The following is a 57,671-nucleotide window of genomic DNA, read 5'->3' as shown; positions in this document are numbered from 1 at the left end:
AGGATCATATTTATGAAATCGCCAGAATCTCCCTATTTCACCCCTCCCGCTTTGGCGGCAACGGATCATCCCTTGTCGATAAAAGGCCGTTTCGGGCGTTTGAGTTTTATTGCGTGGTCAGCATTTCTACATTTCATCTTCCTGTTTAGCAGTATTGCACTGGGCTTAAGTATTGATATTGTGAATATTGCAGTTCATTCAATGGATTCTAACTGGCTACTTTCACTACAAGGTTTGGCCGGTATCGGCGTGCTGATCATGATTCTGGTCTATGCCTATTTCGCTTTAGTGGTGACCGTTCGCCGTTTGCATGACATGAACCGCAGTGGCTGGTGGGCGCTGCTGCTGTTGCTGCCCTTGGTGAACATTTTTGTATGGCTTTATATCGTTTTTGGTTCGGGAGATCGCGGCATAAATGACTACGGTCCTGCGCGGATGACCCTGCTCTGGGAAAAGATGCTGGCCTGGCTGATGATTGTCCTGATACTACTGAGCCTATTTGGGTCGCTGGCTTTATTGGGTTATATGAGCGGTGGAGAACAGCCACATATCCCGCCTGAGATCATGCAAAAAACCACACAATATTTTTAACAGCCGTCTGCTTATTTTTAGGAAATATCCATTCCTGGCGGATAGCGCTTCTTAATTTTTTGCTCAACATCAGGCAAAATAGGCAAAATTTAAATGATGGAATTTTTGTGGCAGAGCAAAATAATACCTTAAGCCAGGTCACTGAGGGCACCACGGAGTTGTTGCATCAGGCAACTGAAAAAACCACCCAGACCGTGATTGAACATACTGCCAAGTACAACGATGCCTATAGCACCATTGACAAGATCATGGAAGGTTTCTGGGAGCGTGTGCCTTATTTCTGTATTGCGCTGGTGGTCATTGTCATTTTCTGGCTATTGTCAAAACTGTTTAAGTTTTTTGTGCGCAAAACCTTAGAGAACCGCTCTTATACCCGCCAGAATCTGGTATTGGTCCTGAACCGTGTCGGCAGTACCTTTATTATTTTCTTTGGTGTTTTGATTGGTCTGGTCATTGCCGTGCCTGGCTTTACCCCGGGTCAGCTCATGAGTGCCCTCGGGATTGGTTCAGTCGCCATTGGTTTTGCCTTCAAGGATATTTTCCAGAACCTGCTTTCTGGTGTGCTGATTTTACTCGGTGAACCATTCAAGATTGGCGATGATATTATCGTCAATGGCATGGAAGGTACAGTCGAAGATATCCAGATTCGTGCGACCTTTTTGCGTTCACCGGATGGCCGCCGTATCGTGATTCCCAATGCCACGGTCTATACCAGTGCCGTGACGGTAAACACGGCCTATACCCGCCGTCGCTGTGAGTTTGTAGTGGGCATTGGCTATGAAGATGATATCCAGAAAGCCAAAGACCTGATTACCGCCATTTTAGATAAAGACCCGACCATCCTCAGTCAGCCGGGCTTTAGTGTCAATGTCACGGCGCTGGCTGATTTTTCCATTACCTTAAAAGCGCTCTGGTGGGTCGATACCACTGAGACAGGCACAGGAACCTCGATCAGTGCGGTGCAGGAACGCGTGATTCAGGCGTTTGCCGAACATCATATTTCAATTCCTTATCCGGTACAGGAAGTCAAAGTCTATCGCGGCGAAGGCAATGAAGATGCCTCAGCTCGTGCTAAACAGACGACCTAGGACATAGGGAATCACGGTTTCAGTGCGGAGAATACGGTTGCCCAGACTCACAGCCTGACAGCCGCTTTTAACCAATAAATCTACTTCATACGGAATGAATCCGCCTTCCGGGCCGATGATCATCGTACAAGGATGCGGAATCGCAAAAGGCATGGATTGTTCGGCATAAGGATGTGCCACATAAGCGGGTCGGTCAGCCGTAATCAAGTCCGGCAAGATATCTTCAACAAAAGGCTTAAAACGTTTATACAGCTCGATTTTCGGAGCTATTGTATCCCCGGCCTGTTCCAGTCCCAGCTCGATATAATGATTTAACTGCTGTAAAAATGGGGTTTGCCAGTAGCTTTTATCGACGCGATAACTATGCAGTAAAATGATTTTTTCCACGCCCAAGGTGACACTGTCCATGATCAAACGGCGCAGCACTTTCGGCCGTGGCAAGGCCACAATCAGGGTCACCGGTAATTTTTTTGGAACAGCATCCTCTTGAAGCGGTTTTAGTCGCACTGCTTTTTCAGAAATCTCGACAATCTCGGTGAGATAACGCTGACCTTCCAGCACCCCTACTTTTAAGGTATCTCCAACTTGAATCTGCACATGCTGCTGTAAATGTTCCAGTTGACGTTTCGATGAAATCGTCCAGAGATCCGATTGTGTTTGTCGATGGTCAAGCAGGACAATATTCATAGAAGATTTTATACCGAAGAACTGTTGAATGACCTCTATCCGCTAGAGGGTGGCGACATGGATGTCGCGCGTATCCCTGAGGGATAAGGACATCCCTTCAGTGATACAAAAGATTTTTGCTACTTTTCATCTTTGAAAAGTAGGCTAGATAAGCCAGCTTAGAAATATTGAAAAAACTTCAATCCACACAGCCTAACGACGGCATCCTTGCCGTCTTGGTAAATCCAATATCTGTTACTTATCAATATCAATTAAAGATACTGATCAATCACCTGAATATGCTTGGCAAGCGATCCCGTATTTAACTGCATAATTCTCTGCGCTGCTGTATTTAAACGTTGTGCCTTGATTTGATCTTGCAAAAGTTCCAGCAATACCTCTGCCGCCTGCTGCGCATCCTGCACAACTTCTACTGCATCTGCTTGAACGAATTCATCGACAATGGTCTGAAAATTAAAATAGTTTTTGCCTAAAACAGTCGATACATTCAAAGCAATCGGCTCCAGAATATTATGCCCGCCACCCGGCTCATTCAGCGAGCCACCGACATAACAGGCCTGACTCAAAGCATACCAGAGCCACATTTCCCCCATCGAGTCCGCCAGATAAACCTGGGTATCTGCTTCAATGTTCTGGGCCAAACTACGGCGCTGAGTTATTAAATTTAAACTCTGTGCAGCCTGAAACACCTCATCAAAACGTTCCGGATGACGGGGTACGACGATACATAAAAGTTTTGGGTTGCTATCTAAAGCCGATTTTAAAGCGCTTAGAATGTCTTTTTCTTCAGGCGCATGGGTACTGGCCAGTATCATAATTTTGCGACCTGCCAGTTGCCATGCTTGCTTCAAGTTTGCAGCATGTTCTACAAAACTTTGTGGTGCAGTAATATCAAATTTGATATTGCCCAAAACCTGGGTTTTTTCGGCGGTGATTCCCAACTCGATATAACGCTGCTGGGTGGCAGTATCCTGTGCCAAAAGCTGACTTAACTGCTGTAGCATGCTCCGGGTCAGACCTTTAACCCTGGCATAGCCCTTGGCCGACTTTTCCGAAAGACGCGCATTTAACAAAATCGTGGCTACATCAAATTCTGGTGCCTGATCCAGCAGATTCGGCCAAAGCTCGGTTTCCATCAGCAATAACAGTTTTGGCTGATACTGCTGATAAAAATCACGGATCAGTACTTTCTGATCAGCGGGTAAATAGACGGCTTGAAATAAATCCAGATAAGGTGTTTTTAAAAAAAGTGATTTGGCCCGTGCCTGACCGGTTTTGGTGGTATTGGTGACCAGTACCGGATGACCCGATTTTAAATAATGTTCGATGAGAGGCTGGGCAGCATTGGTCTCACCGACCGAGACCACATGAAACCAGATGGCATGCAGATTTTTGGGCGGCTGAAATGGGCCGAAACGTTCTGTCAGTTCTTGTTGTAATTGTTCAGGATCGGTCGCACGTTTACGAATACGCGATTGATATAAGGGTTTAATCAGAGCTAACGCTGCGTTATACCAAAATGGAGTAGCCAAATGCGCCTCGAAACAGATTCAATCGACAAAATATAACAGAGCCACATCGACATGTTAATCGATGTGGCTCATTTTTAGATTATTCTACAGTAGTTAAAGCGTCTGCTTCAGCCAATGTCGGATAATCAATATAGCCTTCTGCGACATTGGTTCCGATCATATTTTCCAGCTTCAGTTCATTCAGCGGTGCATCTTCGAGCAGACGCTCGTATAAATCCGGATTGGCAATATAAGCCTTACCAAAAGCTACCGCATCTGCTTTGCCTGAAGCCAGCAATTCAATCGCATCGTCACGACTTAAACGCATATTGGCCATATACGGCACGCCATTTGAGCGCTGTTTCATATACTCCGAGATACTGTCTTCCGCCAGATATTCACGGGTAAAGAAGAACGCGATCTGGCGCTTGCCCAACTGTTCCATGACATAACCGAAGGTTTCACGTGGATCATTGTCGCCCATATCGTGTTCATCGCCACGCGGTGCCAAATGAATTCCGACACGGTCTGCACCCCAGACATCAATCAGTGCATCCATGACTTCCAGCAGGAAACGGGCACGGTTTTCGACTGACCCCCCGTATTCATCTTCACGCTGGTTGGTCTTGGTTTGCAGGAACTGGTCAATCAGATAACCATTGGCTGCATGTAATTCAACCCCATCAAAACCGGCAGCTTTGGCGCGAATTGCCGCCTGTTTATATTGTTCGGTAATGGTATGAATTTCTGAAATTTCCAGCGCACGCGGCAACACATAAGGACGTTTTGGACGCAATAAACTGACATGACCGGCCTGTTGTACACTGCTCGCCGATACTGGCGTTTCACCATTTAACAGTTCTGGATCAGACACACGGCCCACATGCCACAGCTGCGCCACAATCAGGCCACCTTGGTCATGTACCGCTTGAGTCACCTGCTGCCAGCCTGCTACCTGCGCATCAGTAAACAGCCCCGGAGTATTGCGGTAACCATTGGCTTCTTCAGAAATCACCGTGGCTTCAGAAATGATTAAACCGGCACTTGCACGTTGTGCATAATATTCGGCCATCATTGGCGTTGGTACGCGGTCGTCAGTTGCACGACTACGCGTAAGCGGCGCCATGATGACACGGTTTTTAAGTTCTAACGCGCCAAGCGTTAAAGGAGAATTTAATTCAGCCATCGGTACTCCCACCTGTTGGATTAAAGGTGTTGTTGCATATAGTCGATATATTGCTGAATCAAAGCTTCATTACGCGAGAAATAAGACCATTGTCCGTGCTTGGTCGCGGTGATTAAACCGGCCTGCTGCAAGACAGACAAATGATTGGACATGGTGGACTGAGAGACTTGTCCTAACTTTTCAATCTGCCCTGCACAGACCCCGCGTTGAAAGCCGCCACACTCTTCCACAGACAGATATTGTTCTGGCGATTTCAACCATTCCAGAATCTGCCGGCGTATCGGATTGGCTAAGGCTTTAAAAATTAGATCAAGATCCATAGGTACATCACAATCTGTAGCGTAACAAAATTTGTTTCAGCATCTAAACCGATTATATCGCATTTTATCGATTTATATATCGATAAATTTAGATATAAGAGTCACAGTCTGTACTAACTTGGTTACGCCAGCTATTTAAACAATTTCTTACAAGCCCTGTTTCAAGCTTGCTTCGATAAATTTATCCAGATCGCCATCCAGAACCGCGCCGGTATTGGAACTTTCGACACTGGTACGTAAGTCTTTAATACGTGAATCATCCAGAACGTATGAACGAATCTGGCTTCCCCAGCCGATATCAGACTTAGTATCTTCCAGCGCTTTTGCAGCATCATTACGAATTTGCATTTCACGTTCATAAAGTTTGGCGCGTAACTGCTTCCAGGCATGGTCGCGGTTGGCATGCTGTGAACGCTGGTTCTGACAGGCCACTACAATCCCGGTCGGTGCATGCGTTAAACGAACCGCAGAATCCGTTTTGTTAATATGCTGACCACCGGCACCCGATGCACGATAGGTATCGGTACGCACATCTGCCGGATTAATTTCGATCTCAATATTGTCATCGACTTCAGGCGAAACAAACACAGCCGAGAATGAGGTATGACGACGGTTGCCCGAGTCAAATGGCGATTTACGCACTAAACGATGTACGCCTGACTCGGTACGTAACCAGCCATAGGCATATTCACCGTCTACACGAATCGTCGCTGATTTAAGCCCTGCGACATCGCCGTCCGATTCTTCCATGATTTCTGCTTTAAAGCCATGGCGTTCAATCCAGCGCAGGTACATCCGCATGAGCATGGATGCCCAGTCCTGCGCTTCAGTACCACCCGAACCGGCCTGAATTTCTAAATAACAAGGATTAGGATCCATCGGATTGTTGAACATACGACGGAATTCAAGTTTAGCCAGTTCTTCTTCAGCTGTAGTCAGTTCAGCCTGTACATCTTCCAGTAAGCCTTCATCATCCGCTTCCACTGCCAGATCAAGCAAGGCCTGCGCATCTTCAAGCTGTGTGGTCAAACCATCCAGCACATTTAATACGTTCTCAAGTTCGCCTTTTTCTTTGGCCATGGCCTGGGCACGACTCTGGTCATTCCAGATGGTGGGATCTTCTAATTCACGCAGGACTTCTTCTAAACGCTCTTTTTTCAGATCGTAGTCAAAGATACCCCCGTAGTGTTTGACCACGTTCGTTTAAGTCTTTTAATTGGTTTAGATACGGATTAATTTCCACGTGAATTACTCTCAATCAAAATTAGGCACAAATTATTTAGCCCCATATTATAGCACAGTCTATTTCTGCTATTTCAGTGTGATGGATCCAGTCCAAAGCTCGAATGTCATCCCAATTTAGAGTTATGTTTTCGTCAGAAAATTTTTGACAATTGAATCGGTTATTAAATGTCGTTTTGATCTGAAGCTTGATCGGATTTCACGTCTCGCATTCATTATCAAAATATACTTTTTCACTTAATTTTATCGTCTAAAAAAACCTACCAAATTGAATAAAAAATCAGCAAATTCAATACATTCCACAATATCTACACAGTTTTAATAAAACACTACATTATAAATTTAATTTTATTATTCAGTTACTTATTTAGAAAAGATTACATAAGATTACGCTATTCACATTGCTGTAACTTTCCTTTGATTGACGATCTTTGAAATTGCTCTAGACTGAAAGTTGTAACAAAAAGTGTAATGTTTTTAACTAAAGATTTGAGGGGTAGTAACCATGAAAAAATTAGCGATTGCTTCGGCACTACTTTCAGCAATAGCAATGACAGGTACAGCAGCACATGCTTACCAGGCAGAAATTGGTGCATCAGCAGGCGTATTTGATCCTGATAACGGTGGAACCAGTGGCTCTTTCGGTGTTGATGGTACATATTACTTCAATCCAGTTCAAACACGTAATGCACCATTAGCAGAGGCAGCTTTCCTTGATCGTGCCAGTAACGTAAATGCTCACTATCAATATAATGAGATTGGTGACAGTGAAGCGCATCGTTATGGCGTAGGTGCAGAGTATTTCGTACCGAATTCTGACTTTTACCTGAGCGGTAACGTGAATGGTCATGATCTGCAAGATAATGATGAGATTGATAACGATTTAACTACTTACGGTGTAGAAGTTGGTTATTTACCAGCTCCAGGTCTATTGATTGCGGCGGGTGTAAAAGGTTGGGATAACGACAATGATGATGGTGTAGATCCAACACTTCGCGCCAAATACGTGACTACACTTAGTAATGGTAAAGATATCAACCTGGAAGCAGGTGCAGCTTTTGGTGATCTAGATGAATACAATCTGGCAGCAGATTATTTCATTGACAAAACCTTCAGTGTCGGTGCTGATTATCACAACAATGATATTACGGATCGCAGCGAATTCGGTATCAATGCACGTAAGTTCATTAACCAGCAAGTGAGCCTGGAAGGCCGTGTCGGCTTTGGTGAACAGTTCAACAATGACTATAATACTTTTGGTGTAGCAGCGAAATACCGCTTCTAATCTAAAACCACAGATTAGTCATTTATAAAAAACCCATCCTCGGATGGGTTTTTTTATTGCACTCTTAACCAGCATTTAGGTATTTTTTGCACATTGACTCGGCGAATATAAACTGTACAATTTGTTACAACTGTTAATAATACAGTCATATTTTTATAACAAAGAGAGAAATTTAAATGCTTAAGAAACTTACTCTTGCTACAGCACTTATTGCTAGCCTAGGAACCGCTCACGCTTATCAAGCTGAAGTAGGGGGTACTATTGCTCTTGTTGATCCAGATAATGGAGATACTTCTACTGGTTTTGCAATTGATGGGACTTACTACTTCAATCCAGTTCAAGTTAAAAACTCGCCTCTTAATGAAGCAGCATTTTTAAATCGTGCAAGCAATATCAATGCAGCAGTTTCTTATATTGATTACGATTTATTTGATGTCACTACATTTAATGTAGGTGTTGAATATTTTGTTCCAAATTCAGATTTTTATGTAAGTGGTAATATTGGTCAATCATCTACTGATACGCCAATTGGTGATGATGATACAACTCTGTACTCAGCAGAACTAGGTTATTTACCTGTTCCTGGTCTATTGGTTGCTGTTGGCTTGGCAGGTTATGACAATGATGCAGGCGATGATGTCGATCCAACTTTACGTGCAAAATATGTAAGCCAAGTTGGTGCTTACGACATGAATTTTGAAGGCGGTGCAAGCTTCGGTGATCTAGATGCATATAACCTAGGTGCGGACTTATACCTCGATAAAACTTTCAGTGTTGGTCTAGGATTCTCTGATTCTGACCTAGAAAATAGTGATGTATTCACTATTCGTGCGAAGAAATTCTTTAATCAGCAAGTTAGCCTAGAAGGTTCTATTGATTTTGCTGATGCAGGTAATGTTTTCGGCGTACGTGGTGCATACCGCTTCTAATCATTCCGATTAAAAGTCAAAAAACCGCTCACTCGAGCGGTTTTTTATGGCCTATTGTTCTAAATGGATAATCCGCATTTGCAGGCTGACATTGCCATTAAAGACATTTTTATCCAGCTCATACACCAAGCGTGTATCTTTCATCGGATCAAATTCATATTTATCGGCTGCATTGAAGGCGATCGCATCAATCACCTGCCCATTTTCCAAAGCCACGCGTAATTTAAGATGTACATCTTTGAGCCAACGATAGTCCATAATCTTGAAGATCCCTTCAAAAATAGGTGGAGGGAATTTTTGCCCCCACGGACTTAAATGTTGCAGGATATCGACTGTTTCGATCTGGAAAGCCGAAGCGGATAGCTCCCCATCCGTCCATAAAGTCGCAGTGAATAAATCCGCGTCCATCGTAGCAATCAGCGCTTCAAAGACCTGCTTAAATTCAGCAAAATTTTCTTTTTTCAGGGTTAAACCCGCTGCTGCTGCATGCCCGCCAAAATGACTGACTAAATGTGGATATTGCTCCGCCACCTGTTCAATCGCATCACGGATATGAATCCCTTCAGTCGAACGCGCCGAACCCTTGATATGTCTCCCATCTTCATCTGCGGCAAAGACAATACTCGGACGATGAAACTGCTCTTTTAAACGCCCCGCCACAATACCAATGACACCTTGATGCCAATGCTGTTCAAACATGATTAATGCAGCCGGCAATTCAGTTTCGTCTAGCTGGATTTTCTCAAGTTCGTTTAAAGCGTCCTGCTTGATTTTAGCTTCGACCTGACGGCGTTCAACATTCAGTTGATTCAGCTGTTCAGCCAATGGATAAGCCGTGGCCAGATCCGGTGCCAATAGACACTCGATCCCGATGTCCATGGTTTCCATCCGTCCGGCTGCATTAATTCGCGGCCCTAAGACAAAACCAAGATCTTGTGCTTTTAGACCTGCCGGATCACGTTTTGCAATATCCAGTAGCGCACTGATCCCTGCGCGGCACTGCCCTTGCTGAATCCGTTTCAGGCCCGCATCGACCAGAATCCGGTTGTTATAGTCCAGACTGGCGACATCGGCATAAGTACCGAGTGCCACCAGATCAAGATAATGAATAATTTGAGTGGTCGATTTTCCAAGTTTTTTGCGATGGGTCGACAGATTGGCCAGCACATAAAACGCCACCCCGACCCCGGCCAAGGCTTTGCTGGGGAAATCACAACCCAGCTGATTCGGATTGACCACCGCTTCGGCTTCAGGTGTCGGCTTGGTGGTCAGGTGATGATCGGTAATAATCACCTGCATACCATGATCTTGCGCCTGTTTCACTCCTGCATGGCTGGAAATACCATTGTCCACGGTAATCAGCAGATCAGGCGTGAAATTGACGAAAGCCAGATCGGCAATGGCAGCAGTCAGACCATAGCCATACTTAAAACGGTCTGGTACCAGATACTCGACCTTGGCGCCCATATCACGTAGAGCCAGCACCATGAGTGCAGTACTGGTTGCACCATCGGCATCGTAATCGCCGACAATCACGATTTTCTGGCCACGATCAATTGCCTGATCGATCAACTGAATCGCATCCGTCAGGCCTTTCATGGTCGGTGCCAGCAGATGCTTGAGTTTAAGCTCAAGTTCCTGCTCGGACTCCACCCCGCGACGGGCCAGAATTTCAGCCACAAACGCTGGAACACCCTGAAAATTTTCAGGACGGGTCAGAAAGGGGCGCTGTTTGATGTCAAGTTTTGGCATGATTTTTGGCATAATCAAGGCATCAAGCGTTGCAATTGCCATGCACCGTCAATTTTCTCATAGCTTAAACGATCATGCAGACGGTTCGGACGGCCCTGCCAGAATTCATAATAATCGGGTTCGAGACGATAACCGCCCCAAAACTCCGGTTTATCCAGCTGTTGCTGATTCGCCACCTGATTATGCAAATCCCAGAAACGCTGTTGCAGCTCTTCACGGCTGGCAATTACCCCACTTTGCGGGGTGCTGATATGCGCAGCAATCTGGCTGTCACGTGGGCGTTTATGATAGTAATCAGTCGACTCCCGTTCAGAAATCTTGATGACTTTACCACTCACCCGAATCTGACGTTCCTGATCCTGCCAATAGAACAATAATTCAGCATACGGATTTTCGGCCAGATCCAAACCTTTTTGGCTGTCATAATTGGTATAGAAATCATAGCCTGCTTCAGTCGCCCCGCGCAGTAATACTGTACGCACATGCGGACGACCTTGAGCATCCGCCGTTGCTAATGACATGGCATAGGGTTCATGCAGCTTCGCTTCTAGTGCATGGTTAAACCATTGCAAGAACTGCATATGCGGATTCGGGTTGACCTGCTGTTCTTGCAGCTCGCCTTTCTGATAATTCAGGCGTAGCTCACTCAGATCTTTGATCAGATCACTCATTCTTTCTTCCTCTAAGCGGCATTGGCACGTACAGCATCAGCTAATGAATTTGCCAGTGCAGTCACTTCACTTAAATCTTCGCCTTCCACCATGACACGAATCACCGGTTCAGTGCCTGATTTACGAATCAACAAGCGGCCACGCCCTTTAAGCTGCTGTTCGGCTTTTTCAAATTCAGCGGCCAAGGCCGGTACTGAATAAGGATCAAACATGGCATCTAAACGCACATTGACCAGGACATTTGGCAACAGTTGAAAATCAGCCACCAGCTCATGCAGGGCTTTCTTCTGTTCAACCATGACTGTCAGCACTTGCAAGGCGGCAATAATCGCATCACCGGTGGTGCTCTTGTCCAAGGTCAGAATATGCCCAGAAGGCTCACCACCAATCGTCCAGCCGTTTTCTTCCAGACCTTGCAACACATAACGGTCGCCGACTTTGGCACGTAATAATGGCACTTGAGCTTTTTCCAGTGCCAGTTCCAATGCCATATTGCTCATTAAGGTACCGACGATACCTGCCGGCTTTTTCGAGCTTTGCGTGGCAAGAATATACAGAATATGGTCGCCATCAATCAGCTTTCCAGACTTATCCACCAGAACTACACGGTCGGCATCGCCATCAAAAGCAACACCTAAGTCGGCCTGATGCTGGATCACGGCTTGTTGCAAGCTTTCAGGATGAGTCGAACCACAGTCTTTATTGATATTTAACCCGGTCGGTTCATTATGAATGGCAATCACACGTGCGCCCAGCTCACGGAACACAGCAGGCCCGACGTTATAGGCGGCACCATTGGCACAATCCACCACAATGGTGAGTTCATTCAAGTCCAGATGATAGGGGAAAGTCGATTTACAGAATTCAATATAGCGACCATTGGCATCTTTGACCCGGATACTTTTACCCAGGCTCGCGGTATCTTCAATGATGAAATCTTGTTCGAGTTCCTGATTGATTTCTTCTTGCAAGGCATCCGGTAATTTCTTGCCTTCCGCCGAGAAAAACTTAATACCGTTATCGAAATACGGATTATGCGAAGCAGAAATTACAATTCCCAGGCTGGCATGCAAGGCGCGGGTCAAATGGGCAATCGCCGGTGTTGGCAGTGGGCCTAAAAGATGAACATAGACGCCAGCCGCATTTAAACCTGCCTGCAAGGCGGCTTCCAGGATATAGCCAGACAAACGGGTATCTTTACCCAAAACCACCAAGGGCTTGGCTTTTTTACTATGACGCTTTAAAACCTTACCGGCTGCAAACCCCAATTTCAGGGCAAACTCAGGGGTAATCGGCAATTCGCCAAACTTTCCACGAATACCATCCGTACCAAAATAACTCATCTTTATCTCACTTCTTAGCGGATGATTGATCTCACCCATTTTTTCCCTGTGCCACACTTTACACCAAAATAAAAAAGCCGTCATTTGCATGACGGCTTTTAAAAATTTTAAATCACAGGAGATTAACCCACGCGATAGTTGGGTGCTTCTTTGGTAATGGTCACATCATGCACATGTGATTCCGACATACCGGCAGAAGTGATTTTCACAAACTTGGCATTTTGACGCAGGTCTTCAATCACGGCAGAACCGGTATAACCCATCGAAGAACGTAGGCCGCCCATCATCTGATGCACGATATTGCCCATTGGACCTTTGTACGGTACGCGACCTTCAATGCCTTCAGGAACCAGTTTCTCGGCACCGGCTTTAGAGTCCTGGAAGTAACGGTCAGCCGAACCGGTTGCACCCGCCATGGCACCCAACGAACCCATACCGCGGTAGGCTTTGTAGTAACGGCCTTGGAAGAATTCAACTTCGCCCGGTGCTTCTTCAGTACCGGCCATCAATGAACCGACCATAATGGTACTTGCACCCGCACCAATCGCTTTGGCCATATCGCCAGAGAAACGGATACCACCATCCGCGATCAAAGGAATCTGATCTTTCAGCGCATTGGCCACAGAATCGATTGCAGAAATTTGCGGCATACCAATACCGGCCACAATACGTGTGGTACAGATTGAACCCGGACCAATCCCGACTTTAACCGCATCCGCACCTGCATCAAGTAAGGCCAATGCAGCATCGCCAGTTGCGATGTTACCGCCAATCACCTGAACTTGTGGATAGTTGGCTTTCACCCAACGTACGCGCTCGATCACACCCGCAGAATGACCATGTGCTGTATCGACAACAATCACATCGACACCGGCTTCAACCAGCGCTTCAACACGGCTTGGAGTTTCTGCACCGGTACCGACTGCAGCACCGACACGTAGACGACCTAAATCATCTTTACAGCTGTTTGGATAAAGTTCAGCTTTACGGAAATCTGTCACCGTAATCAAGCCTTTCAGCTCTTGCTGATCATTCACCACCAATACTTTTTCAATACGGTGCTGCTGTAATAAGGCTTGGATATTTTCTTTCGATTCGCCTTCGCGAACTGTTACCAGACGATCCTGACCAGTCATGATGTTGCTGACTGGCTGCTCAAGATTGGTTTCAAAGCGTGTATCGCGACCGGTGACAATACCGACCACTTTGCCATCTTTCACCACTGGTACACCACTGATATTGTTGGCTTGAGTCAAAGCAATCAATTCACGTACTGTGGTTTCAGGAGTAACTGTAATCGGGTCTTTGACCATACCCGCTTCGAATTTTTTCACACGGCGCACTTCTGCAGCCTGAACAGCGATATCCATGTTCTTGTGCAAAATACCGATACCACCGTTTTGCGCCATTGCAATTGCCATACGGGACTCAGTCACCGTATCCATCGCTGCAGACACAAGAGGAATATTCAGGTTAATGCCACGGGTCAGGCGTGTCTTTAGAGAGACATCTTTTGGGAGAACAGTAGAATAGGCAGGGAGTAATAGGACATCATCGAAGGTTAACGCGTCTTGAACGATGGTCAACATAACAGTCTCACTGGTAATTTCCGTGCACTATTATAAACAAATATCGACTTAAATTTCATTGCAATTGCAAAATTATTTTTGCATTAAAATAGTTTTGAGGGCTGGATTTTTTCCAGTGAATCAATTTGAGAACTACGACATCAGAAAAGAACTGACCACAGTAGTCTGATGCTTGAACTCAATCCCGATACTTTGAAAAGCTAAAAAGCAGAGCCTAAACTCTGCTTTGGGTCGATTTAGCTGACGTATTCAAAACTGTCATCATTGTCAGCTTCATCATTTTCAATCTGAATAAAAGGCAACATATTATGTGCCAAACGGGCTTTATTGCATTGATCATCGGCGATCTGTACTTCTTTGCAGGATGAACTGCGCAGCTCGTACATACCGCAACTGACCTGCTGGCCAATGGTGCCATCCAGTGCAATACAGCGTGGATTTTTTTGATTGGTTCCAGCCATACATGAATAAACTGCTGTTACAGGTTCCGTATAATGCTCAGGCATATGAATCCCTTCAGCCCAGTAAAACGAAACCCTGAAATAGGCGCAGCACGCCCCGCAGCTTAAACATGCATCTGGTGTTGGAACTTGAGATAACATTTCTTATAAGTTCTCATGATCAAAAAAAAGTTTTTTGGAGAAGAAATATAAAAAATGTTGTTTTTCTACACAAGAAAAATTTTATTTTTCTGTGAACTATTCAGGACAGGTAAAAACAGTTTCGTCCATCAGGTCGGTGCCACATTGCAGCGTTTCAATCCAGTCCAGAAACTGGGTGATCTGCTCTTTACCCATAAAAGGCGTGCCATGCTGCGGCACAATCATCTCGATATCCATGCCCCGCACCATGTTCACCCAAAGACGAATCACCTTGTTATTGCACATATAACGCTGATGAAAGCTTTTCATTTTTGGGATATGCGCAGCAAAGTTTTCCAATGGTTTGGCAGCATCATCGACCATCGATGCACCCATATCTCCCGAAAACAGGATCTTGGCAATCGGATCATAAAACTGGAAATTGCCCACCGAATGCAGAAAATGCGCTGGCACCGCCACGATATTGGCATTGCCCAGGGGAATGATCTGGCCGTGATCCGGGAGCTCGACCAGCCGATCCAGCCAGTTGCCTTTCATCCGGTCACTCATAAAGGCCGAGTTTAAATGTGGCAAAAAACGCGCCCAGAGCTTGGAAGCCACCACTTTGGCATCGGTATATACCAGCCAGCGTGGCATCGAAGTAATGATGTCAGGATCCTGATGCGAAGCCATGACATAATCCAGATTGGTCAACCGGGTGTATTTATTCAGTTCCATGGTTAGCGGAACATAGGTGAGATCACCACCCGGATCGAGTACCGCCGCCCGCTCGTTATCAATGATTAAAAACTGGTTTGCCTGAACGCCTTCACCTTTGACCAGACTGGTAAAACTGATGCATTTATGTGTCCCGTCATCAAACAGGACCTGCGATGTGGTGCGTTCAAAAACCATGTATATATTCCCCGATTTAAATTTAAAAGTGCTGTTTTATACCCATATAACATATAAGTATTTAGTTGAACTTACAATCAATAAAACTGGCCATATCACACTACTTATCAAAGTTTTAAGCTTATTTTAGGCATAAAAAATCCTGAGTTTTTAGCTCAGGATTCATGCAATTATTACTGTATTTTTAAAATAAATAATATTGAAGCAGAGTGGCGACACCAATCACCAGGAAAATGGCCGCGCCAATTTTATGAATCAGGCTGATCGGCAGCCTGTTCGCCAGTTTATCTCCTAGAAATACCGCAGGTGCATTGGCCAGCATCATCCCCAAAGTGGTACCGAGCATCACCCAGAATATACTATCGAAACGTGCTGCCAGCGCGACTGTGGCAATCTGGGTTTTATCGCCAATTTCTGCCAGAAAGAACAAAATGAAGGTCGCAGCAAATACCCCGAATTTTTGCCATTTATTGATACTGGCATTTTCATCTCCGAGTTCATCCGGAATCAGCATCCAGGCCGCCATCGCAATAAAACCAATCGACACAATCCACAGCAACACTTCCGGCCCAATCACCGTGGTGATCCATTGTCCCAATACCGCAGAAAGGCCATGGTTAATCAGCGTCGCCAATAAAATAGCAACTAAAATAGGAACGGGTTTGCGAAAACGTGCGGCAAGCAGCAAAGCCAGCAGTTGGGTTTTGTCACCCATTTCAGCCAGTGCCACAATTGCGGTCGACAGTAAGAATTCATACATGAGGTCTTTCTCTGGCTAGCATCCAATACCAATGACTCACCGCTCCTGCTAGCCAAAATCTGCAGAGTGGTAAATCAAAGGTCTTGCCAACAAAAGAAAGCTTCGAGAAGCTCATTTGGTTTTTTGCTATGATGACCATGTCCGGTTCAGGACAAATATGTTGACCATCACCCTTCTGCTTTGCGCAAAAGGCGGCTACTCCCCAATGAAGTGCGCCAAGTATAGAATCAAATCCATTATTTTTCAATGTGGCAAAAATAAACCCCGCCGAAGCAGGGTCTATGATTGAAATAATCTGATCAGATTAAATCAATAAAGTACGGATATCTTTGAGCAGCTGGGTCAGCTTGTTGGTGAAACGCGCAGCATCTGCACCATTAATCACACGGTGATCGTATGACAAAGACAATGGTAGCATCAAGCGTGGATCAAAACCTTCACCATTCCAGACCGGTTGCATGGTGGCAGGTGAAATTCCCAGAATTGCCACTTGCGGCCAGTTCACCAGTGGCGTAAATGCCGTACCACCAATTGAGCCCAGGCTGGTAATGGTAAAGTTCGCCCCTTGCAGATCTTTCGGCGACAATTTCTTGTCACGCGCTTTTTGACCCAAGCTTCCCAGCTCAGTGGCAATCTGTTTAATCGACTTCTGATCGGGATGACGCAATACCGGAACCGTTAAACCATCTGGCGTTGCCACCGCGATCCCCATATGGATCTCGTTACGTAGCAGGACTGACTTGCCATCATCGGCCAAGTGACCAGCAAACTCGCGCTCTTCTTTTAACAAGTGCGCAACTGCTTTGATGATGAAGGCCATAATGGTCAGGCTCAGGCCTTCTTTCTTGAAGTTGCCTTTCAGCTCATTACGCCACGCTTCCAGTTCAGTAATATCGGCTGCATCAAACTGGGTCACTTGCGGAATGAAATTATTCAGCGACAACTGCGGAATAGACACTTGTTGCAAACGCGTCAAGGCTTTTTCTTCCACACCACCAAAAGCACTAAAGTCTGGCAATTTTGGTAGACCTGCGGCTTGAACAGCAGCGGCTACAGGAGCAGCCTGCGGCGCAGTCAGGCGCGCTTTGACATAAGCCTTCAGATCTTCTTTCATCACCCGGGCATTGGAACCTGAAGCCTGAACTTCTGACAATACTACGCCCAGTTCACGTGCCAGTTTACGTACAGCAGGGCCGGCATAGACTTTCGAGTTGGCGACATTCTGCTCTTTCGTCAGCTTGTCGGCATTGTCAGAGGTCGCCACCGCTGGAGTAGAAGATGCCGCAGGTGCTGCTTTGGTGGTCTCTACTGGTGCAACAGCTGCTTTCGGTGCTTCCGCTTTAGCCGCAACAGGTGCAGCCTCTGCTTGCGCTTCAGCTTGAATTGTCATCAGTGCAATGCCTTCAGAGACATTTTGTCCCAGCTCAACATGAATCGCCTTGATCACCCCAGCAGTTGTGCTTGGCACTTCAACCGTGGCTTTGTCTGATTCCACCACGATGATGCTCTGGTCTTTTTCAACCGTATCACCGACAGAAACCAGAATTTCAGCCACAGCTGCTTTGTCTACACCCAGATCAGGCACCATCACTTCAACATCACCCGCAGGTGCTGCTGCAGCTTGAGCCACTGGCTCCGCTTTAGCATCTTGAACTGGCGCAGCTTCAGCTTTTGGCGCTTCTGCTGCAACAGTCGGGGTCGATCCTGAAGTTTTCACTTTTAGAATCACCACACCTTCTTTAATCGTGTCGCCTTCTTTAATGTCGATGGATTCCACCGTACCTGCAACCGTACTTGGCACTTCAACAGTCGCCTTGTCCGATTCCACCACCACGATGCTTTGATCCACCTCGATTTCATCACCGACAGAGACCAAAATTTCACCGACAGTGGCTTTCTCTACACCAATATCGGGGACTTGAACATCGACCACTTGTGAACTTGCTTGAGCCTCAGGCGCAGCAGAAACTTTTGGCTGATGTGATGCCAGTTCTTGCATGATTTCCTGATCAGGCAAAGACGTAGGTGTATTTTCTGAGGTTTTTTGTGAGGCATCTGCTTGCTGTGGCTCGACCACATCCGTACTGCCATCTTCAGCTTGCAGTTCAATCAGTACCGCGCCTTCAGTCACTTCATCACCCTGACTGACCAGAATGCTTTTCACCACCCCTGCTGAAGTGCTGGGCACTTCAACAGAGGCTTTATCGGATTCAAGCAACACGATGCTGTCATCAATCGCAATCGTATCACCGACTTTGACCAGAATTTCGGCCACGGTTGCCTGATCTACACCAATATCGGGAGTCGTAATTTGCATGCTTAGTTCTCCTCTTTGTAGTCAGCAACAGCATGTACAGATGGGGTGTCTTGCGGTGCCCAAGCCACCGGACGATCGGTATCCAGCTCAAACGTCGAGATCGCGTCTTTCACCAGGCGCGGATCAACTTCACCTTCATCTGCCAGTTTTTTCAGGGTGGCCACTACAATATGTGCAGCATCAACACCAAAGTAGCTGCGCAAGTTGCCACGTGTATCTGAACGGCCATAACCGTCAGTACCCAGTGCTACGAATGGACGGTTATCCGGAAGATAAGCACGAATCTGTTCACTATAGGCACGCATGTGATCGGTTGCAGATACCACAATACCTTCAGTACCACAGAGCTGTTTCGATACCCATGCTTCTTTCACGTCTTCAGCCAGCGGATGCAAGCGGTTGTATTCTTCACATGCCATGCCGTCACGTGCCAGTTCATTGAAGCTGGTCACACTGTAGACATTCGAGTGGATCTGGTATTCCTCACGCAGGATCTTCGCTGCCTTGATCACTTCACGCAGAATCACACCTGAGCCCAGTAACTGAACGGTAGCTTTCTCGTCTTCTTCAAGCAGGTACATACCGCGCTTGATACCTTCTTCAACACCTTTTGGCATTTCAGGATGTTCGTAGTTTTCGTTCATTACGGTCAGGTAATAGAACACACGTTCCTGATTCACATACATACGTCGTAAACCGTCATGCACGATCACTGCCAACTCATAACCAAAACATGGGTCATAAGCGACACAGTTTGGAATGGTACTGGCCAGGATATGTGAATGACCATCCTGATGCTGCAAGCCTTCACCGTTCAGTGTGGTACGGCCTGCTGTTGCGCCCAGCAAGAAACCTTGTGCCTGTGCATCACCTGCAGCCCATGCAATATCACCGATACGCTGGAAACCAAACATCGAGTAGTACATGTACATCGGAATCATTGGCAGGTTATTGGTTGAATAACTGGTGCCTAATGCCGCCCATGCACTCATGGCACCGGCTTCGTTAATCCCTTCTTGCAACATGTGACCGTCTTTGGCTTCACGGTAATGCATCAGCTGTTCTTGGTCTTCCGGAGTATATTTCTGGCCATGCGCGGCATAAATACCCAACTGACGGAACATGCCCTCCAGACCGAAAGTACGTGCTTCATCAGGTACGATTGGCACAACACGATCTTTAATCGCTTTCTCTTTAAGAAGTGCCGAGATTAAACGCACCATCACCATCGTGGTGGACTGTTCTTTGCCGTTCGAACCCGCCAAGACCGAATCAAATACAGACAGCTCAGGAATTGCCAACTGCTCGCTGTCTTTGCGACGTGCAGGTAGATAACCACCCAGCGCTTCACGACGAGCCTTCATATATTTAATTTCAGGAGAATTTTCACTAGGACGATAGAACGGCACTTCTTCCAGCTGTTCATCAGTGAAAGGAAGATTGAAACGGTCGCGCACATATTTCAAAGAATTAATCTGCATCTTCTTGATTTGGTGAGTTTTGTTGACTGCTTCGATTTCCTCGGACAAACCATAACCTTTGACGGTTTTCGCCAGAATCACGGTCGGCTGACCTTTGGCCGTACATGCTTCGGCATAAGCCGCAAAGACTTTGTACGGGTCGTGGCCACCGCGGTTCAGATTATCAATATCTTCATCACTTAAATCTTTCACCAGCTCTTTGGCTTCTGGGTATTTACCGAAGAACTTTTCACGTGCGTAAGCACCACCTTTTACCTGGTAACGCTGGAAATCGCCATCGACGGCTTCTTCCATCACTGCTTTCAGTGCACCGGATTTATCTTTATCCAGTAGTGGATCCCAATGACGGCCCCACACAACTTTAATCACACGCCAGCCTGCGCCGCGGAATAGTGACTCAAGTTCCTGAATGATCTTGCCATTACCACGTACCGGACCATCCAGACGTTGCAAGTTACAGTTCACCACCCAGATCAGGTTATCGAGCTTTTCGCGACCTGCCAGAGAAATTGCACCCAGGCTTTCCGGCTCGTCCATCTCGCCATCACCCAAATACGCCCAAACCTTACGATCTTCTTCTTTGATCAGGCCACGGTTCATCAGGTACTTTTGAATATGTGCCTGATAAATCGACATGATTGGGCCCAGACCCATCGATACGGTTGGGAACTGCCAGTAGTCCGGCATCAGATAAGGATGCGGATAAGATGGCAGACCTTTACCGCCGACTTCGCGACGGAAATTATTCAGATGCTCTTCGGTCAGACGGCCTTCCAAAAATGAACGCGCGTAAATACCCGGTGCACAATGGCCCTGGTAATAGATCATGTCACCGCCAAAGTGGTCACTGTTGGCCCGGAAAAAGTGGTTAAAGCCGACATCGTAAAGGGTCGCAGAAGAAGCAAAGCTCGCCAGGTGACCACCGAGGTCATCACCGGTTTTATTCGCACGCAATACCATTGCCAGAGCATTCCAACGGATCAGCGCACGAATACGACGCTCCATATCCTGATCACCCGGCATGGCAGGCTGTTCTTCAACAGAAATCGTATTTAAGTAGGGAGTATTTAAACGCTGAATAGGAACATGCTTTGCGATTGCGCGTTGATAAAGTTTTTCTAATAAAAATGCTGCACGCTCAGTGCCCATATGCTGCAAAACCGAATCAAATGCATCTTGCCATTCCTGGGTTTCTTGCGCGTCTGTATCACCATAAAACGCCATAATCTACAGTTCCTAAAAGCCTAATCTAATAGCCTATATGTACCATATTTGAGACCTCAGCTGGTATGGCCCTAGCTGAATGCGATTTGGCAGTACTATTTAGGAACTAAATGATTGGTGACGTATAATTACACTACATAACAAAAAACAGCCAATAAAGGCGATTTATTATACAATCATTATAATAGTTGGTGATAATATCAGACTTAAAAGCGATTATCTGAAGAACCCTTCAATGTGAGTTGAAGAGCCTTAGCTTAATCGCTTTGAAATGCTTATTGGAGAGATGCTTATGTATAAAGAGCCTAATAGAAATTCAGGTCTATACTTAAGGTAACATGGCCAAATAAGTAGATGGGTTTTTACGTTGACCGTCTTTTACAACTTCATAATGCAAGTGTGGACCGGTACAGCGGCCAGTACAGCCAACGTTGGCAATATGATCACCTGCCTGTACCTGTTCTCCCACACGTGCAATAAGACGTGAAGCATGAGCATAACGTGTTAAATAGCCGTTGCCATGATTGATTTCAACATATTGCCCATAACCTGTACCCCAACCTGACTTGGTCACAATACCGGGACCAGTAGCATAGATCGGTGTACCGCTTGGTGCAGCAAGATCAAGGCCTGAATGATTTTCAGCACGGCCACCCATGGTACGACCGCCGTAACTTGAACTTATGCGAGAATTAGGTAAAGGATGGGAAATCAACCAAGAGTAAGTGCTGTTTGCTGCCGCTTTGTTAGATGAAGTACTGGCATACTTCTGAGCAAGTGTTCGATTGTTAAGCTCAACAGGTTTCTCACGCAGTTGAACATTTAATTTGGTTTGCGCTGGGATATCGATATCATCTGGATGAGTATATGCACCCTGTGCCAAAGTCCGTGTCAATTGCTCGATACGATCTGTTGAACCATTTTCTTGATTTAGATTGACTAAATCTGCAAACGCTACCGAGGCAGCTGAAGCCGACAAAGAAAATGCCAACAAAATACGTCGCATATGCATAAAAAACCTCTCTAAACTGCTTTAATCGAGTTCCTTGAAGATCTCTATCCTTGATATCCACTAAAAGAAGCGCATAAGATTAAGACATAAACATGTAGGAATTATGTATGTCGGAACCTGTCAACGTTTTTCAACAAACCAGAAAACAGATAAAAACAGGAAACTTTTCGTTTCTCTCATCACAAGTTGCTGCCTGGCAGAAACTTACGAAACTCGTACAACCGCTATTGCCCCAACCGGAACGCTGGCAAGTTGTGTGCTATCAAAATGGTGTGTTAACGATTACCGGTGAAAACCAGGCCATGATCAGTCAATTGGCCTATCTTCAAAAGCAATACATTTCACAACTCTCTCAAATAAATGAATTAACAGATCTTACAAAACTTCAAGTTTGTTTGCGGAATCCTTCACAAACGCAACCTGTTGCAGCAACACCTGAAAGAGCCTTAAATGCAGAAACACAGGAATTACTTCGTGGTGCAGCTGACTTTATAAGCGACCCTAAGCTTAGCCAAGCTTTGCTACGTTTGGCAAGCAATAAAAAGTAACATAGCAATCAAATGTAATAAATTAGAAAAGCAGTATTATGCGACACATGTCACACTATTGACGCAATAACTAAAACATAAAGACACAAACACAATGACTTATGTCACATTCACATACATGATTGGACAATTGGCCTCGTCATCAAATGTTACAATTTCATAGCAGCTTGGATCACTTTTCACATTGCGCAACAGCTGATTATTCAAAGCATGTCCAGATTTATAACCATCAAATTTGGCAATGATCTGATGTCCAAGCAGATACAAATCCCCGACTGCATCCAAAATTTTATGGCGTACAAATTCATCAGAGAACCTTAGACCCTCTTCATTCACCACTCCGGTTTCATCCACACCAATGGCATTCTCCAAACTGGCTCCCAGTGCCAGATTATTGGCTTTGAGATAATCCAGATCTTTCATAAAACCAAAGGTACGTGCTTCACTAACCTCATAAACAAAAGTTTCAGTCGAGAAATCGATACTGGCGGACTGATGTTCTTTTTTAAAAGCAGGATGATCAAAATCAATGGTGAAATTCAGCTGGAAGCCATGGTGCGGACTAAAAATGGCACGCTTATCATCAATCAGTGCTTCAACCGGTTTAATAATCTTGACGAATTTTTTCGCAGCATCCAGTTCTTGCAGACCACCTTGCATGAGCAAATAGATAAACGGGCCTGCACTGCCATCCATAATCGGCACTTCCGAGGCAGAGACTTCGATAATCAGGTTATCAATTCCTAAACCGGCAATCGCACTCATGACATGTTCAATCGTACCGACTTTGGCATTTTCCTGAACCAGATTCGAGCACATGAAAGCTTCCTGAATCAGCATCGCATCGGCAGGAATGTCGACCGGCGGATTCAGGTCAATACGACGAAACACAATTCCCCCATCGGCATGGTGCGGCACAAAGTTAATCATGACTTTTTGCCCACTGTGAAGACCGATTCCGCTCGCTTTCACGATACGTTTCAGGGTACGTTGTTTCAACATGCTTCTTTCATCTGTTCATCAATAAAACCGCTATACGTTAGCATATTTGGCCATTGAGAAAAAACAAAAAGGTGGCTTAAAAGCCACCTTTCCTGTGTAATCATGGTAAACACATGATGTTACATGTTATTTACGCTGTTGATTCTTAAGATAATCCTGAATACTCATTGGCGTTGGACGCGGGCTCGAAACTGATGCTGCAGCATTCGCTGGCGTAGCGGTTTCATGCTGTTGGCGCTGAATCGCTGGTACATCGTCATCTTCTACCACAGCCTGTGAAGCTGCTGCTGGGCGCGTTGCCTGTACATTGGTACGTTTAGTCGGTTCAACTGAATCCGCTGCATGACGGGTTAAACCCGTTGCAATCACGGTCACACTGATTTCATCACGTGCATCCGGATCAAATACCGTACCGTAGAACACCTGACCTTCATCCAAATCGACAATCTGGTTAACAACATCGGTGATTTCTTCAATTTCACCGAAAGTGACATCATCGCCACCCGTTACGTTAATCAGAATACCTTTGGCATTCATGATGGTTACGTTATCGAGTAATGGGCTACGGATAGCCTGTTCAGCAGCCTGACGGGCACGGTTTTCACCACGACCTAAACCAACACCCATCATGGCATAACCACGAGTACTCATCGCTGTTTTCAAATCGGCGAAGTCAAGGTTGATATGACCCGGACGTACCACAAGATCAAAAATACTGCGTACCGCATTCAGTAGCACATCATCCGCTTTTTTATAGGCATCTTTCATTGAAATATCACGGAAGACTTTCAATAAACGCTGATTTGGAATGATGATCAATGAGTCGACATGCTGCTCAAGCGCTTCAATGCCTTTTTCCGCAGATTGTAAACGGCGCTTGCCCTCAAAGTTGAATGGCGTCGTCACCACACCAACCGTCAGGATACCCATTTCTTTGGCAATTTCAGCAACCACTGGCGCAGCACCCGTTCCGGTACCACCGCCCATACCCGCAGTGACAAAGACCATATCGGTCCCTTCAAGCTGCTGGCGGATCAGTTCACGGCTTTCTTCTGCTGCAGTCTGACCCACTTGCGGATTGGCACCTGCACCCAGACCACGGGTACTTTGCTCACCCAGCTGAATTTTAAATTCGGCTTCCATGCGATCGAGTGCCTGCTTGTCCGTATTGGCACAAACAAACTTTACGCCCTGGATATCGGACTGCAACATGTGTTGTACAGCATTACCACCCGCACCGCCTACACCAAACACAGTGAAACGGGCTTGACCATTGCTATCGCTATGATCGTCTTCGAAAAATTCAAATGAGGCCATGACCTATAAAATTCCTAATTCATAATTGGCAGTCACTAAGCCCGTACACTGCCTTAATCTTAATAAAATTGTTTTTAAGAATGCTGCTCATGCGTTAACTTGTCAAGTACAAGCCCGATTAACTACATCTTCTCAACAATATTCACAATAAAAATCGACTTAAAAGATTGATTTCAAGGTGTCATTAAAGCCAGACCAAGCCCGCTTGACGCGCTGAGTTAACGATAATCGCTCTACATCATCCTGTTCTACAATCGTGTCTTGAGTATCACTCTGACTAAACATCAGCAAACCCGCGACCGTACTATATTGCGAACGGCGTAGCGCCGCCTGATGCTGTTCATCGGCATACACCTGCGTTGGTGGATTACCCAAATGAGCTGACACACCCAAGGTACGGCGTACAAAACTCACCATACCTTCAATATGACTGGCATCACCGGTCAGGACCACACCATGATACAAGCCCTGCATCGCGCCATTTTTCACCAGTTCATCACGCACCAATCCAAGAATTTCGTCATAACGCGCCATGATAATTTCGGTCAGCTCAATCCGGCTGATGGTTTGTGGCCCATCAATCCCCTGGAACTGAATCATATGGTCAGGCTTAACCACTTTCAGGTCTACGCAGCCATACAGCAGTTTCAGGCGTTCAGCTTCTTCGGTCGTGGTCTGCAACACCGCCGCAATATCACGGGTCACATGCTCGCCACCACGCTGGAAGGTATGGGTTAAGGCCAGACGACCATCCACATACACCGCCACATTGGTGGTGCCGGCACCGATATCGACCAGACAGACGCCATATTCTTTTTCATCTTTGAGCAGACTGGCCTCAGCAGTTGCCAGACTTGAGACCACCATTTTTTCCACACCAATATTGGCGCCCTTGAGGGCACGGTCAATATTTTGCATGGTGCTAATCGGCAGCATCATCAGATGATAATGACCAGTCATGCTATGTGCAGACATGCGAATCGGATTCAGCACCCACTCTGATGAGTCATCCAGCTCGAAGCCCAGAGGCACAGCACTGACCAGATAATGGTCTGAAGTCAAATGACTGGCTTTGGCCAACTCCAGTGCACGAACCACTTCGCTGGTGGTAATCGCATGTTCGCTATTGTCGATCGAGGTTCGACCTGAAGCATAAAAGCTTTTTAATTCGGCACTTGGAATAGAAACCCAAGCAGAATGCACCCGACACTCCGCCATATCTTCTGCTTCTTGGACGGCATTTTTAATTGCGGTAATAACTTTATCGAGACTGACAATTTTCCCTTTACTCATGCCTCGGTTACGAGCGGTAGCCATACCAATCACTTGGATATTGTCTGGCGCGTGTACCTTGCCAATCAAAACTGAAACTTTGTGTGTCCCAATGTCAATCGCCACAACCGAGGGAACAGCTTCACTCATTATTCACTACTACCATTACATGTTTGTTAGATTTATGGCTTGAATGCCTCTATTTTTTAAAGCCGATCATTATGGCTTTACTGTTACATTATTCTCAACGCCCGTGTCATCAATGGTTACAATAAAATGCCCATTTACAATTTTAGGCGGAATTGAATTTTTCCACTGTATCGACAATCCATTGCGATAACGCAGGTCGATGGCCGAAATTTTAGACCAGACCGACTTTAAGTCGCTTTGAGACAGATGGCTCAAGCGCTGTAATTTGCTCATGGTCTGATCTTTATCAACAATTATTCTTAAACCCGAATCAAACTGCATAAACCAGGTCATTCGCTCGGTGAGATAGAGTTCTTTTAGACGAATGCCGTGTGGCAAAAATAACTGATTAATTTCATTATAACGACGCATCATGGTTTCTGCATGGCTCGCCGGCCCATGTAGTAACGGTAATGCCTCATAATTCTTGGGTGTGACTTCGGTGAAAATGACACCACTGTCACTCAATAAACGTCCTGTGCCCCAACGTGCAATCGCATGATGTGGCATGATCCGTACCCGAATGCCATTTGGCCATGCTCGGGAAACCACCACCCGATCCACCCAGGACAGCTCCAGGGTACGATCTCGGATCGCTTCCAGATCCGAAGTAAAATAGTTTTCGGTCACAACCGGTGACACATATTGCATGACCTGACGCTGTTCAGCAGCCGAGCGGGTACCTAACACGCCCAGCTCTGCCACTTCGGTATTGGTCATGACTTTATATAAGCCCAATATTCCAAAGGCCAGCACTAGCACTGCAATACACAACAATAACCAGCCACCAAAATTGGACAGCTTTTCTTTGCGTGTCGGCGGCTTGTCGTGAATTGAGGTAATCGCAGCACGTTTACGGCGCATGGAAACAGGAAGTTGAGCCATATTTAGTGTGCCGACCCGGTCAGGGTCTGTTCCAGAATCGCAACACACAGGTCATCAAAACTATAACCGACTGCAGCTGCCGCTTTTGGCACCAAAGAATGACTGGTCATGCCCGGTACGGTATTCACTTCCAGTAGCCAGAAGTTGCCCCGTTCATCCTGCATGGCATCAATCCGGCCCCAACCGCTGGCACCGACTGCCTGAAATGCACGCAGACTCAAGGCTTTTAACTGTTGCTCTTCAGCTTCGGTCAAACCACATGGAATGCCATATTGCACATCGTTACGGTTATATTTGGCTTCATAATCATAGAAAGCAACATCTTGAGGTGGTTCAAGACGAATCACTGGCAGCGCCTGACCATTTAAAACCACAATGGTGAATTCACGGCCGGTAATCCATTGTTCTGCCATCACCACGGCATCATGTTCAGTTGCCTTGGCAATTGCTTCTGCAAAGTCTTCAATTTTTTCAACCTTGCTCATGCCGATACTGGAACCTTCATGTACCGGTTTGATAATCAAAGGCAGGCCTAAAGAATTGACGATATCAGCTGCATCGGAATCTTTGGTAACAATACGATAAGGCGCTGTCGGCAATTCCGAACCCTGCCAGACCTGCTTGGTCTTGACCTTGTCCATGCCGATTGCAGAGCCTTGTACCCCCGTACCGGTATAGGGCACATTTAGCCATTCCAGTACACCCTGAATCTGACCGTCTTCACCACCACGACCATGCAATACAATGAAAGCACGGTCATAATTTACCAGTTCTGTGACACTACGTTGCTGCGGGTCAAAAGCTTCCGCATTGACCCCTGAACGCACTAATGCCTCAAGTACCGCCGTACCACTGTCTAGAGAAACCTCACGCTCTGCAGATTTACCACCAAGCAACACGGCAACTTTTCCGAATTTTGAAGCATTTGACACGTTTATATCCTTAAACTTTTTTCAATCTGGTCAATTCAATTCAGTCATGCAAGATGACTATTTTATATATAAGTGATTTTGCGCAAGTTCGACTGAGATTGCTCCAACATTACCTGCGCCTTGGGTTAATAACAAGTCATTTGCTTGCAATACTTTTCTCATGATCTGATTCAGATTACCGTCCACCGCATCGACCAGAATTGGCTCAACTTCGCCACGTAAACGAATGCTGCGGGCTAAAGTACGGCTGTCCGCCCCGACAATCGGTTTTTCACCGGCAGGATAAACATCCAATAACAATAACTGGTCTACAGTAGAAAGTACTTCCACAAAATCATCAAAACAGTCACGGGTACGGCTATAACGGTGTGGCTGGAACATCATCACCAGGCGACGATCCGGATGACTCTGACGCGCGGCTTTAATGGTGGCTTCGACTTCTTTTGGATGATGACCATAATCATCCACCAGTTTTACATTACCACCCTCAATTTCAAATTCGCCCTGAACTTCGAAGCGACGGCCTACCCCACTGAAACCTTCCAGTGCACGGCAAATAGAAGCATCAGACACGCCTTCATCGGTCGCGACACCAATCGCAGCCAAGGCATTCAGGACATTATGTAAGCCTGGCTGATTCACGGTCACACGTAATGGCTCACGCTCTTTACGCAATACGGTAAAGTGCGTTTGCATGCCGTCCTGATCGACATCTATCGCGCGAATGTCATTGTCTTCATTAAAACCGTAGGTCAGCACTGGACGTGCAATTCGTGGCATGATTTCACGAATATTGGCATCATCACCACAGACCACGGCCAGGCCATAAAATGGCAGTTTTTGCAGGAACTGGATAAAAGTATCTTTCAGCACATCGAAGCTACCGCCATAGGTATCCATATGGTCGGCATCGATATTGGTCACTACAGCAGCCATAGGTTCCAAGTGCAGGAAAGAGGCATCCGATTCATCGGCTTCTGCCACGATATAACGGCTGGCACCCAGAGCAGCATTCATACCGGTACGGTTCAGCAAACCGCCGATCACATAGGTTGGATCCATGTTTTCTTCAGCCAGCATACAGGTGATCAGACTGGTGGTCGTGGTTTTGCCATGAGTACCGGCAACCGCAATACCATGACGGTAACGCATCAGCTCACCCAGCATTTCTGCACGGCGAACCACAGGAATACGACTTTCAATCGCGGTTTTAATTTCCGGGTTTTCCTTGTCAATCGCAGTAGACACCACGATCACATTGGCCCCTTTAATATTATTTGCAGTGTGCCCGATATAAACCTTGATCCCATTTTCTTCCAGCTGCGCCGTGGTATTGGATGCCTTGATATCTGAACCGGAAACTTTATAGCCCTGGTTTTTCAGCACTTCGGCAATACCACACATGCCTGCACCGCCAATGCCCACAAAATGAATGTGTTTGATACGGCGCATTTCCGGCACTTTAATTAATTTTTTCGCTTGTTCAGCTGGGGTTACTGGAGACATAGTTTACTCGAATGATAATTCTTGAATTAAACGGACCACATGTTGAGTCGCATCGGGTTGAGCCTGTCGACGTGCTTTTACCGCCATCTCCATTAATAGCTGGCGATTCAGCATCGGCTCTAATAAGGTTTTTAAACTTTCCGGGGTCATACTGGCCTGTGGGCAGATTTTTGCCGCATTAATCTTGGCCAGAAAACCGGCATTGGCAGTCTGGTGATCATCCACCGCACTTGGAAGCGGTACAAAAATCGCAGCCACACCTGCCGTCGCAATTTCGGTCACCGTCAATGCGCCAGCACGACAGATCACCACATCGGCATCACTATAGGCTTTGGCCATATCTTCAATAAAAGGCTGGACTTCGACGTGCAGATTTGCCGGAGCATTGGCATAACATGCACGCGTCGCCTCAGCATGGTTTTGACCACACTGATGATAGACATTTAAAGGCACATTGAACTGTTTTAAGGCTTCAGGCACCCGTTCATTTAAGGCCTGCGCCCCCAAAGATCCACCTACGATTAAAATGCGTAAGGGTAATCCTGCTTTTTCACGCTCCTGATAACGCCAGGACGGATTTAAAATGTCACTAATTTCTTGGCGCACCGGATTGCCCGTGGTCACGATTTTATCCTGTGCGGGAAAGGTGTCCGGAAACGCCTGACACACCGTCTTGGCAACACGCGACAATTGGCTATTGGTAAAACCGGCCACCGCATTCTGCTCATGAACCAGCACCGGAATACCTAGGATACGCGCAGCCAGACCACCCGGCCCTGCCACATAACCACCAAAGCCGGCTACGGCATCGACTTTTAGCTGCTTCATGTATTTCATGGCACTAAAAGTCGCTTTCATGATTTTAAAAGGGGCCAAGGCCTTACGCACAAAACCATTACCACGCACACCCTGAATATCAATTTGATAAACAGGAATATTCTGATTTTTTAATAAACGATTTTCCATGCCTGCAGGCGTAGCCAGCCAAGACACTGTTATTCCCTGTTGTTGTAGGTCTTTGGCAACAGCTAACGCTGGAAACACATGTCCACCTGTACCTGCGGCCATCATCATGACATGTTTAGGCTGTTTTTGCTGAGCGTCGGTCACTGTCTAATTCTTCAATTCTAAAATGGAGCAGGAAATCTGATCTAAGTAATCAATTGTAATCACAATCGTCAGGCCTTGAAAGTTTATTTACTTTATTTCAACAAGGCTTTAATTGTTTTTTTCACGCAAATTTCAAGTTTAGACTCGTTTTATTTATAAGGTCTGCACTTTTCCTTCGACTTAAGTGAAGCATCATATCAATTTTAAACTAATTTCTCATTCTATTATCTATGACTTGGTCATGCATATGGCTTTATTTACAGTGATTTTCAGTTTAATTCCAGTCAACTAGCCTTCTATCCCTGCTGAATTAACTTAGGCTTAAATCCTATTAATTTTATAAAAATTTCATGTTATTCATACTTATATATCAATGATGCTTGATTCACAAGCAGATGTTTTAAATGGACTTAAGCCTAGTAAATGTCAAAAATATCAATGCGTGATCTATGGATTATTCTGGCCGGATATCTGGCCGCGATCCATGTCGGCAAACTCTCTGCCATCATTCCTGTTTTGCAGCAGGATTTAAATCTGAGTTTTACTCAGGCAGGTTTTTCACTGGCGCTGGTGCAGGCGGCCGGGATGCTGTTTGCGCTCTGTATTGGCGCATTCTCGGAAAAAATCGGCTTAAAGCGCTGTCTGATCATGGGCCTAATCATTTTAGGGCTGAGTAGTCTGGCCGGACTCAGGATTACGCAGTCTGCCACCTTGTATGTATTGCGCTTTACTGAGGGAATTGGCTTTTTAACCATTTCCTTGTGTGCGCCCGCCATTTTAAAGCGGATCAGCCGACCTGAAACACTAAATCTCAAGCTGGGGCTCTGGAGTTCCTATATGGGCATCGGTGTCAGTCTGGCGGTACTGACGATTCCGCTGCTGCTTGAATACCTGAGCTGGCAAACGATCTGGGCTATTTTGGGCAGCCTGTGTCTGGTCATCACGCTCATGATCAAACAGTATTTACATCTTGAGCCTGCTACACCGACGCAGCCGAATCACCCACAAACCGGCACAGAAAATATCTCATTCTGGCAGATCGTTAAAATTACCCTGACCCATCCCCCGATTGTCTGTCTGGCAATTATTTTTGCCTGCTATACCAGTCAATGGATCACCGTCACCGGCTTTCTGCCTACCTTGTATGTCGAACAGGACCTAGATTTAAAACTCGCCGGGATGCTGGTTTCAATAGTTGTACTGGCCAATTTGGGCGGAACTTTTGGTGCAGGCATGTTGCTACAACGTGGCTGGAAACCAAAAACCTTACTCACCACCGGATTCATCGCCATGCTCGGCAGCAGTTGCCTAGTATTTGCAGCAAATTCCTGGCTGCTATTCGAATTACAGTTTGTCAGTGCGGTGCTGTTTTCACTGATCGGTGGCATGATTCCAACCACTGTTTTTGCCATTACCCTGCACTATGCACCGCATGCCAATGCCGCAGCCGCCAGTGTCGGTCTGGTTTTACAGGTTTCAGCCTGTGGGCAATTCTTTGTACCTCCTCTGAGTGCGGCACTGGTATCCACGACACAACAATGGGCCCATATCGCGACAGTCACAGCCTGTCTTTCTATCTTAGGAATATTGATGACGCTGCTTTTATTTAAGCGTTATGCTCAATAAAAAAGAGCCTCAGATGAGTAATGCCAGTCAGTTAAGAAATTGACTAGAATTTTCTTTTTTAAATTCATGATCATATTTGACAAGTAGAAAAGTCATCCGCAACTGTTTGAGGCAGGACTAGATTTAAAAATGATTGTTTCTGCGACAAATTTACTAGTCGATGGAGGCTGACGAGTTTTGCGGTGAGGAGTGTTGCTCCGCAAGATGCCTTCCTTGCGAAGCTTCGCTTCTCATTTGGGCGAAACCAAAGTAACAAATTATTTACAAGAATTTGATTTATAACATTAATACTCCGCATTGAATGACTAAAAAATTAAAGAGTCTATTTCTAAACTCCTTAACTGATCAGCATTACCTCAGATGAGGCTCTTTTTCTGTCTGGTTTAAACCTGCTGCGAACGGCCTGCCTCTAATACAGCAAACAGATCATCGGCAATTGAGGTTCCAAACTGGTCATCAATTTCACGAATACAGGTTGGGCTGGTTACATTAATTTCAGTGACATAATTACCAATCACATCCAGTCCTACAAAAACCAGACCTTTTTCTCTAAGATAAGGGCCTACTTTTGCCGCAATGGCGCGGTCATTTTCAGTCAGTGGACGTGCTTCTCCCAGACCGCCTGCCGCCAGATTGCCGCGCACTTCACCATTTTGTGGAATACGGGCCAAGCAATATGGTACTGGCTCGCCATTAATCATCAGGATACGTTTATCGCCTTCGACAATTTCAGGAATATAACGCTGTGCCATAATCGGCTGGGTACCGTTATTGGTCAGCATTTCAATGGTTGAACCAATATTGATGCCATCCTGATACAGGCGGAAAATTCCAGTACCCCCCATGCCATCCAGCGGTTTCACAATCACATCGACCTGTTCTTTGAGAAACTCACGAATCAGGCTTTGCTGCGAAGTCACCAGTGTCGGAACTTGCAGATGCGGGAACTGGGTCGCAACCAGTTTTTCATTACAGTCACGCAGGCTTTGTGGCTTGTTAATAATCCATGCACCTTCGCGTTCTGCCTGCTCCAGAATATAAGTGGTGTAGACAAAATTCATATCAAAAGGTGGATCTTTACGCATTAACACCACATCATAAGCAGCGATGGATTCTTTCTTTTTTTCACCGAGTTCATAATAGTGATCATAGTCTTCAAACACCTGTAGCGGCGCTATCAAACCAAAAGCTTTGCCCTGCTCAATATATAAATCTTGTTGTAATGCATAACCAAGCTCATGCCCACGGCGTGCTGCTGCCCAAAGCATGGCCATGGTCGAGTCTTTCTTCAGGTTTACATTTTCGATGGGATCCATCACAACAAGTACGCGCATGTGTCTCTGCTCTTTTTCAAAAAATGACTTAGCAAGGAGTATAGCTTGTGTGGATTCTTTTGTTTATGGTGATTTTGCATGACTTGTTCTGTATAGATTTTTAGATAAGTACTGAGGCAGATTGAGCTCAAAAGGAGGTTTGCCATGCAACAGGCAATTATCGGTTTTCATTTGGATGAAGAACAGCATTGGGTTGCAGAGCTGGCCTGCGGACATGGCCAGCATGTACGGCATACCCCGCCGTGGCAAAATCGGCCCTGGGTGATGACCGAGCAAGGTCGCAAAGAAAAGCTTGGCATGCTGCTGGATTGTAAAAAATGTGAAAAGTGCGAAACTGAAACCTGAACCTATAAAAGTGTGATGTAGCTGACTAAAAACAATCTCGCACAGGATTTGCTAATTGCAGTCACTGCGTTTATGCTTTTATTGCTCAAACATGCAGCGTATTTTTTCAGGGTGGACTTTGCTCACACGGCTCGTCAAACAAATCTGGTTGGTGATGCTTATGGTTTTTGCCATAGGCTGGAGCAGTGTGTCTATTGCTTCTGCAACAACCATGCATTTGGTCATGTCGTCTGAACAGATGAGCAGCCATTGTCTGGATATGGTAAAAGCCTCCACCTCTCATGCTATGCATGAATCTGCGCATAACTCAGATCAAGACCTGACACAGGCTGACTGTTTTCCGGATATGCCACAGCACTCACAAGACTGTCTGGATTGCAGTACGATGGCCTGTCAAAGCCAGATGAGCGGCTTGCAAATTTCAGTCCCTGAACTGACAGTATTCGACCATCATTCTCTAGAAAGAACCCTCCTCCCAACTTATCATGCCAAACACCTTGCCGGTTATTGGCAGGAAATCCTGCGCCCACCCAAAACTTAATCCTGAATATTCAATTTTTTATTAATTAAGGATTAAGTGATGTTAATTAAAATTCCCCAATGCCTATGTCTGGGCATTTGCCTGATGTCATCGTCTGCAGTTTTTGCAGCTGTTAAAGAATATCATCTGGTCATTGATGAAAGCCCGCTCAATCTCACCGGCAAGACGGTCAAACGGATTACCGTAAACGGAAAATTCCCTGCCCCCTTGCTTGAATTTGAAGAAGGTGATGATGCGGTGATTCATGTGCAAAACAACCTGAAAAATCAAGATACCTCGCTGCACTGGCATGGCCTGCTCCTGCCCGGCCTAATGGATGGTGTCCCTGGATTTAATGGTTTTCAGGGTATCAAACCGAAGCAGTCTTTTACTTATCGTTTCAAGGTTCGTCAAAACGGTACCTATTGGTATCATGCGCATTCCAAAGGTCAGGAACAGGACGGTTTATATGGTGCCTTGGTGATTTATCCCAAAGCACAAACACCGGTGCCTGAGCATGAAAAAACCGAGCGGGATTATGTGGTGATGCTGTCGGATTTTCATGAACAGGGCAGCCAACAGATTCAGAATAATTTAAAAAAATCGGCCGAATATTATCAGAATCAGCGTGAAACCGTGGGCGATGTACTCCAGCAGGTAAAACGTGACGGTCTCAAGGCCACCTGGTCAGATCGCAAAATGTGGAACCAGATGCGCATGTTGAAAACCGACCTGTCTGATGTCAGCGGTTATACCTTTTTAATCAATGGCAAAACCCCGCAACAGAACTGGAGCGGCCAATTTAAACCGAATGAAAAGGTTCGTCTGCGATTCATTAATGCCTCGGCCATGTCGTTTTTCGATGTACGTATTCCCCAGCTTAAAATGACCGTGGTTAGCGCCGATGGACAAGCTGTACAGCCGGTCGCTGTAGATGAATTCCGTATCGGAACTGCTGAAACGTATGATGTGATTGTGGAACCAACTGCACCTCATTACCAGATTGAAGCCGAATCGATCGACCGTTCAGGCTTTGCCATTGGCAGCTTGCACAATGAGGCTGATCCAGCGACACATCCGATTCAATTACCGACGCCACGTCCACGTGCCTTATTGACCATGGAAGATATGGGACATGGCGAACCGCATGACATGTCTCATACCGCACACAGCAGTCAGACCACGAAATCTGCAACAGATACGCCTAAACATGATGAGCATGCCCAGCACGACATGCACGCAGGTCACAGTGCTATACCCAAGACAAATCCGTCTCATCCACCGGTTGAGGGTTGGGTCAATATGTCTACGCCTGCAGGGCATAAAGCATTGCAATATCAAGACCTCAAAGCCCTGACGCCACAAACCGATACCCGAGCCGCAGAACGTGAACTGGTGATTCGTCTGGGTGGAACCATGGAACGTTATATCTGGACCATCAATGGTAAAAAATTCAGTGATGCCGAACCATTGCAGGTGCAATATGGCGAACGGATCCGTTTGAAATTTATCAATGACAGCATGATGGCGCATCCGATGCATTTACATGGCATGTTTATGCAGTTGGAAAATGGTCAATCTGCTGCACAGATGCCAAATAAACACACCGTGATTGTGCCACCTGGAAAAACGCTCACAACCTTATTAACGGCAGATGAACTGGGAGAATGGGCGATTCACTGCCATCTGCTCTATCACATGAGTGCCGGCATGATGAATAAGCTGATTGTGGCACATGTGAATGACGATCAAGCTTCTCATGCTTCGCCGCAACAAATGCCGTCAAAGCCAGCAGTGGATCAAGGAGAAAGCCATGCACATCACTAAGCTCTTTTTAAAATCGGTATTAAGCAGTGCACTGCTCGTGGCGAGTTTCGGTATATTGGCAGCGGATCATCAGGATCATCAGGATCATCAGGATCATCATCCTAGCAAAACCGCAGTACATCACAGCGCTCCTATTGCAGTGCCGGATCTACGCTCACATACCCAACAAGCTCGATCTTTATCTGATCAAGAATCTGTAGGGCACGAAAAACCTGTTGGCGCTACTGCGGAGCATGACCATCGGAAAGAACATGGTGCACAGATTTATAGCCAAGTCATTCTGGACCAGAAATGGCAAATCAATTCAGCTGGAAATGGCGCTTTTAAATCAGAGAATGAAGCCAGAATTGGTACTGATGAAAACAAGGTTTTTCTCAAGCTGCAGGCAGATAAATCTGAATCGAGTCAGGCTGACTATGCGGCCGAAATCCTGTATAGCCGTAATATTTCCGATTTCTGGGATGTACAAACCGGTTTGCGCTACCGTCAGGAAAATATAAGCCAGCATACAGCTTCCCTACAAAATGAACGTTTCGATGCAGTGCTTGGACTGCATGGCCTGGCCCCTTATTTTTTTGAAACCAATGCCTATCTCTATGTCGGTGAAGATGATTTTGTCGGATTCAAACTGGAAACAGAACGTGACCTGTTGCTGACTCAGAAACTGATTATGCAGCCCTTTATTGAACTGGATATCATTTTCAATGATCAAGCTGCGAGTGCGAAAAAATCTGGTCTGAGTCATGCGACATTAGGATTGGAAACCCGTTATGAGATCAGTAAAAAAGTCATGCCTTATCTGCAGGTTGGCTATGAATATAGCAAAGGAAACAAACAGGCTGTCTGGCAGCAGGCATCCGGCTCTGACCGGGTCTGGATCTATGCTTTAGGACTTAAAATGATGTTTTAAGGACGGATTATCATTTTTAAGATAAAAGGTAAGACCACGACGAAGTATGAAAAACCCATTCATACTTCGTCGGCTGTTATTAAATTGACTCAAGAGAAGGAGGCTGTGTATTGTCCAGAGAAAGCATTGCTACTGCCTGCTCTCTGTTTCTATTCCTCACTCTGTTTATCATTACTTTTGGCAATCAAGGTGCCTAACATAATCATAAAGGTGATTACCCCACCAATCACCAGACTCATCAGCCCAATTTCAAGCATAAAGTCAAGATTCCCGACTTCCCGGTGACCCCAAAGGAAATGCAGACTCTTTCCAAAGATAAAGTTGATGGCATAGATAATCAAAAAACTCATTATGGTCGAAATCAGTAAAGTGACGATCAGGTTTTTCCAGATTTTACAGCCGACTAGCAGGATAATAATCGTTAGGCCTACAACTGCAATAATGGAGATTAATAAAACACAATTCCAGTAATCCATGAGACTCACTCTTATTCTGGTTTTAAATTAAAATTAAGAAATTCTTATAGTTAATTTTTCCATGTGTTTTTAATATAGGGGCCTTTGAATAGCTGAACAATGACCAGAACTATCTTAAACAAGCCAGCTACAAATTTACCCAATGTTATAAAATACATTCACTTAGAAAAATATTGCCGCGTACTGGTTCAGTTTGATTAACATAAAGTAACGTAAGTAAAATGTATGTTTGTTGTTTTGCTTGAGTAAATCTTTTATACAGTCAGTCATACTAAAAAAATTGACCAGCACATATTTAAAAAAGAAAGATCCACCCATATTTATAAGAAAAATAAATAATAAATATAAAAAACTTGAATATTTGCTGATTTAGGTTATACTGTACTCAACTAGAAAAAAGTGTTGTTTAGTTAAACTTCTTTAAGTACCGCAGTGTTATTTTATAATCCTCAGTTTTTTCAGATCTTTATTTCAATTCTTGTTGTTTTTCAAAGTTATCCATAGTCATTTCAATGGCTAAAATTATTAAAAATTTGATAGGTTATATTATGTCTACTACAGTTACCGGTACAGTAAAATGGTTTAACGAAACTAAAGGTTTTGGTTTTATTCAACAAGAATCAGGTCCTGACGTTTTTGCTCATTTTAAAGAAATTAGCAGTTCTGGCTTCAAAACATTGTTTGAAGGCCAACGCGTTTCTTTCAGCGTAGTTGAAGGTCAAAAAGGCCCGAACGCGATCAATATCGTTGCGCTATAATTTAGCCCAGCAATAAAAAAAGCACCTTAAGGTGCTTTTTTTGGCTCTAAAGATTAACAATCTTCAAAAGCGATCGGTTGGTGATGCTCTCTAAACCTATTCCAGTCATTTAAACCAATAACTCACCTTATTTATTCTCCCCGCGCCTAAGCCTGTTACATCTGAGCCTGCATGAATCGCTAAAAATGAAAATTCCCCAGCATCCTGCCGGGGGATTTTCGTGTTGGTTCGCTGGGTATGACTCCTGTCTTACCTTACTTTCCTTGTATTTATCTCTTGTTATTCTTTTATGGAACATCCTGTTCCTGATGAATTCATCATAGGCAATGCAGCACAGCGCGTATAGACGCAAACGGCTTGAACTCATGTAAGCAAATGCGTACAGAATCACTGAATATTATTGTCAATTTCCAGTATTTTAAACTGTATTCATCTACATCAAGATTGAAAGTCTTTAATATTAAAAATCTTTGAATTACAGCACTTTGACTTAGTTTTTTAAGTATTCACCCTGTATTTGAATGCTTAATTTCTACATCAATTGAACTTTAAAACAAAAAAGGAAGCTGTAGCTTCCTTTACGATAAGGATCACCGCTTAGATCCCGTATTTAACTCGATAATCTTCCATTTTAGCTAAAGCTTCTTGATCGCCCTTGGTTTCCAGATAGTCCATCAAATCTTTCATGGTAATTAAGGCATGTACAGGAATCTCGAGCTCTTGCTGCACTTCCTGAATGGCAGATAAATCGCCCTGACCTTTTTCCTGACGGTCAAGTGCAACCAAAACACCTGCGATTTGTGCACCGGCATTTTTCAAGATTGTCACGACTTCACGAATCGCTGTTCCTGCCGTGATCACGTCATCAATGATCCAGACTTTTTTACCTGCTACAGAAGCACCGACTAGTACGCCACCCTCGCCATGATCTTTGGCTTCTTTGCGGTTAAAACCCCAAGGCACACTCACCCCATGATTTTGTGATAGCGCCACAGCAGTCGCTGCCACAAAAGGAATACCTTTATATGCAGGACCAAAAACCACTTCCACATGGTCACATGCCGTTAATTTTGCTGCATAGCCAGAAGCCAGCAATGTCAAGGCTTCACCATCATTCAGCAGACCCGCATTAAAAAAATAGGGACTCACACGTCCCGATTTTAAAGTAAACTCACCAAATTTAAGCACACCGCGTGATAATGCGAGTTCGATAAAAGCTTGCGGGTTAAACTGAGCTGGCGTTGGCATGAGGTGCTCCTAAATCCATTAATTAAGGTAAGACTTGCGCATGATACCAAAGAGTAGCTATCCAGGTGATCAAAAAATTCTTCGTGTCGTTTCAATTAATGTCAACGGTTTACGCTCATCGGTGAGCAAAGGCCTATTGGAATGGATGGAACAGTCGGATGCCGATGTGATCTGTATGCAGGAAAGCCGGATCACCCATGTGCAGTGGACCGATAAATTTAAACCGGAAGGCTGGTATACCCATCTATTCCCTGCCGAACGGCCAGGTTATGCCGGTACCGCGATTTATAGCCGCCTGCCCTTCGTCTCTTTAACCGATGGTCTGGGCTTTGAACTGGCAGATTCGCAAGGCCGTTTTATTGCAGCCGAATTTGATTTAGGTTTGGAGCAAACGGCCCATATCTGTTCATTGTATCTACCTTCCGGCTCATCAGGCGATGAAGCACAAGCGCGTAAAGATCACTTTCTGGAAGAATATGCCAAAATCCTGAAACAATGGCGCGATGAAAATAAATCGGTGATTGTCTGCGGTGATTACAACATCGTACATAAACGGATTGATATTAAAAACTGGTCCGGCAACCAGAAAGCTTCCGGCTGTTTACCACATGAGCGCGCCTGGCTAGATCATATCTATGATGAACTCGGTTATGTCGATACGTTCCGCGAAGTACGCAAAGAAGCTGAACTGTATTCCTGGTGGTCAAACCGCGGACAAGCCCGAGCCAAGAACGTCGGTTGGCGGATTGATTATCAGGCCTGCTCACCAGACTGGAAAGAGCGTACCGTCAATGCCTGGGTGTATAAGGAACAATGGTTTAGCGATCATGCCCCAGTGATCATCGACTACAAACTATAAAAAGATACCTATCAATTGAGTGCACACCTGTTCACTCAATTAAGGCTTATTGCTTACATGACATGACGTATTTTTTGGGTTTATCTCAATGTCATAACAGAGCATTATAGCCTCACGGCACAGGGACATGTCAGGATGACAATATAAGGACAGGACGCCGTAGGAAGAAAATAAAACAAACTAGAACATTTAGCTTGTTTTTCATGGATGTGACAATGGACGTTGAATTGAGACCCGCATGATCAGGATGATTAAATGCGGGTTTTCTATTTCCACTGCCTAAAATTATTATTTTTTTTATTGTTGTTTTTCTTGCTGATCATTTTAAAGCGCATTGATGTCATTTTGATGACGATTCTGCCTCCCTATTTTAAATTGTTTTCTAATCATTCTATTTTGCATGGTCGACTGCTGCGAATTTGGTTAAGCTAGGCCATGATTTAAGATGTGTTAGATGGCGAATATGTTAAAAATTTACGGGATTAAAAACTGCAATTCGATGAAAAAAGCTTTTGACCTACTGACTGAGCTGGGGTTGAGCTATGAATTTCATGACTATAAGAAACAGGGCATCGATGCTGATACCATTAAAGTCTGGCTGAATGCGCTGGGTCAGGATGTGGTATTAAATAAAAAAGGAACCACATGGCGCAAACTGACTGAAGAACAGCAGCAAACGGCGCTGTCCAGTGAAGATGCTTTAATTGCCGCATTAAGCACTCATACCAGTTTAATTAAACGTCCGATCTTGGCCACGCCCACAGGTTTTATTGCCGGTTTTGATGACGCGGCTTATCGCACCTTAAGTAATTAATTATTATTCTAAATAATCCATACAAAAAAGCCTGACAGCAGTCAGGCTTTTATCTTTCTCTCGAACTGGATTAGTTTGCACGAACCCAAGTCTGGTTACGGCCTAATGCTGCCACACCAATAAAGCCACGAAGCTCAAGTTTCTTGCCACCATCTGCCAGTTGGCCTTTTAGTTTGTAAGTTTTACCAGATTGCGGATCCAGAATTGAACCACTGTCATAGCTGGTACCACCTGAATTCTTAAGACCTTTCACAATGGTCAAGCCTTTGAGTGACTTGTTCTTGTACGGACCTTCACACTTGGTACAGGCATTTTCTTCACCTGGTGTTAACACAGATTGAATACTTGCTGACAACGTACCGTTCTTTTGTTCAGTAAATTTAACCATGGCCTTAGGCTGCTTGGTTTTATCATCAATGGTTTTCCAAACCGTGCCATTTAAAGGATCTGCGGCATTTGCCAGTACAGATAAGCCTAGTAGTCCTAACATAAGCGCTATTTTTTTCATTTTTCTTCATTTCCTTAGTCTGAAAATAGACCTCTGTAGTATTAAAAAGTCACAACAATTTTTCAATTTTTAGCTGTGACTATTTAGTGTAACCTTGTAAATATGGTTGGTAAATAATCTACATGATCAATAAAAGCACAAAAAGATGGAAGGAAAATGAAGATAAGCCCGTTAACAAAACAATTAATTACAGAAAGCATCTTAAAGACAGTCATTCGTGCCCCGAGCAGATTCAATCTTCCACCAAGTTCAATGCGCATTGCACTGGAGCAGATGTGCAAACTCTTTGCACAAGACAAAACCGTACAGATTCGTTCGCTACGTCTGGCGGGTCTGCGCGCAGAGGAAATTAAGCCGCAGCAAGAGTCGACCCAGCTGATTTTTCATATTCATGGCGGGGCATTTTATTTAGGCTCTTTAAATACCCATCGTGCCTTTATGACTCAAATTGCGGCTCGAACCCAGATGCAGGTACTGCATGTAGATTATCCGCTGTCACCGGAATCTGCCTATCCAGAGGCCTTGGAAGCCTTGTTTGATGTGTATAACTTATTGCTCGATCAAGGCGTTCAGGCCAAAGATATCATCCTGTCCGGTGATTCTTGTGGGGCCAATCTGGCGCTGGCCTTGGCGCTCAAATTACAAAAAGAAAACCTCCCACAAGTGAGTGGTTTGATTCTGTTGTCTCCTTTGCTGGATTTGACCCTGACCAGTGAATCGTTGCGCTATAACAAGAAACATGATGCCCTGCTGTCTCTGGAAACAGTTGAAACTGGCATTGAATATTATGTCCCGCGTGCCATCGATCGGGGTGATCCGGAAGTTTCGCCCTTTTTCGCCGATTTAAGCGGCTTGCCCCCAACTCATATTCAGGTCGGTTCCAAGGAAATTCTACTGGATGATGCCAGCCGTTTTAAGGAAAAAGCCGAACAGGCGGGTGTCGATGTGGAATTTAAACTGTATACCGGCATGTGGCATAACTTTCAGATGTTCAGTGCCTGGTTTGAGGAAGCTCAACAGGCGCTGAGCGATCTGGCAGCCTTCGCGCACCGTCTGGATCGAGATTAGTTACTGTTCACCCATATAAAAAGGCCAGCATAGGCTGACCTTTTGAGTTATTTTTGGATATTTAGATGGCTTGAACCCGCTGCAGTGCCGTCTCTAAGGCTTGTGCCTTGATCGTTTCGCCCATGTTCATGCCTTCCGCACGAATCACTTCAATATCGGTTACGCCGGTAAAGTTAAACACGGTTTTCAAAAAAGCTTCCTGAAAATCGGCAGGACTTTGCTCCCCATAAACTCCGCCACGGCTGCTGGCAATATATACTTTTTTATTGCCAGCCAGACCGACAGGGCCTTGTTCGGTATATTTAAACGTACGTCCCGCCACACAGATCCGGTCAATCCAGGCTTTTAAGGTCGATGGCAAACCGAAGTTATACATGGCCGCGCCAATCACCACGATATCTGCCTGTAAATACTGCTGCAGGATGTCTTCGCCTAATGCAGTCTGTTCTGCATTCTGACCCATTAAAATTTCAGCCGTGAGATGTGGAATCGGCTGTGCAGCAAGATCGAGATATTCAAGCTCGATGGCCTGGGCATGTTTTTGTTGTAACTGACTCACCAACGCCTGAGTCAGCTGACGCGAAATAGAGGCATCGCCTAAAATACTGGAATCAATCTGTAAAACTTTCATGGCTTCGCTCTCATCTATGGGGCTATCTAACTAATGCAGCCATTTTAAGGCTTAGGTTGCATGAAATAATTAGCACAGATAAAACACATCATTCTGAATTTAGAACAAAACCAGCTTTAATATTAGAAATTCCTATTTTGCAGACGCCTTAAATATTGTGGTTTATCAAGCGTTAAAACTTATGTTATCTTATGTAAATAAAGCTATAAATAGTCAATAAATCTTAAAAAGTTGCCATAATAATTTAAGTCAGACCGACAACATGAAGCGAATATCGCCTGTATTACAAAAAATAATCAAACACAGAATCACGAAATATCTGGTCGAAGATGAAGTCGTGATGAACTGGAGTATTCTCAAAAAGTGCATCCTGATGCTAACTTTGGGCTGCGGCGTACATCTGACCTGGCTCGGTTGGGATATCTTTGTTTTATTCAATCCAGAGTATTGGCAATATGTTCAGTTAGAACGGGTTCATACCCAAGTTATCCTGAACAGCAGCTTTTTAGCGATTTTATTGGCACTGATTTATCCCTGTTATAAATTTCAGGGCAATCCTCTGGTGGAACGTTATTTGCCCTACATGGCAGTGGGTACTTTTGTTATCTCGTTGTGTCGTGACGCCTATCTCGTCGGGGTGATCAGCCCTGTGGCCACGACCTCCTATGTCTGTTTAATTATGGTGGGACTGGTGCTGTTCCATCGCACACTGGTCTATAGCATGCTGATTCCAGCATCCATTTTCCTAGGCGGATGTGCCTATTTAAGTTTCAGCCATCAATTGCCTTATTCACCGCTATTTAATCTCGATGGCGAGCTTTTCTATAATGGTTTCTGGCTGTTATCGATGCTGTATTTCATTTTGCCAATTCTGGCCGTCTGCATGGTGTTATTCGAGATTCTGCTCAGTCAGTGGCGGCATCGCGAGCAGCTGATCAAACAGCTGAGCCAGATCGATCCGCTTACCAACCTGTTTAACCGGCGCAGTATCAATCAGTGTCTGGACAAACTGAATGCCGCAGCGACTCCCAATTATGCCCTGGTGTTGCTGGATCTGGATCATTTCAAGAAGATTAATGACCATTTTGGCCATCATAAGGGTGATGAAACCCTGGTAGAAGTGAGCGCCGTGCTGAACCAGCAATTGCGTGAAAGTGATGTGGTCGGCCGTTTTGGCGGGGAAGAATTTATTCTGGTGCTTAAAAATACCAGTCTGGAAAAAGCCGAACAAGTGGCTGAACGCTGCCGCATTGCCATTCAGCAATTGCAGATTTTCAGTGATGAGGGTGAGTTGATTCCGGTCACGGCCAGTTTCGGGATTGCCATTTCGACAGCTGATTTACGCCCACAACAATTATTGAGTCAGGCCGATCAGGCGCTTTATCAGGCCAAAGCCGGTGGACGTAATCGGGTCAAAGCCTATGTTGAGCCGGTGACTGCACAGATGCAGGTTTCTTAAACGGGTTCAGCTTTTTCGATGATTATGAAGATTATGGAGTTGAGCTTTGAGCCAGACGTTGCAGCTGGGCCAGCAATTCTGCTTCGCTAAAAGCACCGGTCAAACGTAAACCGCGAATTTCCTGTTGCTGCTCATTCAGAAATAAATAGGTTGGTGGTCCCAGAATTTCCCATTGATTTAACAGCATTTGATGCGAGGCATTGTATTGGCTTAAATCCAGCTTGATCAGGAAATAAGGTGCCAGAGCCTGCTGTACCTGTGCAGATTTTAAAATACGATGTTCAATCGGCTGACAAGCGACACACCAGTCGGCATAGACATCAATCACGATCTTTTGCCCTTGCGGTGCTATATTCAAAATCTGCTGAAATTCTGCTGCGCTGCGTGCCACATGCCACTGGGCTTCTGTACTGGACTGCTCAACAAAAAACCGCTGACTATGCTGATATTGACTATAGCTGATATAAGGCAGCGCTATCACCAGACACAGGATATATAACCACCTCAAGCCGGTACGATGCCAGAAAATCCGGAACAGTACATAGGTCACAAAGGCCATGCCCAAGCCTAAGGATAACCACTGTAAAGTCGCTTCTGAAATCAGTGGGCGAATAAAATACAGTGCCAGCGCCAGCATGATAAAGGCAAAGAGCACTTTGATCTGATTCATCCAGTGCCCGGCTTTAGGTAGTACTCGTGCACCCAAAATACTGGCCAACAGTAAAGGTGTGCCCATGCCAAAACCGAGGGTAAATAGCAGCAAGGCACCCTGCCACTGGCTTTGGGTCTGGGAAATAAACAAGAGTGCACCCGCCAACGGTGCGGTCATGCATGGCCCGACCAGCAGCGCCGAGATCATGCCCATGACTCCAGCACTGACCAAACTACCGCCCTGCTGCATGGCCTGAGCCCGATCCAGACGCTGAACCAGACGTTGTGGCAGTTTGATTTCAAACAGTCCAAACAGATTCAGGGCAAACAGGACAAACAATACACTAAACGCAATCAGGGTACCGGGTTGCTGCAACCAACGCTGGAAATTCAGGCCGGCCGAAGACGCAATTAAACCCAGCACCGCATAGACCGCGGCCATACTGCTGACAAAAGTCAGGGCGATCATCCAGGCTTTGACACCTTTGCTATCCCGTACAATCAGCGAGGTCAGGATCGGCAGCATCGGCAAGGAACATGGGGTAAAAGCCAGCAAGATTCCTAAGCCAAAGAACAGTAACAGTCCATAACCCAAAGAGCGTTCAAGCAATTGAGCTGACCATTTTTGGTCTTGTGCCGCACCGACTGCGGGTTGCCCGCTAGAGGTTGCAGAAAATGCATCCGCTGTAGATTCTGAGGAAGCCGCTGTATTAAACAGGGTATTGTGTTGTAGTGATGACCCGTTTAGATCAAGTAAGCGCTTGCTTCCTGGGCCGGCAGCTTCAAATTGCACCAGACCTGACAGATCTGTCTTGAACTGAATACTTTGCGGCGGATAACAGATTCGGTCTTTGGCACAGCCCTGCCAGCTCACCTGATAGGACTGGTTGGCCTGCGTCGGAATCTGAAACTTTAACTGCTGATAATACACCTGGGTATGCCCATAGTTGTCATCATACAGATCTTTAGCAGGCGGTAATTCAAGCAATACAGGCTGGTTGCCCTGCCGCACTTCTATTTTATGCTGATACAGATAATAGTTGTCCGGAATCTGCCAGCTCAGTTCAGCCTGCTGTTGACTGGTTGAGATCACACTCACAGGAAAAGCCTGATCGGCAGACAAGAGCGCTGTTTCGGCCTGAACCGGACTGCTAAACACGAGGCTTCCCAAGATGACCGGGGCAAGCATTTTGCCCCAGCTCTGGAATTGCGGGTTTCTGATCATCACGAAACTGGAGTGTCCTAGAATAAGAAGGATACGCCTAAACCTGAAAAGTAGCTTCGCTCTGCACCGTCCAGATCAACCCCCACACTGGCATCCAGCTGAACACGGTCATTAAATGCATACATTAGGCCAGTGCCAAGCGCGTATTCATTGTCGATGCTTTCAGCTTTACGGTAAATCAGTTCCGAATAGCCTGACCAGCGATCGGTGATCTGGTAGCCGATCGATGGAATCGCAGCTACGGCCCAATTGCTGTCCTGCCATTCATAACGCATGGTCAGTGCGGTACTGACCAAGTCATTATATTGATACGACACGACAGAACCTAGGCTGTAAATATCTTCTTCATTAGTGAAACCGGCATTGCCTGTTGCAATCATGGCCTCGGCCAGCAAAGCCATACTGAGTTTGTCATCATCCAGATCAATGGCCTTTTTCAGACCAATACTGACATCGCCCAGACCATCATCTTCTTCGGTCTGGCCATTGGATTTAACTTGTGTCCAGGTCGGGCCAGCCCAGCCTAAACGCAATTCCAGATCATCATTGAATCCGGTACGTAACAACATATCTGCACTGAGTGTGGTCGCGGTCTGATCGCCTGACTTGCTATAACGCGCTGTAGGCAAGCCTTGCTCCCAAGCGACATTTCCGACTGGAGTAATTCCAGTACTGAGACCTTCACCTGGTCGATCAAATTCAAAATCTGCTGCGAAAAGTGATGCACTGCAACCAGTCAGTGCAATTAAACCCAAAGTTTTTAATATTGTCATCTTGGTGCTCTTTATTAAAATTTAACCCAGTTCTTTGCTCATTTTTGCGCCATGACTACGCAGGAGTTCTAGCGTCTGTTTTTCTTCATCCAAGGCTTCTGACCAGTTAATTTCATCAAAATCACAATCGAAGAACAGGTCACTAATCGAAGATAAAATGGTCATGCCATCTTCATCTTTGCTATTTGGATCAACTTTTTCATCGAGTAAACGCTGCACGGCAGGTGCACATGCGGCACTTGCAGCATCCCATAATGGGCCATAAATTTCTTCTGCATCCCAGAGATGCAAATTCACTTTGGCCTGGATCAATTCTTCCAGAATTTGTAAATGTACAGCCAATCTTGCCTGTTTTTCTTCAGCTGAAAGTGGGGTGCCGGCTTCATATAACTCGCATACCTCTTCCCACCATTTAAATAAACCATCTGACCAGACCGAAATTACCGGGCCTTTGTCATGATCAATAAAATTTGGATTGAGTCCATCTGCCAAAAGCTGCTTTACCTGATCCAGATTTAATTCTTCGAGTGCTTGCACAAAAAGCTGTTGTTGCGCAGTTAACATGATGGAGCTCACTTTCATTCGTTTTCGACTATTATGCCGAATAACGTGCGGCTTTGTTGCGCTTCTCACTATTATATTTTTATTTCATACAAAAAAAGCCCCGCAGGGCTTTTTAAAATCGGTCAGCATTACTCGTCAATCTCTGCTGCAGTATCTGTATCTGCCAGTGCTAAGGCACCAGGACGAACATTGTCTTTTTTCTCAATCACATGTTCCAGACTGCGTTTTAGCCGGTCAATCGCACCACGAATGGCAGTATCCACATTGTGAGCGCGATGATTGACGACCACGGGTTTTAGCCCTGCAGGACGTGCTTCTATCATGCAGCGAATATCATCATCACCGCCTTTGGCGCCATTTTCATCACTGAGATGGACTGAAAAATGAGTAATACGCTCGCTATGGCGCTGGAATTCTTGATTTAATTCTTCACGTACATAATCAATTAAACGCTCGCTATTCTGAATGTGTTTATCTGTACGAAGTTCAATATTCATAAATTACCATCCTCAATCTTTGTAACTTTTTGAGTGCAAAAATTTTTATCTTGGCACGTTTGTAACTTGCTGTTTCGCATCGCATTTCACTTCTTCAAATGATTGGAATTACGCCCTCCACTTTGAATGATGAACACATTTTTGAGTCTGCAGAACCGTGTCCTTATATCTTGAATATCAGCCCTATCTTGAAAATATGCAAGTCCTATTTTGGCTTTTTAGCAAAAGAATAATGGATTGTGACAACTGTTTACTCAGCTTAAAATAGGGTTATTGACCTCTCTCAATTACATTATCATTCATATGATTTCATCAAAATTGATAGCGAAATATTCTTATAAAAAAGTACAAATAACATCCAGATCACTCTGTTCATGAGCTGAAATAATGGCAAAATCTGAAGAGTTTATCTGAAAATCTCAGGAGCAATAATCAGGTGGATTTTCTGGAGAATATAAGCGTGACAAGCCTTACAATGGTTCTTCCCTCTGCTAGGCTGGTGATTGTTTTCTACTCGTCTTAAAGATTTTCAAAAATTCTTATATCTTCCCCTAAACACAATTTTCTTATGGATTTTTGTATGCAGGAAATGACCGGTCAGGATGATTTCCACACAAGCCAAACAGTTTAATAAATAAACAAAAAACTTTAATTAAAGCTTGAATTTATTACACAAAATGAACAGGAATTTAAAGATTCTGGCAGCTAGAGTCGCTTAAATACCGGCCAAATAGCTTCATCGAGCCAAACATTTTCATGCTTTTTAGCAAAATATTCGCTCTAAAAATACATCGCTATTGTGCTTTCTCTTTTTGATGAATGATGAGATGGCAATCTTGCAAACTCAAAATACTAAAAAAAACAGTGAGATTTAAATTCGATTGAACAGAGTTTCAGCTTTTTTATTTCAATAAAGCTTTCTTGGTTTTTATACTGCCTGATTTAAATTTTTTTTAATAATAATGACTTAAAAACTCATCTCTTATTTTCGGAAATGCCTATCGATGAGATCAAATATTTCCTCATGCTGAAGACTTGGAGATATTTAGGTCAGCGATCAATTTTAACTTTATTTTTACGCATTAATCTGTATGCTTACTCTGCTTTCTTGGGGGAGAGATTTAAATGAAATTGACACAATTCGCGGCACTTTGTGCATTGGCTACCACTGCAACATTTACCCAGGCAAAACCAATCTGGCAAGACTTTAGCCTGACCGGCCTTTATGGTGAAAACTATAAAGTACCTTCAACTCAAGATGAAAAAATTGAGCAAAGCACAGTTACTGCTGAATATGCGGCAGGTTTAAAATATGGTGATTTCTTTGCTTTCGCTGATCGTACTAACAATGATCCAGAAGGTAATAGTACCTATTTTGAGGTTGCACCGCGTTTAAGCTTAAGTGCAGTTTCAGGAACTAAACTTGAAGTTGGTCTAATCAAGGACGTACTCGTTGCGACAACTTGGGAAGGTGGCGAAGGCTTTAATAACTATTTGTATGGTGTTGGTTTTGCTTTAAATGTTCCATATACAAATTATGCAAATGTGAACTTCTACAAAGCTGAAAATGATGGCAGTGAAGATGATTATCAAATGACGATCACTTACGCAGTCCCATTTAAAATTGGCGGTGAAGAGTTCTTGGCTGATGCATTCTTAGACTGGTCAACAGCTGAAAAGAATGGTCACGCAAGTGAGTTAAACTGGACATCTCAGTACAAATGGAATGTAGGCAAACACATTTCTCCAGAAACAAAATTGTATGTGGGTATTGAACATTCAGTTTGGAATAACAAATATGCCATTAAAGGCTTAGATCAAAATGATGTTAGTGCATTGGTTAAATACCATTTCTAATTGATGTATGATCAAAAGCAGAACTCCGGTTCTGCTTTTTTTTAAACTGTGATTTCAGATCAACCTTACCAGAACAAGAATATGCCTGATTTTGACATTCGCCCTGCGACCGAACATGATCTTGAAACCATCCTCGAGATTTATAATCAAGAAGTGCTACATGGCACTGCGACCTGGAACAGAACAGCCTTTGATTTGAACTATTTTAAAATCTGGTTTAAGCAGTTGAAGAATCAAAATTTCCCGGTTTTTGTGGTTGAAGATAGACGAGATCAGCGTGTTGTTGGCTATGCCTGCTATGACCAGTTTCGTAGTATTCAAGGCTTTCAACACACGGTAGAACATTCAGTTTTTCTAAATCCGGATTATGCAGGACAAGGTCTGGGTTCTAGCTTATTAAAGCATTTAATTGAAGAGGCTCAAGCACAGCAATTGCATATCATGGTTGCAGCGATTGATTCAGAAAATATCTCGTCGATTCGCCTGCATGAAAAACTGGGCTTTGTGCAAAGTGCTTATATGCAGCAAGTTGGACAAAAGTTTGGTCAATGGCGCGATCTGGTGCTATTACAACTGAATTTGGAGCAGGCTGAAGTAACGGCTCTTTAAATCTCCTGTTATTTAGACCGGCCTCTCTTTTATTAAACTGGTATCGAAACAGACACTCTATTTACTTCCAAAGCTGGCTATGTTTTATTCAGATCAAAGTCGTCCAGAGTAAAACAATGTATAAATCTCTATGTTGTATTGGTATTTTAACTTTAAGTACACTAACTTTTGCCGATTCAGATTTTGAAAAAGAACTTCGTACAAGCTGCAGTAAAGTGAAGAGCTACGCCAATAATGGCAAAAAATTCTATGATCAAAAACACTATCAACAGGCCATAGCACAATTTAAGCAACAAGCTGCCTGGTCATCTTTTTGTGAAATGAACCGGGATGAAGCTAAAACCTCTTTCTCTGAACAAGCCATTACAACAGCATTTAATAATGTGGGTTTAAGCTATAGCAAACTTGGCAAGCCTCAATGGGCACGTGCCTGGTTCTCCGTTTACCCCGATGCTAAAAGTAGTCAGTTTAATTTAAAACAGCTTCCTCCGCCTAAAAAGGACACTCAACTTGCAGGTACTTATGTACAGCATGCCGGTTTTGGTGCCTGGAGTACGCTGAAAATTATCAAACAGCAGCAACATTATGCGATCGAATATGAAGGTCTCTATATGGGCTTACGCAGTTTGATTTATGGACCAAATCTAGGTGGATTTAATACCACGATGCCACTGAATAAAACACAGGCACAATATCGCTCTGAAGACTGCAAAATCGATATCTCTTTCGGCTTTGATGCCAAACTCGGAAGTCGTGCAGTGCTTAAGCAGAATAGTGGTGATTCAGGTTGTGGCTTTGGGCATAATGTTTCAGCGGCAGGAGTTTTCTTAAAAGTAGAGAATTAATCGGTTTCAGATATAAAAATGTCAGTGCTCAGATCGAAAAAATAGGGCTTAGATTCAAGCCAGCAAAAAGCCCGCAGTTGCGGGCTCTTGATCTAAAAAAGAGTGCTATTACACAATAATATCTGCCAGATTTCCTTTTTGCTCTAACCATTCCTTACGGTCACTGGCACGTTTTTTCGCAAGTAACTTATCCAGTAAACCTGCGGTAAAATGACTATCATCCAAATCCAGCTGCACCAAACGGCGTGTATTTGGATCTAAGGTCGTTTCACGTAACTGGCTGGCATTCATCTCGCCCAGACCTTTGAATCGGGTAATTTGCGGATTTTTGCTTTTGCATTTTTTCAAAATACCATTGAGCTCGTCATCATCCAGGGCATAGTGCACGTCTTTGTTGTCATCAATCCGATACAAGGGCGGCATGGCAACGAATAAATGCCCTTCTTCCACCAAGGTCGGGAAATGCTTGACGAACAGGGCACAGAGCAAAGTTGCAATATGCAGACCGTCGGAATCGGCATCGGCTAGAATACAGATTTTGCCATAACGTAGTTCTGACAGGTCATCTGAACCCGGATCGACACCGATCGCAATCGCGATGTTATGTACTTCTTGCGATGCCAAAACTTCATCCGAAGAGACTTCCCAAGTGTTTAGAATTTTACCGCGAATGGGCATGATCGCCTGGAAGTTTTTATCACGCGCCTGTTTGGCAGAACCACCCGCAGAATCGCCTTCCACAATAAACAGTTCCGACTGATCCAGATCATGTCCAACACAGTCGGATAATTTACCCGGCAAGGTTGGACCGGCCACAATTTTTTTACGTTCTACTTTTTTCGCGGCTTTTAAACGGCGACCCGCTTTGGAAATGGCCATTTCAGCCAGTTGCATCGCGATATCAGAATTCTGGTTTAGCCAGAGTGCAAATGCATCTTTGGCAATATTCTGCACCGTACCTGAGGCTTCACGACTCGACAGACGCTCTTTGGTTTGTCCCGAGAACTGCGGCTCCTGGAATTTCAGCGACAGAATATAGTTGACACCATCCCAGACATCTTCCGCAGAGAGTTTCATATTACGCGGTAACAGATTACGCAGCTCACAGAATTCACGCATGGCATCGGTCACGCCTGAACGTAAACCATTGACATGGGTACCGCCCTGCGCGGTCGGAATCAGGTTGACATAGGACTCCTGAATGCTATCGCCGCCTTCTACATTCCAGCAAATCGCAAACTCGGCACTGGCACGCTCAGCGTCACCTGTTGCAACAAAAGCCGGTGCAGGAATGATTTCACGATCCTCAAGCTCATCCATCAAATAGTCGACCAGACCATTTTCAAACTGCCAGCTGATCTTTTCGTCATTGATCTGGTCAACATAATTGATCTGTAAGCCCGCAGCCAAAACCGCTTTGGCTTTGAGATTATGCTTTAAAGCTTTTAAGGCAAATTTGGGTGAATCGAAGTATTTGGTTTCAGGCCAGAAATGTACCGTAGTTCCCGAGGCACGTTTAGGCGCCTTGCCTGCCAGCACTTCAAGAGGTGCAACCGGCTCACCATTTTCAAAGGCCATTTTATACAGGTTGCCCTGACGCTGAACTTCAACTTCTACACGGGTCGAAAGCGCATTGACCACGGAAATTCCAACCCCGTGCAAACCACCGGAAAACTGGTAATTGTCGGTGCTGAACTTGCCACCGGCATGCAGTTTGGTCATGATGATTTCAATACCACTTTGACCATATTCGGGGTGAATATCGACTGGCATACCACGACCGTTATCGTCGACAGACAATGAACCATCTTTGTAGACGGTCACGGTAATCTTGTTGGCATGTCCGGCCAGCGCCTCATCGACAGCATTATCAATCACTTCCTGCGCCAGATGGTTCGGACGAGAGGTATCGGTATACATGCCCGGACGACGACGTACCGGATCCAGACCAGATAAAACTTCAAGAGATTGAGCCGTATATTGAGACACGTTATTCGGTTTCCTTTTTTATGCAGTCCAACAAAAACTGTAAAAGCAGCGGAATTTTCTCCGCAAAATCATCCATCCCGTGACTGCCATTTGCTTCGGTCATCAGCATTGCAGGGGGACGCGCAGCACTATAATAACGATGTGCTTCACGATAATCCAAAACTTCATCGCCTTGTTGCAGCAGAACCAGCATTTTGTCTGCATCTTGTGCAACTGGCAGGGCCAATTGTTGCAGTTGTCGAAGATCCACATCATCCAGACACCAGTTCGGATGCACCTGCAAAGGCAGTTGCTCGTCAAACAGTTCACGAAACAATTGCCATGGTCGCATTGCCGGATTAATCAGTACAGCAGGCACAGCATGCTGTGCGACCAGATATGTCGCATAGAATCCGCCGAGACTGCTGCCCACCAGCGCCACATCTTGCATTGACTGAATCCGCTCGGAAAGCTGCTGAATCGCGGCCAGTGGCGACATATTTAAATCAGGCAAATGCACATGAACCCCGGGGTATTTTGCACAGTAGTGTTGCAGCAATGTCCCCTTGATCGAGTGGGCATTACTTTTAAAGCCATGCAAATAAATGATATTCATGAACTACCAACAAAAAACCCATTCATCATCAAAATTTAATTTAAAAAATGTGAAGTACACTACATTATAAGACCCGTTAATTACTTAAATTGTCTGACAAAAAAGCCAGAAGTATTCTGTAATTCTCGCTATTTTAGAATGAAGGCCTCAATATCTGGAAACTCGACAAGAAAAAGAATTTATACCGCGAAGTTCTTTAAAAAGAAAGATGACAAATCATGCGGCTCATTGAAAGGACAGCATCAGATGCCAAGTTTGACACCGTTACATGAAACCTATTGTCGCTGGGACCGAACCCCACCGAGTCAGGCCGATGTACTGGAAGGTCTGGCGCAGCTGGTGACGACGCGCTTTAACGACGTGATTCAGGAACTGATCAAAAATATTCAACGTGAAATTTTAATGAGTATTTTTGGTTTAAGTGAAAATAATTCACAAAAAATTCAGAATATTCCGTCGATTGCCCGGCTCTATCAAATGTCCTATGACATGCTGTTTCATTATGGCAATACCCTGATTGCACCCGGTCTACGCCAGATTATTGAACGTTTTCCCAAACTGCATAATAAGCCGCTGACGCCTTCCTTGCATTTTCTGGTCAGTGCCTTAAATGGCATTATTGGGGATTATCTGCTGAAATATCAAAACCCTTTGGCCTTGCCCATGGTGATCTATGATCATTATGGCTCATTGCAAAATGGTGAGCTGAGCGGACGGATTACCCTGTTTGTACATGGCTTATGCATGAACCATTTAGACTGGTCAAATCGAAAATATGAAGGGATTGGAGAAAAATTACTGGCCCAGCGCGACCGCAATACCATGCTGTATCTGAATTACAATACTGGTCGGCGAATTTCAGCCAATGGCCGCAGTCTGGCCAATACCTTGCAGGATCTGGTCGCTCGCAATCCGAGAATTACCAGTATTGACCTGATCGGGCATAGCATGGGGGGTCTGGTCTCTCGTAGTGCGCTGTTTTATGGCAAGCAGAATATGTATGGCTGGATCAATATGGTGGAGAATCTGGTCTGTCTCGGTTCACCGCATCATGGTGCTGTTCTGGAACGTTTTGGGTTTAGCTTGCAGGACAAACTTGGACATTTCCCGCTGATCCGGCTGATTGGTCATCTGGTCAATATTCGCAGTAATGGGATTCTGGATTTACGCCATGGCAGCGTCCGTGATGATGACTGGGAGCATAATGCGCTTCGGATCGGCTTTATGGATGACAACCGTAAACCTGCCCCGATCCCGTCGCATATCGACACCTATCTGGTTGCGGGTACGATCGAATTTGAAAACCGCAAAAACAAGACCCTGCACGTGATTGGCGACTATCTGGTCAGTATCAAAAGCGCTTTGGGCGAGCATCCCAATCCGCGTTTCCAGCTCAAAGTTCCGGATGCCCACAAGGCTATTTTCTATGGCTTGAACCATTTCGAGATTCAATATCATCCGCTGGTCGCCGAACAGGTGGCACGCTGGTTCTATCCAAGTGTAGAAGATGAAGCCTTTGATCAAATTCGTGAATATACAATTGATCTGGAAAGTCTGGAAGGTATTGCCCTGACTTAACTTTCAGCGCATTAACAAGCCCTCAATTGAGGGCTTGTTAATGCGAACTTATTAATATTTATCTCTGAGCCGTTTAACCGGTGCAGTTTTATATTTGCGCAGCAGTTGCCATAGACTGACCAGCAATAAAATACTAAAGAAGATCAGAGACCAGACCGGCAAAGATTGCCCCAAGAAAGTCCAGTCAATGGTGGCACACTCGCCAGAACCATTGAGTACCTGTTGCAATACCGACTGCATTGGCAAGGTTTCCAGCCAGTATTCCAGGCCAGGACCACAGCTCGGCACCTGATCTGGGGGCAGATTCTGTAACCAGACATGCCGGGCAGCAACGCCCACAGACCATAAAATACTCAGCGAACCTAGCAAGGCATAGAGCCGCTTCATGATATTGGATTTAGGGTTATGCAGACATGCGATGAGTGAGATGATCCCCAGTCCAATTAATCCCACACGCTGAAACACACAGAGTGGACAAGGCGCCAGGCCCTGTACATGCTCAAGATATAAAGCAAATGCCATTCCAATGACAGCAGCCAAAAATAACATACCACTCACGAAGCGATAACCCCATTGCATGGTGAATCCTCTTATTTTTTATCGATATTGAGCTAAATAATCAGCAAAACTGACGCTGCTATCTTGCTCGAGTTGCTGTTGTTGCTGCAATGACTTTTGTGACATTTCTTCAAAATAAGCCAGTGTTTCCGGGCTAAGCTGGTGTGCTTCATAAACACTGCTATGTTGCTGAGCCAGATGCTGGCCAAAGTGCCACATACTGCCTTGAGTGCGTGTATCGCCCACCACCAGGGCAGATAAAGTTGCATCAACTTCATCAACCCGAATCTGCATCATTTTCA

Annotated in this window: 54 protein-coding genes and 1 riboswitch (1 of these 55 only partly in view); of the genes, 19 read left to right on the top strand and 35 right to left on the bottom strand. The window is 45.0% G+C overall.

Annotation, left to right across the window (positions count from 1 at the left end):
- Window positions 1-12 precede the first annotated feature (12 nt).
- A complete protein-coding gene (locus tag FTU40_RS10670) occupies window positions 13-591 on the top strand; it encodes a DUF805 domain-containing protein (protein WP_180040804.1) in 579 nt (192 codons plus the stop codon).
- A 107-nt stretch (window positions 592-698) separates the two neighbouring features.
- On the top strand, window positions 699-1,679 hold the full coding sequence (locus FTU40_RS10665; RefSeq protein ID WP_100329503.1) for a mechanosensitive ion channel family protein: 981 nt from the start codon (window positions 699-701) through the stop codon (window positions 1,677-1,679).
- Here FTU40_RS10665 and FTU40_RS10660 read toward each other — a convergent pair.
- From FTU40_RS10660 to prfB, 5 genes are all read right to left on the bottom strand, one after another.
- The gene (locus FTU40_RS10660) at window positions 1,653-2,366 is read right to left on the bottom strand and encodes a 16S rRNA (uracil(1498)-N(3))-methyltransferase (RefSeq protein ID WP_180040802.1); all 714 of its coding nucleotides are present in this window, start codon (window positions 2,364-2,366) and stop codon (window positions 1,653-1,655) included. The genes FTU40_RS10665 and FTU40_RS10660 overlap by 27 nt on opposite strands.
- A gap of 251 nt (window positions 2,367-2,617) precedes the next feature.
- A complete protein-coding gene (locus FTU40_RS10655; protein WP_180040800.1) occupies window positions 2,618-3,898 on the bottom strand; it encodes a 3-deoxy-D-manno-octulosonic acid transferase in 1,281 nt (426 codons plus the stop codon).
- 79 nt (window positions 3,899-3,977) lie between these two features.
- Entirely contained in the window at window positions 3,978-5,063 is a 1,086-nt protein-coding gene (locus tag FTU40_RS10650) for an alkene reductase (protein WP_180040798.1), read from the bottom strand.
- A gap of 20 nt (window positions 5,064-5,083) precedes the next feature.
- The gene (locus tag FTU40_RS10645) at window positions 5,084-5,383 is read right to left on the bottom strand and encodes a helix-turn-helix transcriptional regulator (RefSeq protein ID WP_005173210.1); all 300 of its coding nucleotides are present in this window, start codon (window positions 5,381-5,383) and stop codon (window positions 5,084-5,086) included.
- Window positions 5,384-5,530: 147 nt separating this feature from the next.
- Window positions 5,531-6,626 (bottom strand): peptide chain release factor 2 gene (gene prfB / locus FTU40_RS10640; RefSeq protein WP_100329506.1). Its coding sequence is split into 2 segments (ribosomal slippage): window positions 5,531-6,553 and window positions 6,555-6,626, totalling 1,095 coding nucleotides; the frame shifts between segments, so codons are not numbered across the junction.
- Between the two features lie 504 nt (window positions 6,627-7,130).
- Here prfB and FTU40_RS10635 point away from each other — a divergent pair.
- Both FTU40_RS10635 and FTU40_RS10630 read left to right on the top strand, forming a co-directional pair.
- Complete coding sequence (locus FTU40_RS10635; RefSeq protein WP_005095060.1) at window positions 7,131-7,910, top strand: putative porin; 780 nt, start codon at window positions 7,131-7,133, stop codon at window positions 7,908-7,910.
- A gap of 176 nt (window positions 7,911-8,086) precedes the next feature.
- Entirely contained in the window at window positions 8,087-8,839 is a 753-nt protein-coding gene (locus tag FTU40_RS10630; RefSeq protein ID WP_180040796.1) for a putative porin, read from the top strand.
- Between the two features lie 51 nt (window positions 8,840-8,890).
- Here FTU40_RS10630 and recJ read toward each other — a convergent pair whose 3' ends face one another.
- The 10 genes from recJ to FTU40_RS10580 form a co-directional block, all read right to left on the bottom strand.
- A complete protein-coding gene (recJ, locus tag FTU40_RS10625) occupies window positions 8,891-10,591 on the bottom strand; it encodes a single-stranded-DNA-specific exonuclease RecJ (protein WP_180040808.1) in 1,701 nt (566 codons plus the stop codon).
- 14 nt (window positions 10,592-10,605) lie between these two features.
- Complete coding sequence (gene pdxH / locus FTU40_RS10620) at window positions 10,606-11,262, bottom strand: pyridoxamine 5'-phosphate oxidase (protein WP_180040794.1); 657 nt, start codon at window positions 11,260-11,262, stop codon at window positions 10,606-10,608.
- An 11-nt stretch (window positions 11,263-11,273) separates the two neighbouring features.
- Window positions 11,274-12,605 (bottom strand): phosphoglucosamine mutase, encoded by a 1,332-nt coding sequence (gene glmM, locus FTU40_RS10615; protein WP_034608847.1) that lies wholly within the window; start codon window positions 12,603-12,605, stop codon window positions 11,274-11,276.
- A 122-nt stretch (window positions 12,606-12,727) separates the two neighbouring features.
- Window positions 12,728-14,194: an IMP dehydrogenase gene (gene guaB / locus FTU40_RS10610; RefSeq protein ID WP_180040792.1), complete on the bottom strand. Its 1,467-nt coding sequence runs from the start codon at window positions 14,192-14,194 to the stop codon at window positions 12,728-12,730.
- 236 nt (window positions 14,195-14,430) lie between these two features.
- Window positions 14,431-14,796 carry a YkgJ family cysteine cluster protein gene (locus FTU40_RS10605; protein WP_074383866.1) on the bottom strand — a complete coding sequence of 122 codons (366 nt, stop codon included), beginning with the start codon at window positions 14,794-14,796 and terminating at the stop codon, window positions 14,431-14,433.
- Window positions 14,797-14,892: 96 nt separating this feature from the next.
- Entirely contained in the window at window positions 14,893-15,690 is a 798-nt protein-coding gene (locus FTU40_RS10600; RefSeq protein WP_005095047.1) for an MBL fold metallo-hydrolase, read from the bottom strand.
- A 184-nt stretch (window positions 15,691-15,874) separates the two neighbouring features.
- Window positions 15,875-16,450: a TMEM165/GDT1 family protein gene (locus tag FTU40_RS10595; RefSeq protein WP_005173234.1), complete on the bottom strand. Its 576-nt coding sequence runs from the start codon at window positions 16,448-16,450 to the stop codon at window positions 15,875-15,877.
- Between the two features lie 88 nt (window positions 16,451-16,538).
- Window positions 16,539-16,666: riboswitch (yybP-ykoY riboswitch) on the bottom strand.
- A gap of 88 nt (window positions 16,667-16,754) precedes the next feature.
- Entirely contained in the window at window positions 16,755-18,767 is a 2,013-nt protein-coding gene (locus FTU40_RS10590) for a 2-oxo acid dehydrogenase subunit E2 (protein WP_100329509.1), read from the bottom strand.
- A gap of 2 nt (window positions 18,768-18,769) precedes the next feature.
- Complete coding sequence (gene aceE, locus FTU40_RS10585; protein ID WP_180040790.1) at window positions 18,770-21,472, bottom strand: pyruvate dehydrogenase (acetyl-transferring), homodimeric type; 2,703 nt, start codon at window positions 21,470-21,472, stop codon at window positions 18,770-18,772.
- A 328-nt stretch (window positions 21,473-21,800) separates the two neighbouring features.
- Window positions 21,801-22,484, bottom strand: coding sequence for a M23 family metallopeptidase (locus tag FTU40_RS10580; protein WP_180040788.1), 684 nt, complete (start codon window positions 22,482-22,484; stop codon window positions 21,801-21,803).
- A gap of 107 nt (window positions 22,485-22,591) precedes the next feature.
- Here FTU40_RS10580 and FTU40_RS10575 point away from each other — a divergent pair, with 107 nt between their 5' ends.
- On the top strand, window positions 22,592-23,032 hold the full coding sequence (locus FTU40_RS10575) for a DciA family protein (protein ID WP_005095034.1): 441 nt from the start codon (window positions 22,592-22,594) through the stop codon (window positions 23,030-23,032).
- Window positions 23,033-23,131: 99 nt separating this feature from the next.
- Here FTU40_RS10575 and lpxC read toward each other — a convergent pair whose 3' ends face one another.
- The 7 genes from lpxC to murG all read right to left on the bottom strand — a co-directional run bounded on the left by lpxC (window position 23,132) and on the right by murG (window position 31,245).
- Complete coding sequence (lpxC, locus tag FTU40_RS10570) at window positions 23,132-24,034, bottom strand: UDP-3-O-acyl-N-acetylglucosamine deacetylase (RefSeq protein ID WP_005095032.1); 903 nt, start codon at window positions 24,032-24,034, stop codon at window positions 23,132-23,134.
- A 126-nt stretch (window positions 24,035-24,160) separates the two neighbouring features.
- Entirely contained in the window at window positions 24,161-25,351 is a 1,191-nt protein-coding gene (gene ftsZ / locus FTU40_RS10565; RefSeq protein ID WP_005095029.1) for a cell division protein FtsZ, read from the bottom strand.
- A gap of 159 nt (window positions 25,352-25,510) precedes the next feature.
- Entirely contained in the window at window positions 25,511-26,773 is a 1,263-nt protein-coding gene (gene ftsA, locus FTU40_RS10560; RefSeq protein ID WP_005095026.1) for a cell division protein FtsA, read from the bottom strand.
- A gap of 69 nt (window positions 26,774-26,842) precedes the next feature.
- Window positions 26,843-27,697: a cell division protein FtsQ/DivIB gene (locus FTU40_RS10555; protein WP_180040786.1), complete on the bottom strand. Its 855-nt coding sequence runs from the start codon at window positions 27,695-27,697 to the stop codon at window positions 26,843-26,845.
- Between the two features lie 2 nt (window positions 27,698-27,699).
- A complete protein-coding gene (locus FTU40_RS10550; RefSeq protein WP_180040782.1) occupies window positions 27,700-28,629 on the bottom strand; it encodes a D-alanine--D-alanine ligase in 930 nt (309 codons plus the stop codon).
- A gap of 57 nt (window positions 28,630-28,686) precedes the next feature.
- Window positions 28,687-30,135: a UDP-N-acetylmuramate--L-alanine ligase gene (gene murC, locus FTU40_RS10545; protein WP_100354938.1), complete on the bottom strand. Its 1,449-nt coding sequence runs from the start codon at window positions 30,133-30,135 to the stop codon at window positions 28,687-28,689.
- 3 nt (window positions 30,136-30,138) lie between these two features.
- Window positions 30,139-31,245 (bottom strand): undecaprenyldiphospho-muramoylpentapeptide beta-N-acetylglucosaminyltransferase, encoded by a 1,107-nt coding sequence (murG, locus tag FTU40_RS10540; protein ID WP_100354939.1) that lies wholly within the window; start codon window positions 31,243-31,245, stop codon window positions 30,139-30,141.
- Window positions 31,246-31,668: 423 nt separating this feature from the next.
- On the opposite strand from murG, the gene FTU40_RS10535 reads away from it, so the two are divergent.
- Window positions 31,669-32,871 (top strand): CynX/NimT family MFS transporter, encoded by a 1,203-nt coding sequence (locus tag FTU40_RS10535; RefSeq protein WP_180040780.1) that lies wholly within the window; start codon window positions 31,669-31,671, stop codon window positions 32,869-32,871.
- Window positions 32,872-33,254: 383 nt separating this feature from the next.
- Here FTU40_RS10535 and gshB read toward each other — a convergent pair whose 3' ends face one another.
- Window positions 33,255-34,205 (bottom strand): glutathione synthase, encoded by a 951-nt coding sequence (gene gshB, locus FTU40_RS10530; protein WP_180040778.1) that lies wholly within the window; start codon window positions 34,203-34,205, stop codon window positions 33,255-33,257.
- 144 nt (window positions 34,206-34,349) lie between these two features.
- On the opposite strand from gshB, the gene FTU40_RS10525 reads away from it, so the two are divergent.
- The 4 genes from FTU40_RS10525 (at window position 34,350) to FTU40_RS10510 (ending at window position 37,807) form a co-directional block, all read left to right on the top strand.
- The gene (locus tag FTU40_RS10525; protein ID WP_004281307.1) at window positions 34,350-34,550 is read left to right on the top strand and encodes a DUF3565 domain-containing protein; all 201 of its coding nucleotides are present in this window, start codon (window positions 34,350-34,352) and stop codon (window positions 34,548-34,550) included.
- Window positions 34,551-34,710: 160 nt separating this feature from the next.
- Window positions 34,711-35,091 carry a hypothetical protein gene (locus FTU40_RS10520; protein WP_257223537.1) on the top strand — a complete coding sequence of 127 codons (381 nt, stop codon included), beginning with the start codon at window positions 34,711-34,713 and terminating at the stop codon, window positions 35,089-35,091.
- A gap of 39 nt (window positions 35,092-35,130) precedes the next feature.
- On the top strand, window positions 35,131-36,897 hold the full coding sequence (locus FTU40_RS10515) for a copper resistance system multicopper oxidase (RefSeq protein WP_100534535.1): 1,767 nt from the start codon (window positions 35,131-35,133) through the stop codon (window positions 36,895-36,897).
- Entirely contained in the window at window positions 36,884-37,807 is a 924-nt protein-coding gene (locus FTU40_RS10510; protein ID WP_180040774.1) for a copper resistance protein B, read from the top strand. The genes FTU40_RS10515 and FTU40_RS10510 overlap by 14 nt, the downstream gene beginning before the upstream one ends.
- Window positions 37,808-37,956: 149 nt before the next feature.
- On the opposite strand, the gene FTU40_RS10505 is transcribed toward FTU40_RS10510, so the two are convergent.
- A complete protein-coding gene (locus FTU40_RS10505) occupies window positions 37,957-38,283 on the bottom strand; it encodes a hypothetical protein (RefSeq protein WP_005095001.1) in 327 nt (108 codons plus the stop codon).
- A 548-nt stretch (window positions 38,284-38,831) separates the two neighbouring features.
- On the opposite strand from FTU40_RS10505, the gene FTU40_RS10500 reads away from it, so the two are divergent.
- The gene (locus FTU40_RS10500) at window positions 38,832-39,041 is read left to right on the top strand and encodes a cold-shock protein (protein ID WP_005094999.1); all 210 of its coding nucleotides are present in this window, start codon (window positions 38,832-38,834) and stop codon (window positions 39,039-39,041) included.
- Window positions 39,042-39,638: 597 nt separating this feature from the next.
- Here the strand turns inward: FTU40_RS10500 and pyrE are convergent.
- Window positions 39,639-40,289, bottom strand: coding sequence for an orotate phosphoribosyltransferase (gene pyrE, locus FTU40_RS10495; RefSeq protein ID WP_005094997.1), 651 nt, complete (start codon window positions 40,287-40,289; stop codon window positions 39,639-39,641).
- 40 nt (window positions 40,290-40,329) lie between these two features.
- Between pyrE and FTU40_RS10490 the strand changes: the two genes are divergently transcribed.
- Window positions 40,330-41,148, top strand: a complete 819-nt coding sequence (locus FTU40_RS10490) for an exodeoxyribonuclease III (RefSeq protein ID WP_005094995.1) — start codon at window positions 40,330-40,332, stop codon at window positions 41,146-41,148.
- 463 nt (window positions 41,149-41,611) lie between these two features.
- On the top strand, window positions 41,612-41,962 hold the full coding sequence (locus FTU40_RS10485; protein WP_034609159.1) for a Spx/MgsR family RNA polymerase-binding regulatory protein: 351 nt from the start codon (window positions 41,612-41,614) through the stop codon (window positions 41,960-41,962).
- 70 nt (window positions 41,963-42,032) lie between these two features.
- On the opposite strand, the gene FTU40_RS10480 is transcribed toward FTU40_RS10485, so the two are convergent.
- The gene (locus tag FTU40_RS10480; RefSeq protein WP_005173279.1) at window positions 42,033-42,470 is read right to left on the bottom strand and encodes a DUF2147 domain-containing protein; all 438 of its coding nucleotides are present in this window, start codon (window positions 42,468-42,470) and stop codon (window positions 42,033-42,035) included.
- A 156-nt stretch (window positions 42,471-42,626) separates the two neighbouring features.
- Here FTU40_RS10480 and FTU40_RS10475 point away from each other — a divergent pair, with 156 nt between their 5' ends.
- Window positions 42,627-43,538 carry an alpha/beta hydrolase gene (locus FTU40_RS10475; RefSeq protein ID WP_180040772.1) on the top strand — a complete coding sequence of 304 codons (912 nt, stop codon included), beginning with the start codon at window positions 42,627-42,629 and terminating at the stop codon, window positions 43,536-43,538.
- 61 nt (window positions 43,539-43,599) lie between these two features.
- Here FTU40_RS10475 and FTU40_RS10470 read toward each other — a convergent pair whose 3' ends face one another.
- Complete coding sequence (locus FTU40_RS10470; protein ID WP_180040770.1) at window positions 43,600-44,169, bottom strand: FMN-dependent NADH-azoreductase; 570 nt, start codon at window positions 44,167-44,169, stop codon at window positions 43,600-43,602.
- A 262-nt stretch (window positions 44,170-44,431) separates the two neighbouring features.
- Here FTU40_RS10470 and FTU40_RS10465 point away from each other — a divergent pair, with 262 nt between their 5' ends.
- Window positions 44,432-45,628 carry a GGDEF domain-containing protein gene (locus FTU40_RS10465; protein ID WP_180040768.1) on the top strand — a complete coding sequence of 399 codons (1,197 nt, stop codon included), beginning with the start codon at window positions 44,432-44,434 and terminating at the stop codon, window positions 45,626-45,628.
- Between the two features lie 31 nt (window positions 45,629-45,659).
- On the opposite strand, the gene dsbD is transcribed toward FTU40_RS10465, so the two are convergent.
- The 4 genes from dsbD to FTU40_RS10445 all read right to left on the bottom strand — a co-directional run bounded on the left by dsbD (window position 45,660) and on the right by FTU40_RS10445 (window position 49,338).
- Window positions 45,660-47,468, bottom strand: coding sequence for a protein-disulfide reductase DsbD (gene dsbD / locus FTU40_RS10460; RefSeq protein ID WP_373686057.1), 1,809 nt, complete (start codon window positions 47,466-47,468; stop codon window positions 45,660-45,662).
- A gap of 53 nt (window positions 47,469-47,521) precedes the next feature.
- Complete coding sequence (locus FTU40_RS10455; protein WP_180040766.1) at window positions 47,522-48,277, bottom strand: transporter; 756 nt, start codon at window positions 48,275-48,277, stop codon at window positions 47,522-47,524.
- 21 nt (window positions 48,278-48,298) lie between these two features.
- Complete coding sequence (locus tag FTU40_RS10450) at window positions 48,299-48,841, bottom strand: hypothetical protein (protein ID WP_005094976.1); 543 nt, start codon at window positions 48,839-48,841, stop codon at window positions 48,299-48,301.
- Window positions 48,842-48,969: 128 nt separating this feature from the next.
- The gene (locus FTU40_RS10445; protein WP_005094974.1) at window positions 48,970-49,338 is read right to left on the bottom strand and encodes an HPF/RaiA family ribosome-associated protein; all 369 of its coding nucleotides are present in this window, start codon (window positions 49,336-49,338) and stop codon (window positions 48,970-48,972) included.
- 1,125 nt (window positions 49,339-50,463) lie between these two features.
- Between FTU40_RS10445 and FTU40_RS10440 the strand changes: the two genes are divergently transcribed.
- The 3 genes from FTU40_RS10440 to FTU40_RS10430 all read left to right on the top strand — a co-directional run bounded on the left by FTU40_RS10440 (window position 50,464) and on the right by FTU40_RS10430 (window position 52,649).
- Window positions 50,464-51,195 (top strand): outer membrane protein OmpK, encoded by a 732-nt coding sequence (locus FTU40_RS10440; RefSeq protein ID WP_180040764.1) that lies wholly within the window; start codon window positions 50,464-50,466, stop codon window positions 51,193-51,195.
- An 81-nt stretch (window positions 51,196-51,276) separates the two neighbouring features.
- Entirely contained in the window at window positions 51,277-51,804 is a 528-nt protein-coding gene (locus tag FTU40_RS10435) for a GNAT family N-acetyltransferase (RefSeq protein WP_180001028.1), read from the top strand.
- A 116-nt stretch (window positions 51,805-51,920) separates the two neighbouring features.
- The gene (locus FTU40_RS10430) at window positions 51,921-52,649 is read left to right on the top strand and encodes a hypothetical protein (RefSeq protein WP_180040763.1); all 729 of its coding nucleotides are present in this window, start codon (window positions 51,921-51,923) and stop codon (window positions 52,647-52,649) included.
- Between the two features lie 108 nt (window positions 52,650-52,757).
- Here the strand turns inward: FTU40_RS10430 and parE are convergent, their stop codons facing one another.
- Both parE and FTU40_RS10420 read right to left on the bottom strand, forming a co-directional pair.
- Window positions 52,758-54,638: a DNA topoisomerase IV subunit B gene (parE, locus tag FTU40_RS10425; protein WP_180040761.1), complete on the bottom strand. Its 1,881-nt coding sequence runs from the start codon at window positions 54,636-54,638 to the stop codon at window positions 52,758-52,760.
- Between the two features lies 1 nt (window position 54,639).
- Window positions 54,640-55,233 carry a YqiA/YcfP family alpha/beta fold hydrolase gene (locus tag FTU40_RS10420; protein ID WP_180040759.1) on the bottom strand — a complete coding sequence of 198 codons (594 nt, stop codon included), beginning with the start codon at window positions 55,231-55,233 and terminating at the stop codon, window positions 54,640-54,642.
- A 246-nt stretch (window positions 55,234-55,479) separates the two neighbouring features.
- Between FTU40_RS10420 and FTU40_RS10415 the strand changes: the two genes are divergently transcribed.
- A complete protein-coding gene (locus FTU40_RS10415) occupies window positions 55,480-56,811 on the top strand; it encodes a hypothetical protein (protein WP_180040757.1) in 1,332 nt (443 codons plus the stop codon).
- A 51-nt stretch (window positions 56,812-56,862) separates the two neighbouring features.
- Here the strand turns inward: FTU40_RS10415 and FTU40_RS10410 are convergent, their stop codons facing one another.
- Entirely contained in the window at window positions 56,863-57,390 is a 528-nt protein-coding gene (locus FTU40_RS10410; protein WP_005094960.1) for a disulfide bond formation protein B, read from the bottom strand.
- Window positions 57,391-57,408: 18 nt separating this feature from the next.
- On the bottom strand, window positions 57,409-57,671 hold the final stretch of the coding sequence (gene gshA / locus FTU40_RS10405) for a glutamate--cysteine ligase (protein ID WP_074383841.1). It continues 1,315 nt past the right edge of the window; 263 of the gene's 1,578 nt are visible here — the last part of the coding sequence; its start codon lies off the right edge, out of view; the stop codon is at window positions 57,409-57,411.

Origin of the sequence: Acinetobacter sp. YH12100 (genome assembly GCF_013419135.1) — a bacterium.
GTDB lineage: Bacteria > Pseudomonadota > Gammaproteobacteria > Pseudomonadales > Moraxellaceae > Acinetobacter > Acinetobacter pseudolwoffii.
The sequence above is the reverse complement of the archived record's forward strand: the minus strand, read 5'-3'. Positions and strand labels throughout refer to the sequence as shown.

Coding starts and splice junctions, on each gene's coding strand:
- FTU40_RS10415 (WP_180040757.1), top strand. CDS start 55,480: ATGCCAAGTTTGACACCGTTACATGAAACCTATTGTCGCTGGGACCGA.
- ftsA (WP_005095026.1), bottom strand. CDS start 26,773: ATGAGTGAAGCTGTTCCCTCGGTTGTGGCGATTGACATTGGGACACAC.
- FTU40_RS10605 (WP_074383866.1), bottom strand. CDS start 14,796: ATGTTATCTCAAGTTCCAACACCAGATGCATGTTTAAGCTGCGGGGCG.
- FTU40_RS10555 (WP_180040786.1), bottom strand. CDS start 27,697: ATGGCTCAACTTCCTGTTTCCATGCGCCGTAAACGTGCTGCGATTACC.
- FTU40_RS10600 (WP_005095047.1), bottom strand. CDS start 15,690: ATGGTTTTTGAACGCACCACATCGCAGGTCCTGTTTGATGACGGGACA.
- lpxC (WP_005095032.1), bottom strand. CDS start 24,034: ATGTTGAAACAACGTACCCTGAAACGTATCGTGAAAGCGAGCGGAATC.
- FTU40_RS10410 (WP_005094960.1), bottom strand. CDS start 57,390: ATGCAATGGGGTTATCGCTTCGTGAGTGGTATGTTATTTTTGGCTGCT.
- FTU40_RS10490 (WP_005094995.1), top strand. CDS start 40,330: ATGATACCAAAGAGTAGCTATCCAGGTGATCAAAAAATTCTTCGTGTC.
- FTU40_RS10580 (WP_180040788.1), bottom strand. CDS start 22,484: ATGCATATGCGACGTATTTTGTTGGCATTTTCTTTGTCGGCTTCAGCT.
- FTU40_RS10590 (WP_100329509.1), bottom strand. CDS start 18,767: ATGCAAATTACGACTCCCGATATTGGTGTAGATCAGGCAACCGTGGCC.
- FTU40_RS10480 (WP_005173279.1), bottom strand. CDS start 42,470: ATGAAAAAAATAGCGCTTATGTTAGGACTACTAGGCTTATCTGTACTG.
- FTU40_RS10645 (WP_005173210.1), bottom strand. CDS start 5,383: ATGGATCTTGATCTAATTTTTAAAGCCTTAGCCAATCCGATACGCCGG.
- FTU40_RS10670 (WP_180040804.1), top strand. CDS start 13: ATGAAATCGCCAGAATCTCCCTATTTCACCCCTCCCGCTTTGGCGGCA.
- guaB (WP_180040792.1), bottom strand. CDS start 14,194: ATGTTGACCATCGTTCAAGACGCGTTAACCTTCGATGATGTCCTATTA.
- pdxH (WP_180040794.1), bottom strand. CDS start 11,262: ATGAGTGATCTGATCAAAGATCTGAGTGAGCTACGCCTGAATTATCAG.
- FTU40_RS10450 (WP_005094976.1), bottom strand. CDS start 48,841: ATGTTAACTGCGCAACAACAGCTTTTTGTGCAAGCACTCGAAGAATTA.
- FTU40_RS10535 (WP_180040780.1), top strand. CDS start 31,669: ATGTCAAAAATATCAATGCGTGATCTATGGATTATTCTGGCCGGATAT.
- FTU40_RS10575 (WP_005095034.1), top strand. CDS start 22,592: ATGTCGGAACCTGTCAACGTTTTTCAACAAACCAGAAAACAGATAAAA.
- FTU40_RS10630 (WP_180040796.1), top strand. CDS start 8,087: ATGCTTAAGAAACTTACTCTTGCTACAGCACTTATTGCTAGCCTAGGA.
- FTU40_RS10635 (WP_005095060.1), top strand. CDS start 7,131: ATGAAAAAATTAGCGATTGCTTCGGCACTACTTTCAGCAATAGCAATG.
- ftsZ (WP_005095029.1), bottom strand. CDS start 25,351: ATGGCCTCATTTGAATTTTTCGAAGACGATCATAGCGATAGCAATGGT.
- FTU40_RS10475 (WP_180040772.1), top strand. CDS start 42,627: ATGAAGATAAGCCCGTTAACAAAACAATTAATTACAGAAAGCATCTTA.
- FTU40_RS10430 (WP_180040763.1), top strand. CDS start 51,921: ATGTATAAATCTCTATGTTGTATTGGTATTTTAACTTTAAGTACACTA.
- FTU40_RS10510 (WP_180040774.1), top strand. CDS start 36,884: ATGCACATCACTAAGCTCTTTTTAAAATCGGTATTAAGCAGTGCACTG.
- FTU40_RS10440 (WP_180040764.1), top strand. CDS start 50,464: ATGAAATTGACACAATTCGCGGCACTTTGTGCATTGGCTACCACTGCA.
- recJ (WP_180040808.1), bottom strand. CDS start 10,591: ATGCCAAAACTTGACATCAAACAGCGCCCCTTTCTGACCCGTCCTGAA.
- aceE (WP_180040790.1), bottom strand. CDS start 21,472: ATGGCGTTTTATGGTGATACAGACGCGCAAGAAACCCAGGAATGGCAA.
- dsbD (WP_373686057.1), bottom strand. CDS start 47,468: ATGCTTGCCCCGGTCATCTTGGGAAGCCTCGTGTTTAGCAGTCCGGTT.
- FTU40_RS10650 (WP_180040798.1), bottom strand. CDS start 5,063: ATGGCTGAATTAAATTCTCCTTTAACGCTTGGCGCGTTAGAACTTAAA.
- murC (WP_100354938.1), bottom strand. CDS start 30,135: ATGTCTCCAGTAACCCCAGCTGAACAAGCGAAAAAATTAATTAAAGTG.
- FTU40_RS10470 (WP_180040770.1), bottom strand. CDS start 44,169: ATGAAAGTTTTACAGATTGATTCCAGTATTTTAGGCGATGCCTCTATT.
- FTU40_RS10465 (WP_180040768.1), top strand. CDS start 44,432: ATGAAGCGAATATCGCCTGTATTACAAAAAATAATCAAACACAGAATC.
- FTU40_RS10505 (WP_005095001.1), bottom strand. CDS start 38,283: ATGGATTACTGGAATTGTGTTTTATTAATCTCCATTATTGCAGTTGTA.
- FTU40_RS10445 (WP_005094974.1), bottom strand. CDS start 49,338: ATGAATATTGAACTTCGTACAGATAAACACATTCAGAATAGCGAGCGT.
- pyrE (WP_005094997.1), bottom strand. CDS start 40,289: ATGCCAACGCCAGCTCAGTTTAACCCGCAAGCTTTTATCGAACTCGCA.
- glmM (WP_034608847.1), bottom strand. CDS start 12,605: ATGAGTTATTTTGGTACGGATGGTATTCGTGGAAAGTTTGGCGAATTG.
- FTU40_RS10435 (WP_180001028.1), top strand. CDS start 51,277: ATGCCTGATTTTGACATTCGCCCTGCGACCGAACATGATCTTGAAACC.
- FTU40_RS10525 (WP_004281307.1), top strand. CDS start 34,350: ATGCAACAGGCAATTATCGGTTTTCATTTGGATGAAGAACAGCATTGG.
- FTU40_RS10420 (WP_180040759.1), bottom strand. CDS start 55,233: ATGAATATCATTTATTTGCATGGCTTTAAAAGTAATGCCCACTCGATC.
- FTU40_RS10660 (WP_180040802.1), bottom strand. CDS start 2,366: ATGAATATTGTCCTGCTTGACCATCGACAAACACAATCGGATCTCTGG.
- FTU40_RS10515 (WP_100534535.1), top strand. CDS start 35,131: ATGTTAATTAAAATTCCCCAATGCCTATGTCTGGGCATTTGCCTGATG.
- FTU40_RS10500 (WP_005094999.1), top strand. CDS start 38,832: ATGTCTACTACAGTTACCGGTACAGTAAAATGGTTTAACGAAACTAAA.
- FTU40_RS10455 (WP_180040766.1), bottom strand. CDS start 48,277: ATGACAATATTAAAAACTTTGGGTTTAATTGCACTGACTGGTTGCAGT.
- FTU40_RS10485 (WP_034609159.1), top strand. CDS start 41,612: ATGTTAAAAATTTACGGGATTAAAAACTGCAATTCGATGAAAAAAGCT.
- FTU40_RS10595 (WP_005173234.1), bottom strand. CDS start 16,450: ATGTATGAATTCTTACTGTCGACCGCAATTGTGGCACTGGCTGAAATG.
- gshB (WP_180040778.1), bottom strand. CDS start 34,205: ATGCGCGTACTTGTTGTGATGGATCCCATCGAAAATGTAAACCTGAAG.
- FTU40_RS10520 (WP_257223537.1), top strand. CDS start 34,711: ATGGTTTTTGCCATAGGCTGGAGCAGTGTGTCTATTGCTTCTGCAACA.